This is a genomic window from Actinomycetota bacterium, assembly GCA_019347675.1.
GTDB lineage: Bacteria > Actinomycetota > Nitriliruptoria > Nitriliruptorales > JAHWKO01 > JAHWKW01.
Genome location: JAHWKW010000018.1, coordinates 1 through 57,671, shown reverse-complemented (window position 1 = coordinate 57,671; position 57,671 = coordinate 1). Strand labels below are relative to the sequence as shown.

At 70.5% G+C, this 57,671-nt stretch carries 56 protein-coding genes and 2 pseudogenes (1 of these 58 running past the window's edge); 18 read left to right on the top strand and 40 right to left on the bottom strand.

Going from position 1 to position 57,671, the window contains the following annotated elements; genetic code table 11:
* Positions 1–160, top strand: the 3' portion of a protein-coding gene (locus tag KY462_13060) for a PLDc N-terminal domain-containing protein (protein ID MBW3578642.1). Its footprint begins 44 nt before the window's first position; 160 of the gene's 204 nt are visible here — the last part of the coding sequence; the start codon falls outside the window, past its left edge; its stop codon occupies positions 158–160.
* 245 nt (positions 161–405) lie between these two features.
* Positions 406–1,293, top strand: coding sequence for a methyltransferase domain-containing protein (locus tag KY462_13055; protein MBW3578641.1), 888 nt, complete (start codon positions 406–408; stop codon positions 1,291–1,293).
* A gap of 639 nt (positions 1,294–1,932) precedes the next feature.
* Here the strand turns inward: KY462_13055 and KY462_13050 are convergent.
* Positions 1,933–4,017 (bottom strand): Na-K-Cl cotransporter, encoded by a 2,085-nt coding sequence (locus KY462_13050; protein ID MBW3578640.1) that lies wholly within the window; start codon positions 4,015–4,017, stop codon positions 1,933–1,935.
* Positions 4,018–4,579: 562 nt separating this feature from the next.
* Here KY462_13050 and KY462_13045 point away from each other — a divergent pair.
* Positions 4,580–4,765, top strand: coding sequence for a hypothetical protein (locus KY462_13045; GenBank protein MBW3578639.1), 186 nt, complete (start codon positions 4,580–4,582; stop codon positions 4,763–4,765).
* Between the two features lie 114 nt (positions 4,766–4,879).
* Here the strand turns inward: KY462_13045 and KY462_13040 are convergent, their stop codons facing one another.
* From KY462_13040 to ilvC, 9 genes are all read right to left on the bottom strand, one after another.
* A complete protein-coding gene (locus KY462_13040) occupies positions 4,880–5,926 on the bottom strand; it encodes a glutathione synthase (protein ID MBW3578638.1) in 1,047 nt (348 codons plus the stop codon).
* On the bottom strand, positions 5,923–7,788 hold the full coding sequence (locus tag KY462_13035; GenBank protein MBW3578637.1) for a DUF1704 domain-containing protein: 1,866 nt from the start codon (positions 7,786–7,788) through the stop codon (positions 5,923–5,925). The genes KY462_13040 and KY462_13035 overlap by 4 nt, the downstream gene beginning before the upstream one ends.
* On the bottom strand, positions 7,785–8,546 hold the full coding sequence (locus tag KY462_13030; GenBank protein ID MBW3578636.1) for an N-formylglutamate amidohydrolase: 762 nt from the start codon (positions 8,544–8,546) through the stop codon (positions 7,785–7,787). Before KY462_13030 ends, KY462_13035 begins: the two co-directional genes overlap by 4 nt.
* Positions 8,547–8,670: 124 nt before the next feature.
* Positions 8,671–9,072 (bottom strand): CBS domain-containing protein, encoded by a 402-nt coding sequence (locus KY462_13025; protein MBW3578635.1) that lies wholly within the window; start codon positions 9,070–9,072, stop codon positions 8,671–8,673.
* Positions 9,073–9,115: 43 nt separating this feature from the next.
* Complete coding sequence (locus KY462_13020; GenBank protein ID MBW3578634.1) at positions 9,116–9,628, bottom strand: MaoC family dehydratase; 513 nt, start codon at positions 9,626–9,628, stop codon at positions 9,116–9,118.
* Positions 9,628–10,587, bottom strand: coding sequence for a CoA ester lyase (locus KY462_13015; GenBank protein MBW3578633.1), 960 nt, complete (start codon positions 10,585–10,587; stop codon positions 9,628–9,630). Before KY462_13015 ends, KY462_13020 begins: the two co-directional genes overlap by 1 nt.
* Before the next feature lie 135 nt (positions 10,588–10,722).
* Positions 10,723–11,505, bottom strand: a complete 783-nt coding sequence (locus KY462_13010; GenBank protein MBW3578632.1) for a 1-acyl-sn-glycerol-3-phosphate acyltransferase — start codon at positions 11,503–11,505, stop codon at positions 10,723–10,725.
* Positions 11,506–11,527: 22 nt separating this feature from the next.
* Entirely contained in the window at positions 11,528–12,496 is a 969-nt protein-coding gene (locus KY462_13005) for a CoA ester lyase (protein MBW3578631.1), read from the bottom strand.
* Entirely contained in the window at positions 12,496–13,497 is a 1,002-nt protein-coding gene (ilvC, locus tag KY462_13000; GenBank protein MBW3578630.1) for a ketol-acid reductoisomerase, read from the bottom strand. Before ilvC ends, KY462_13005 begins: the two co-directional genes overlap by 1 nt.
* A gap of 443 nt (positions 13,498–13,940) precedes the next feature.
* On the opposite strand from ilvC, the gene KY462_12995 reads away from it, so the two are divergent.
* Positions 13,941–14,198 (top strand): DUF421 domain-containing protein, encoded by a 258-nt coding sequence (locus KY462_12995; protein MBW3578629.1) that lies wholly within the window; start codon positions 13,941–13,943, stop codon positions 14,196–14,198.
* Here the strand turns inward: KY462_12995 and KY462_12990 are convergent.
* From KY462_12990 to KY462_12910, 17 genes are all read right to left on the bottom strand, one after another.
* On the bottom strand, positions 14,184–15,008 hold the full coding sequence (locus KY462_12990) for an ATP-binding cassette domain-containing protein (GenBank protein MBW3578628.1): 825 nt from the start codon (positions 15,006–15,008) through the stop codon (positions 14,184–14,186). The genes KY462_12995 and KY462_12990 overlap by 15 nt on opposite strands.
* A 5-nt stretch (positions 15,009–15,013) precedes the next feature.
* Entirely contained in the window at positions 15,014–15,538 is a 525-nt protein-coding gene (ilvN, locus tag KY462_12985; protein ID MBW3578627.1) for an acetolactate synthase small subunit, read from the bottom strand.
* Positions 15,538–17,283, bottom strand: a complete 1,746-nt coding sequence (locus KY462_12980; GenBank protein MBW3578626.1) for an acetolactate synthase large subunit — start codon at positions 17,281–17,283, stop codon at positions 15,538–15,540. Before KY462_12980 ends, ilvN begins: the two co-directional genes overlap by 1 nt.
* Before the next feature lie 328 nt (positions 17,284–17,611).
* Positions 17,612–18,019, bottom strand: coding sequence for a nuclear transport factor 2 family protein (locus KY462_12975; GenBank protein MBW3578625.1), 408 nt, complete (start codon positions 18,017–18,019; stop codon positions 17,612–17,614).
* Between the two features lie 109 nt (positions 18,020–18,128).
* Positions 18,129–18,698 (bottom strand): secondary thiamine-phosphate synthase enzyme YjbQ, encoded by a 570-nt coding sequence (locus KY462_12970; protein MBW3578624.1) that lies wholly within the window; start codon positions 18,696–18,698, stop codon positions 18,129–18,131.
* Between the two features lie 146 nt (positions 18,699–18,844).
* On the bottom strand, positions 18,845–20,308 hold the full coding sequence (gatB, locus tag KY462_12965; protein ID MBW3578623.1) for an Asp-tRNA(Asn)/Glu-tRNA(Gln) amidotransferase subunit GatB: 1,464 nt from the start codon (positions 20,306–20,308) through the stop codon (positions 18,845–18,847).
* Positions 20,305–21,819, bottom strand: a complete 1,515-nt coding sequence (gene gatA / locus KY462_12960; protein ID MBW3578622.1) for an Asp-tRNA(Asn)/Glu-tRNA(Gln) amidotransferase subunit GatA — start codon at positions 21,817–21,819, stop codon at positions 20,305–20,307. The genes gatB and gatA overlap by 4 nt, the downstream gene beginning before the upstream one ends.
* A complete protein-coding gene (gene gatC / locus KY462_12955) occupies positions 21,819–22,115 on the bottom strand; it encodes an Asp-tRNA(Asn)/Glu-tRNA(Gln) amidotransferase subunit GatC (GenBank protein MBW3578621.1) in 297 nt (98 codons plus the stop codon). Before gatC ends, gatA begins: the two co-directional genes overlap by 1 nt.
* 75 nt (positions 22,116–22,190) lie before the next feature.
* The gene (locus KY462_12950; GenBank protein ID MBW3578620.1) at positions 22,191–22,568 is read right to left on the bottom strand and encodes a gamma-glutamylcyclotransferase; all 378 of its coding nucleotides are present in this window, start codon (positions 22,566–22,568) and stop codon (positions 22,191–22,193) included.
* Positions 22,565–24,595, bottom strand: a complete 2,031-nt coding sequence (ligA, locus tag KY462_12945) for an NAD-dependent DNA ligase LigA (protein MBW3578619.1) — start codon at positions 24,593–24,595, stop codon at positions 22,565–22,567. The genes KY462_12950 and ligA overlap by 4 nt, the downstream gene beginning before the upstream one ends.
* A gap of 4 nt (positions 24,596–24,599) precedes the next feature.
* Positions 24,600–25,532, bottom strand: coding sequence for a hypothetical protein (locus tag KY462_12940; protein ID MBW3578618.1), 933 nt, complete (start codon positions 25,530–25,532; stop codon positions 24,600–24,602).
* 54 nt (positions 25,533–25,586) lie between these two features.
* Positions 25,587–26,675 (bottom strand): tRNA 2-thiouridine(34) synthase MnmA, encoded by a 1,089-nt coding sequence (gene mnmA / locus KY462_12935; GenBank protein MBW3578617.1) that lies wholly within the window; start codon positions 26,673–26,675, stop codon positions 25,587–25,589.
* Complete coding sequence (locus KY462_12930) at positions 26,672–27,832, bottom strand: cysteine desulfurase (protein ID MBW3578616.1); 1,161 nt, start codon at positions 27,830–27,832, stop codon at positions 26,672–26,674. Before KY462_12930 ends, mnmA begins: the two co-directional genes overlap by 4 nt.
* 82 nt (positions 27,833–27,914) lie before the next feature.
* Positions 27,915–29,945, bottom strand: coding sequence for a cell wall-binding repeat-containing protein (locus KY462_12925; GenBank protein MBW3578615.1), 2,031 nt, complete (start codon positions 29,943–29,945; stop codon positions 27,915–27,917).
* On the bottom strand, positions 29,942–31,378 hold the full coding sequence (locus KY462_12920; protein ID MBW3578614.1) for a hypothetical protein: 1,437 nt from the start codon (positions 31,376–31,378) through the stop codon (positions 29,942–29,944). The genes KY462_12925 and KY462_12920 overlap by 4 nt, the downstream gene beginning before the upstream one ends.
* An 86-nt stretch (positions 31,379–31,464) precedes the next feature.
* Entirely contained in the window at positions 31,465–32,448 is a 984-nt protein-coding gene (locus tag KY462_12915) for an electron transfer flavoprotein subunit alpha/FixB family protein (GenBank protein MBW3578613.1), read from the bottom strand.
* Positions 32,449–32,626: 178 nt separating this feature from the next.
* A complete protein-coding gene (locus KY462_12910) occupies positions 32,627–33,415 on the bottom strand; it encodes an electron transfer flavoprotein subunit beta/FixA family protein (protein MBW3578612.1) in 789 nt (262 codons plus the stop codon).
* 171 nt (positions 33,416–33,586) lie between these two features.
* Here KY462_12910 and KY462_12905 point away from each other — a divergent pair, with 171 nt between their 5' ends.
* The 5 genes from KY462_12905 (at position 33,587) to KY462_12885 (ending at position 40,220) form a co-directional block, all read left to right on the top strand.
* Entirely contained in the window at positions 33,587–34,405 is an 819-nt protein-coding gene (locus KY462_12905; GenBank protein ID MBW3578611.1) for a class I SAM-dependent methyltransferase, read from the top strand.
* A gap of 157 nt (positions 34,406–34,562) precedes the next feature.
* The gene (locus tag KY462_12900; protein ID MBW3578610.1) at positions 34,563–36,191 is read left to right on the top strand and encodes an HD domain-containing protein; all 1,629 of its coding nucleotides are present in this window, start codon (positions 34,563–34,565) and stop codon (positions 36,189–36,191) included.
* Between the two features lie 88 nt (positions 36,192–36,279).
* Positions 36,280–37,545, top strand: coding sequence for an APC family permease (locus KY462_12895; GenBank protein ID MBW3578609.1), 1,266 nt, complete (start codon positions 36,280–36,282; stop codon positions 37,543–37,545).
* A 204-nt stretch (positions 37,546–37,749) separates the two neighbouring features.
* Positions 37,750–38,322 (top strand): sigma-70 family RNA polymerase sigma factor, encoded by a 573-nt coding sequence (locus KY462_12890; protein ID MBW3578608.1) that lies wholly within the window; start codon positions 37,750–37,752, stop codon positions 38,320–38,322.
* Positions 38,319–40,220 (top strand): hypothetical protein, encoded by a 1,902-nt coding sequence (locus KY462_12885; protein MBW3578607.1) that lies wholly within the window; start codon positions 38,319–38,321, stop codon positions 40,218–40,220. Before KY462_12890 ends, KY462_12885 begins: the two co-directional genes overlap by 4 nt.
* Positions 40,221–40,292: 72 nt before the next feature.
* On the opposite strand, the gene KY462_12880 is transcribed toward KY462_12885, so the two are convergent.
* Together KY462_12880 and KY462_12875 are read right to left on the bottom strand one after the other, a co-directional pair.
* Positions 40,293–40,457, bottom strand: a complete 165-nt coding sequence (locus tag KY462_12880; protein MBW3578606.1) for a hypothetical protein — start codon at positions 40,455–40,457, stop codon at positions 40,293–40,295.
* Positions 40,458–40,518: 61 nt separating this feature from the next.
* Positions 40,519–40,947: an ATP-binding cassette domain-containing protein gene (locus KY462_12875; protein MBW3578605.1), complete on the bottom strand. Its 429-nt coding sequence runs from the start codon at positions 40,945–40,947 to the stop codon at positions 40,519–40,521.
* 386 nt (positions 40,948–41,333) lie between these two features.
* On the opposite strand from KY462_12875, the gene KY462_12870 reads away from it, so the two are divergent.
* The gene (locus KY462_12870) at positions 41,334–41,513 is read left to right on the top strand and encodes a hypothetical protein (GenBank protein MBW3578604.1); all 180 of its coding nucleotides are present in this window, start codon (positions 41,334–41,336) and stop codon (positions 41,511–41,513) included.
* 355 nt (positions 41,514–41,868) lie between these two features.
* Here KY462_12870 and KY462_12865 read toward each other — a convergent pair whose 3' ends face one another.
* Together KY462_12865 and KY462_12860 are read right to left on the bottom strand one after the other, a co-directional pair.
* Complete coding sequence (locus KY462_12865; GenBank protein ID MBW3578603.1) at positions 41,869–43,017, bottom strand: DEAD/DEAH box helicase; 1,149 nt, start codon at positions 43,015–43,017, stop codon at positions 41,869–41,871.
* Between the two features lie 277 nt (positions 43,018–43,294).
* Positions 43,295–43,537 carry a hypothetical protein gene (locus KY462_12860; GenBank protein MBW3578602.1) on the bottom strand — a complete coding sequence of 81 codons (243 nt, stop codon included), beginning with the start codon at positions 43,535–43,537 and terminating at the stop codon, positions 43,295–43,297.
* 252 nt (positions 43,538–43,789) lie between these two features.
* Here KY462_12860 and KY462_12855 point away from each other — a divergent pair.
* The 3 genes and pseudogenes from KY462_12855 (at position 43,790) to pgl (ending at position 46,464) form a co-directional block, all read left to right on the top strand.
* Positions 43,790–45,015, top strand: a pseudogene (locus KY462_12855) (IS110 family transposase).
* Between the two features lie 222 nt (positions 45,016–45,237).
* The gene (locus KY462_12850; protein MBW3578601.1) at positions 45,238–45,441 is read left to right on the top strand and encodes a cold-shock protein; all 204 of its coding nucleotides are present in this window, start codon (positions 45,238–45,240) and stop codon (positions 45,439–45,441) included.
* Between the two features lie 312 nt (positions 45,442–45,753).
* The gene (gene pgl / locus KY462_12845; GenBank protein ID MBW3578600.1) at positions 45,754–46,464 is read left to right on the top strand and encodes a 6-phosphogluconolactonase; all 711 of its coding nucleotides are present in this window, start codon (positions 45,754–45,756) and stop codon (positions 46,462–46,464) included.
* Between the two features lie 76 nt (positions 46,465–46,540).
* On the opposite strand, the gene KY462_12840 is transcribed toward pgl, so the two are convergent.
* From KY462_12840 to KY462_12825, 4 genes are all read right to left on the bottom strand, one after another.
* Entirely contained in the window at positions 46,541–46,687 is a 147-nt protein-coding gene (locus KY462_12840) for a hypothetical protein (protein ID MBW3578599.1), read from the bottom strand.
* Positions 46,684–47,070, bottom strand: coding sequence for a hypothetical protein (locus tag KY462_12835; protein ID MBW3578598.1), 387 nt, complete (start codon positions 47,068–47,070; stop codon positions 46,684–46,686). The genes KY462_12840 and KY462_12835 overlap by 4 nt, the downstream gene beginning before the upstream one ends.
* A gap of 180 nt (positions 47,071–47,250) precedes the next feature.
* Positions 47,251–47,787: a macro domain-containing protein gene (locus tag KY462_12830; protein ID MBW3578597.1), complete on the bottom strand. Its 537-nt coding sequence runs from the start codon at positions 47,785–47,787 to the stop codon at positions 47,251–47,253.
* 159 nt (positions 47,788–47,946) lie between these two features.
* On the bottom strand, positions 47,947–49,227 hold the full coding sequence (locus KY462_12825; protein ID MBW3578596.1) for a nicotinate phosphoribosyltransferase: 1,281 nt from the start codon (positions 49,225–49,227) through the stop codon (positions 47,947–47,949).
* A 221-nt stretch (positions 49,228–49,448) separates the two neighbouring features.
* On the opposite strand from KY462_12825, the gene KY462_12820 reads away from it, so the two are divergent.
* On the top strand, positions 49,449–50,609 hold the full coding sequence (locus KY462_12820) for an ADP-ribosylglycohydrolase family protein (GenBank protein MBW3578595.1): 1,161 nt from the start codon (positions 49,449–49,451) through the stop codon (positions 50,607–50,609).
* Here the strand turns inward: KY462_12820 and KY462_12815 are convergent.
* Both KY462_12815 and KY462_12810 read right to left on the bottom strand, forming a co-directional pair.
* A complete protein-coding gene (locus KY462_12815) occupies positions 50,498–52,078 on the bottom strand; it encodes a peptide chain release factor 3 (GenBank protein ID MBW3578594.1) in 1,581 nt (526 codons plus the stop codon). The genes KY462_12820 and KY462_12815 overlap by 112 nt on opposite strands.
* A gap of 7 nt (positions 52,079–52,085) precedes the next feature.
* Positions 52,086–52,502, bottom strand: a complete 417-nt coding sequence (locus tag KY462_12810) for a MerR family transcriptional regulator (GenBank protein ID MBW3578593.1) — start codon at positions 52,500–52,502, stop codon at positions 52,086–52,088.
* Positions 52,503–52,585: 83 nt separating this feature from the next.
* Between KY462_12810 and KY462_12805 the strand changes: the two genes are divergently transcribed.
* Positions 52,586–52,780: a hypothetical protein gene (locus KY462_12805; protein MBW3578592.1), complete on the top strand. Its 195-nt coding sequence runs from the start codon at positions 52,586–52,588 to the stop codon at positions 52,778–52,780.
* Here KY462_12805 and KY462_12800 read toward each other — a convergent pair.
* Entirely contained in the window at positions 52,762–53,586 is an 825-nt protein-coding gene (locus tag KY462_12800) for an alpha/beta hydrolase (GenBank protein ID MBW3578591.1), read from the bottom strand. The two genes, KY462_12805 and KY462_12800, sit on opposite strands and share 19 nt — an antisense overlap.
* A 326-nt stretch (positions 53,587–53,912) precedes the next feature.
* Here KY462_12800 and KY462_12795 point away from each other — a divergent pair, with 326 nt between their 5' ends.
* From KY462_12795 to KY462_12785, 3 genes are all read left to right on the top strand, one after another.
* Positions 53,913–54,314 carry a putative toxin-antitoxin system toxin component, PIN family gene (locus tag KY462_12795; protein ID MBW3578590.1) on the top strand — a complete coding sequence of 134 codons (402 nt, stop codon included), beginning with the start codon at positions 53,913–53,915 and terminating at the stop codon, positions 54,312–54,314.
* 95 nt (positions 54,315–54,409) lie between these two features.
* A complete protein-coding gene (locus KY462_12790) occupies positions 54,410–54,718 on the top strand; it encodes a ribbon-helix-helix domain-containing protein (GenBank protein ID MBW3578589.1) in 309 nt (102 codons plus the stop codon).
* A gap of 5 nt (positions 54,719–54,723) precedes the next feature.
* Positions 54,724–55,113, top strand: a complete 390-nt coding sequence (locus tag KY462_12785) for a putative toxin-antitoxin system toxin component, PIN family (protein MBW3578588.1) — start codon at positions 54,724–54,726, stop codon at positions 55,111–55,113.
* Between the two features lie 1,374 nt (positions 55,114–56,487).
* Here KY462_12785 and KY462_12780 read toward each other — a convergent pair.
* Positions 56,488–56,961 (bottom strand): hypothetical protein, encoded by a 474-nt coding sequence (locus tag KY462_12780; GenBank protein MBW3578587.1) that lies wholly within the window; start codon positions 56,959–56,961, stop codon positions 56,488–56,490.
* A 224-nt stretch (positions 56,962–57,185) separates the two neighbouring features.
* Positions 57,186–57,500, bottom strand: a pseudogene (locus KY462_12775) (integrase core domain-containing protein).
* Positions 57,501–57,671 lie beyond the last annotated feature (171 nt).

Genomic DNA, 57,671 nt, shown 5'->3' with positions numbered 1-57,671 from the left:
CGGCGTCGTCGACGCCGCCGCACAATCGAGGGACCGTTTCCGGATGGTGGGCCACAGCAAGTGGCTGTGGGTCGCGGTGCAGGTGGTGCTCCCGCCGGTGGGGACCTTGATCTACGCGCTGACCGTCCGCCCGCGCATCACCGCCCACGCGGAGACGTGATCGTGCGCGTTCGTCCCAGCCCGCTTTGCGATGACCGACAGAGGCCAACTGTCATCGCCCGTCGCCGCGGCTCCGCAGGCGCTTGAACCGGTGACCCCGTCACTGGATCGCAGGGTTCACCACCGTGGCCCCGATCCGACGCCCGTTGTCGTGTGGTGACGCCGCCGGGGAGGGCTCGTCGGGACGGACCGGTTGTGCTCGACCTCAACACGCATAGGGTGGCAACAGGCGGCAGGGCAGGAAGCATGGGAAGATCAGGCTCGTTCCAGGGCGACCAGGGGCTCGAGCTCACCGCCGTCGACTGGCTGGTGGACCATCACCGCGCGAAGGAGCGTGAACGGCGCCAGATGGTCGAGGACCTCGAGGTCGAGCCGGGCGGTGTGGTCCTGGACCTGGGCTGCGGCCCAGGACTGTGGACACAGCTGCTGGCACAGCAGGTCGGCCCGGACGGGAAGGTCATCGGCGCCGACTTGTCGCCCGGCTTGATCCGCCACGCGGTGGACAACGCCTGTGCCGGCGTGGAGGACGTCACGGAATTCGTGATCGCAGACTTCTACCGCATCCCCTTCGCCGACGACACCTTCGACGCGGTGTTCTTCGGCAACTGTCTCGCCTACGTCCCTGATGCCGCCGCCCTCCTCGATGAGCACAAGCGCGTCACTCGGCCCGACGGACGGATCATCGCCAAAGATTTCGACGGCGCGGTCATCATCTTCCATCCCTTGGACGTCCAGCTGTCGCTGACCGTGCTGCGAGCGGCAGCCCGGGCGCTTGCCGAGGACCCGCCTGATCCCCCGTTCGACAACTTCGTTGGTCGAAGGCTGCACGGACTCTTCGTCAGCGCAGGGCTCCAGGACGTGACAACCCGCACGTATGCCATCCAGAAGATGGCGCCACTCCAGCCAGAAGCCAAGCGGTACATCGCAGGCAACGCAGATTGGTACGCGCGGACTGCAGCCCCATACCTGTCGAGCGACGAACTGCATCAGTGGCACGACGCCTTCGACCCGGAGGCCGACGGGTACATCCTGGACCGCGATGACTTCTACTTCTGCATGCTGGAGATGGTCACCGTCGCACGGACCCCGTCGCGGAAGGATGCCTCGGTGGCGCACGCCGCAGATCGGTCGTGACAGAGGGTGGTCGCGGGAACCCCGAGATCGCGGGCATCATGAGCCACGCCCCGCCGCGTTGATCGGCGAGCCACCTTCATCGGCGCGGATCTCGACGCGATCAACCAGGCACGTGACGTCGAGGTCAGCCTGCGCGCTGGCGCTGCAGCGCTGCGTCTCCCGCGCGGAACCCGTTGAGCTCGGACAGCAGGCACGAACGGCTGAACAGCCGAGTGGCCATAAACCGCCCTCCCCGCCCGGCCGTTCGGCCCCAACTGTCACCAGGTCCGAATCGACCAGTGGGGACTACTCAGGCTCGTAGCCCGCTGACAGACCGGGCCCCGTGCGGGGGCGCGAGTAAGCGTTCCCCGGCCTTCTTCATCGCCCGATGCAGGGAGTCGCGCAGAGCTTGACGGCGACGCGGAAGCGAGCAACATCCCCGGCGGCCGCACGGACAGGTTGGTTGCGGCCGACGTTCTGCGGCGGGTTTCCACCTGGCGGCATTCGCGTGCTACCGCTTACCGATCCGCGGTAGTCGGCCTACGTGGCTCAGTCGCAGGGGCTTTGGGCTCGAATCGTGACAATCGAGTCGGTCAGCGCCGACGGGCTCGGCGGAGTGTCAACTCTCTCATGGTGTGGGTGGCGATCGTTATGAGGCGGTCATGCGATCGCGCTTTCGGTGCCTGCGTCGTGCGCGAACACGCAGCTGATGCCAAGCTCACGCACTGTCGAGCGCACGTCGTCGAGGTTGTGGCGCTCCGTGAGACCGAGGATGGCGAGGTCGGGGCGACGCTCGCGGAGGCGCTCCGCGTCGAGGCGTTCGAGGACCACCGTGTGCGTGTCGCGCGGGAGACGCCCAGCTGAGGAGAGGCGTTCGAGATAATGGCGGGCGTGCGGTCGGTGTTCGGGCGACGGGGCGATGGCGACGAGTGTTAGTCGCGCCTGCCAGTTGCGTCCGATCTGGTACGCGCAGAGCGTCGCGAGGTCAAGGTGGGGGAGCCGCGGACCCAGCTCCCACTCCGGGCCCTGGTCGCCCAGGACGAGGGCGATCTCGCGGCGACGTCCCCAGCCCACCTTTGGGTGAGCGGCCGAGAGGACGACGCCGACGTCGTGACGCTCGACGGCGTCCATGATCGCCGTGAGCTGACCGTCGCGCGAGATCTCGTCGGGAACGGTGAGGAAGACGATGTTCGGCGTCAGGAACGCACCGGCTAGCGCCTGGATGCTCGTGACGACGCCGCGCTCGAAGCTCTCCGCGTCGACGACGCTCGCGGTGGCGAAGATGTCCTCGGAGCCGAAGTCGCGGCTCACGCCGTCTAGCTGTCGTGCCAGATCATCGCCGCCGACGCCGATGATCTTGACCGTTCCCTTCGGCGCCGCGATCGCGTGGACGAGTCGGAACGTGGCCCGCAGCTCGTCGATGTCCTGAACCGGGTGGAGAATGTTGGGCTTCCACGCGCGTTCGTTGCTGCCGCCAAGTTCGATGACGCGCTTGGCCGCCCACTCCGCGAGCGCGACGAACAATCCGCTGCGCATGTCGCCCGCGGGCGCCTGGAGGTGCCGACGGACGAGCATGACGTAGAAGGCCAGTGTGAGGCCGACCGCAATGAGCCCGAACACCGGGTTGATGATGAACATTGCGAAGACGCACCCGCCGGCGCCGATGAGCGGGACGATGCGGGGCACCCGCAGGAGCGGTCGGAAGCTGACCAGCCCGAGGCTCTGCTCGATCAGCACGACGACGTTGATCATCGTGTAGGTCACGAGGAAGAACATCGTGATGAGCGGCGCGATCGCGTTGAGGTCGCGCAGCAGAAGTGCGGCGAAGACGATGAGGCCGGTGACGATGTTCGCGTTTCGCGGCTCGCCGCGACGGTCCTGCGCCGCGAGGAGAGGAGCGCCCGGCAGGCCACCGTTCGCTGCGATGGCCTGCAGGATACGCGGCGCGCCAACGATCGATCCCAATGCCGACGACAGGGTTGCGCCGAGGAGGCCGGCCACGACCAGCGGCGGCCACGCCGCCCGGCCGATCATCACGAAGTAGTCGGAGGAGAGCTGCTCCATGGTGGCGGACCGGGCGAGCCAGAAGGCCAGCAGCACGTAGATGACGAGGCTCACGCCGATCGCGGAGAGGGTGCCGCGGGGGATGCTCCGGCGCGGGTCCTCGAGCACGCCCGAGAGGTTCGCCCCTGCCATGATCCCAGTGGCCGCCGGGAAGAAGACGGCGAACACGACCCAGAAGCTCGCACCACGGAAGCCGTCCTCCGGCGCGCCGGGGAAGTCCCCGACCCACGTGATCGGCTCCGTCATCGAGCCGCCGACGGCGGCCGCCGCGATGGAGATCAGCGACAGGGCGATCGCGGCGAGGATGAGGAACTGCACCCGGAAGGCGAGCCCGGGACCGACGTAGGCGACGGCGAAGACGAACACGAAGACCACGAGGTCCACCACGAGCGCTGGTGCGTCCGGCGCGACGTACTGGAGGCCGGCTCGGAACCCGAACACGTACATGGCGACGGCGAGCGCCTGGGAGACGAAGAGCGGGATGCCGACGGCACCGCCTACCTCCAGTCCAAGCGACTGTGAGATGATCGAGTAGGCGCCCCCTGAGCCGATGCGGATGTTGGTTGTCAACGACGACAGCGACAGGGCGGTGGCGCCGGTGATCGCGAAGGCGGCGAGGATGATGCCGAGGCCCCACAGCAGGCCCGCGTTGCCGATCACCCAGCCCTCGCGTAGGTACATGATCACGCCGAGGATCGTCAGGAGCGTGGGGGTGAACACCCCCTCGAAGGTCCCGAACGTCCTCGGCGCCGGTACCGCCTCCTGCTCGCTGGATGTCAGCTGCCCCACGGCGCTTCCCCCGTCGAATCCGCGGACCGACCCACCGGCGTCGGCGTCGCCGCCGACCGCAGGGTTGCGTCGTCGCTGACCGCGACCTCGCTGCTCACGTCGCCTTCCCTGTCGCGTCGCATAGAGGCAAGCAGCCGCCCGTCGTGCCGCGGGCGTCCCGAAGGACGGTGAGGCCGAGACAGCTCGCAGCCGCGAGCGGCAGGGATCGCGGTGGGAGAGGAGTGTTCCGCCTCCTCAGCGTGACGGTGCGCATTGTCAGCGGCGCTATAGGTCGCCGGCATCGTCCAAGGAGACAGCGGCCATGCGACGGGTCCCCCCGGGCCATGGCGGTGGCGGACTCGGCCACCTCCCCCGATCGGGTAACTGCAGGGGCGTCCAAATACGCATCCCGGTCTCGGCCAGCAGTGCGAACACGAACCGGTCCCGCAGCCGCTCACAGGCCGCCAGGATCGTGGTGACCTCCTCCACGGTCAGGCTGCCCGGCAACCGCCGTGGCGCCTTGAGCTTGACCGGCCGGGTCGGGATGGGACTTCCCGCGGTCAACGTGGTGCAGGAACGGCTTGAACGACCCCCGCGGAACACGTCGCCACGCCACCAGATCCGCCGCCAGCGCGACCCCGCACGAGCGTGGAAGTCGTAGAACCCAAACACGCCCGCCAGATGCCGGTTGAACCGTGGCCTCCGAGCGGCGGGCCGCCGAAGCGTCCAGCACGATCACGTTGTCATCCGGCGCCCGCAGCCACCGCAGCATCTCCTACAGCATCGCGATCTGGGCGTTGGTGAACGGCTGGCTGTAGGTCTGCAGGTGGCGGACCTTCTTCTCCAGTGCGTCGATCACGTGCGTGGCGAAGTTGACCCCGGTCAGCTGGTGGATGCTGTAGAAGCCTGCCGGACTGAACACGTTGACTTCGATCAGCTTGTCGCCGGCGATATCCAGCCCGACGAGGAACATCCCGTCGGCCACCAGCTTGGGGTGGACCGCCTCGGCGACCTCGAGCATCGTGTCGGTGACCTCGGCCGCGGCCGGCTGACCGCCGACCGTGATGTTGCTGCGGAAGTCGGACGAGGTCCGCACCCGCCGGAACGCCGCGTAGGTCCCCTTGTGCTCCATCACCCGGCCGTTCATCAGGAAGATCCGCACGTCGCCTTCCTCGGCGGCGGGGAGGTACTCCTGCACCACGATGTACCCGTCGCGGGCGACCGCGTCGATCATCTGGTTGAGGTTGGCGGCGTCCTCCGGGCGGATCATGAACACCCCGTGGCCGCCCGATCCCTGCAGCGGTTTCAGCACCGCCCGGCCATCGTGGGAGGTGACGAATGCGCGGACCTCCTCGGGGTCGCGGGTCACCAGCGTGCGCGGCCGGATGTCGGCTGGGAAGTGCTGGAAGTACAGCTTGTTGAGGGCCTTCGACAGGCCCGTCGGGTCGTTGACGACGATCACACCGCGGTTGGCGGCCAGCTCTCCGAAGATGATCCCCACCGACCGGGCCCAGGGACGTTCCAGGAAGTCCTCCGCCGGGTCGTTGCGCAGCACGAGGACGTCGAGGTCCTCCACCGCGATCCGCTGCGACTCCGTCTCGCCCCGCTGCACCGCCGACAGGAACGCCGCCGAATCCTGCGTGGACCCGTCGGGGGTGCGCTGCGCCCGTGCCCGGATCGATTCGTCGGGATCGTAGGCCAGGTCGTCGGTGTCCATGTACCACACCTCGTGACCCAACGCCGTCGCCGCCATCGCCAGGTGCGTGGTGGAGTAGTCCGCAAGTTCGGTCGGGATGCGGTTGACCAGCAGGCCGAGCTTCACGCCGCGATGCCCTCCACCAGATCCAGCAGCGACCGACCGGCGCGGAGCTCATCGAGCCGCCGCGCCGCCTCCGGGCGGTCCAACCACCGCGGGCGCACCCGCGGCGGCCGAAGCACCTGCCGCGCGCGGAGCTCATCGACCACCGGGACCGCCGCCAATGGCAGCTTCCCGACCAGTAGCGCATCCAACGACCCGCCACCGGCGAGGTGGGCGAGCAGGTCGACGAGGCCGCGCAGGTAGATCGTGTCCTTCGTCAACCCGCCAGCGCGGTGGACCCGCATCGCGATCGTGAAGGCCACCGTGGCCGTGAAGCCATGGCCGTGGTGCAGCCGCCGCCACGTCTCCACGAACGTCGCCCCGCTGACGACGGTGTCCACGGCGATCACCCGGCCGGCAAGGAGCGCCAACCGGCCGGGGGTCAGGCCACCGACCGCGTGTTCGGCCACGACCGCCAGCCCCTCCTGGGTCGCCTCATACCCGGGCAGGCCGACCCGCAGCAGCTGGAGCGGCTGCGCACGACCGTTGACGTGGGTCACGACGTGGGTCCCGATCTCGTGCTGGATCAGCGGCTCGACCCGTGAGCGGGCGAACCGGCCGTGGCTGCCGACCAGGAGGTCACCCTCGGACACCAGGACCCCCGACACGTCGTCGCGGACGGTGACGACCGCGTCCACGTCGGGCGCGTCGCGGCGGTAGTGGGCGAGCTCGGCCCGTGCGGCGGCGGCGAACGAGTGCGCGTCGACCGACGCGTCGGCGTCCGTGTCGCGCGCCGCCGGGTCGATGCGAGCCAGCACCGCGTTGGCGAGCGACCGAAGGGCGTCGTCCACCCCGCCGTGCAGCTGCAGGCTGCCGTAGAGGAACGCTGGCGAACCGCGGTCCTCGAGCATGGTGATCCGCCGATCGACCTCACGGCGTTTGGCCCGGAACAGGGTCGCGAGCGTCGGATCCTCGACGTCCTCGACCCGGACGGCGTACAGGCGGCGCTTGAGCACGTCAGGGTCGACCGACAACGGGCGGTACCGGAACACCGGCTCGACGTCGAAGCCGGCATCTTCGAAGGCAGTCCAGGCCTCGTCGGCGTTGACCGGTGTGGCCGCCAGGAGGAAGTCGATGGCCGTCGCGATCGCGGCGAGCTCCTCGTCGACCTCCCGGGCGGCGCCCAGCACCATCCGTCGCCCCAGCGCCCGGGCGTCCAGCGGGCGGTAGCTGGTCTGGACCTGTGTGAAGACGAACAACGCGTCGTGCACCACCCGCGTCAGCTGCCCCTGCAGGTCGCGGAGAACCAGCGGCAGCTCCGCGCCGGACTCCCGATCACGGAACACCGGCGGGATCTCCAGACCGACCAACAGGCACCCCAGGCGCCGCACGTCGTCGGCGGTGAGCACCGGCTGCAGCGTCGGGGCGGTCGGTGCGCGCGCGTCCCACCGCTCCACCCGTGGCGTGATCCCGGCCACCTGGACCTGCTCCAACCCCTCGCACAGCGTGGTGACCGCCGGGACGTCCGCAGCCGGGGCGTGGACACGGAACGTGGTCTCGCCGTGTTCAGAACCCCCCCACGCTTCCAGCACCAGCACCGATCCGAACCGGTCGGTCAACTCCCCGGCCAGGGCCCGGGTCAGGGTCCGGGCCAGCTCGAGGCGGTCGCCGGCCACGACCAGGTACGACCCGTGGCTGCGGACCAGCCGCTCGGCAGCCGTCGAACCGGCGCCGACGGTGCGGTGCACGGCCAGGAACGGCTGGGGGCGGTCGATATGCACCCGGCCGCCAGGGAGGTCGCGGTGAACCAGCCCCCCCGCACGCAGCCGGGCGCAGACGTCGTCGGCCAGACGCGCGATGTCGCTCCCCGGATCGGCGTTGGTCACGGCCGGCCGCCTCCGATGCCGCGCGCGAGGCTGAACTCCTCCAGGACCCCGGGCAGGGTGGCGGCCAACGCCGTGCGCAGCCCCGTCCACGTCTCCTCGTTCACCTCGCCGGTGTGCTCGTCCATGAAGAACTTCTTGACGTCGATCGCCAAGCAGCAACCCGTCGCCGGGAACCGCTCGCTGACCCACCGCGACAGGTGACCACCCTCGAAACGCACGTTCTCGCGCACGTCGAGCTGGTGGCCGCCGATCCCGGCGGCGCGCAGTTCCGCGACGAAGCGATCGACCAGCGCGGCCCAGCGCTGGCGGTCCAGCCCCCCGGTGCCGAGGTTGACCTCCGGGTTGTCGGACGGGTCGGCTGGCGGGGCATCCGGCCCGTCGCGTCGGTGGTTGTAGCTGTGCAGGTCGTACACCACGAACCCGCCGAAGCGGCGCTCGAGCGCGGTCAGAAGCATCTCCAGTTCGGCGTAGAACGCGTCGTACAGCCCGAGCGAGCCGTCGACGACCGGGTCGGGCGGTGACTCGCGCCACACCTGCAACCCCCACGCGTCGCCCGTGGAGCGGTAGACGGCGCCGCCGCGCGGCCGGTTGAGGTCGACTTCGAAGCGGGACCGGTTCACCACGATCCTGGTCACGACGATGCGCGTCCAGAAGTCGGTGTAGGGGTCCTCCTCGCGGAGGCGGGCCGCGTCGTCCAACGCGATCAGCTCGCGCACCTCATCACGCAGGTCGTGACCGGCGTGGATCGCCGTCGCCACGATCGGGGTGTTGCCCCCCTCTCGCTCCCACGGTGGCCGCACGGTCAGGGGGCCCTCCTTTCCGTGGGCGGCGGTCAGCGCAACGCGGCGGCGTGCGACCGGGGCCGACTCGACGTCCGGGCGGTCAGTGCCGCAGGGTCATGTCGTCCGGCTCCTGCGGGAGGAACGTGAAGTGCCACAGGTCACGCATCGACACGATGCCCACCAAGGCGTCCCGGTCGACGACCGGCAGGTGACGGAACCCGCGTTCCTGCATGACCTGCGCGATCTCCGACGGGATCTCGTCGGGACCCACCGTGATCACGTCCCCGGTCATCCAGTCGCGGATCGCGACCTTGCTCAGGTCGGTGCCGGTCGCGGCCGCCCGGAGCACGTCCCTCTCGGTGATGATGCCCTCCAGGGTGCCGGCACGGTCCACGACGCAGACAGAGCCGGCGTTGCGCTCGGTCATCAGGCGCGCTGCATCCGCCACGCTGACGTCGGCGGTGGTGGTCAGCACGTCCTTGGTCATGATGTCGGCAAGCATCGCGTCGTGCCTCCTGGTACCCCCGTCGGCCCGCAGTCCAACCTTACTGGTCGCGGTGTGGTTCCGGTCTTCCCGGGTGGCCTTCGTAGCCGTGGCCGCGCCTGGGGACCATGACCGCTCGGACGAACTCGCAGACCACCGTGCCGTCCTGTTTGTACCCGATGGTGCGGACCCGCACGATGCCGCGGTCGTCCTTGGAGCGTGACTCGCGCTTGTCGAGGACCTCCGTCTCGCTGTAGATCGTGTCACCGTGGAAGGTGGGGTTGGCGTGCTTCAGGTTCTCCACCTCCAGGTTGGCGATCGCCCGTCCGGAGACGTCGCGGACGCTCTGGCCGAGCACCACCGAGTACACGAAGTTGCCGACCACCACGTTCCGGCCGAACTGGGTGCCGTGCTCGGCGTAGTTGCGGTCGGAGTGCAGCGGGTGCTGGTTCTGGGTCATGGCGCAGAACAGGATGTCCTCCGCCTCGGTGATGGTCTTCCCCGGCCAGTGCTTGTAGACCGCACCCACCTCGAAGTCCTCGAAGAACCGGCCGAACTCGCCTTCCGCGCCCATCAGCCTGCCTCCGCCCGGCTCGCCGCACCCTCCCCGTCGCTCCGGGCCCGCCACGCAGCCCGCTCGTGGAACGGCACGTCGTCGGGGACCTCGCGGGCCTCGAGTCCCTGGGCGTGTCCCTTCTCGGCGTTCATCGCCGCCATCTTCCGCGATGCCTCGTCGATCATCTCGTCGCCGAACATGACCGCGCCCCGCTTCTGTTGGCCGGTGGCGTCCGCGTAGGCGGCGAGGATGTCCTCCGCCCGCTCGTAGACCTCCTGCGAGACCCCGTACACCTCGTTGGCGGCATCGATCTGACCCGGGTGCAGGACCCACTTCCCGTCGAAGCCCAGGAGCCGGCTGCGGGTGGCCACCTCCCGGAACCCGTCGACGTCACGGATCTGGGCGTAGGGCCCGTCGATCGCTTGGACGCCGGCGAAGCGGGCGGCGACCAGGATGCGCATCAGCACCCAGTGCCAGTGATCGCCGGGGTAGTCGGACTGGATGGCCCCCACCGTCAAGCTGGGCATCCCCAGCGCCGCGGCCATGTCGCCCGGCCCGAAGATGAACGTCTCCACCCGGTCGGAAGCGGCGAGGATCTCGTCTGCGTTGGTCAGCCCGGCGGCGTTCTCGATCTGGATCTCGAGCCCGACCGATCCGACGGCCCAGCCGTTGTCGAGCTCCACCTGGCGCAGGACGTGATCGACGAAGTGGACCTGCGCGGCGTCCTCCACCTTGGGGATCATCACGCAGTCGAGGATCCCGGGGCCGGTGTGGGATACCACGTGGATGAGGTCGTCCAGGCACCAGCGGGTGGAGACGTCGTTGACCCGAACCACCCGGACCTTCCCGCCCCAGTCGCCGCTGCGCAGCGCCTGCACGACCGTGTCGCGGGCGGCGGGCTTGACGTCGGGCGCGACCGAGTCCTCCAGGTCGAGGAAGACCTGGTCGGCGCCCAGGTACTGGGCCTTGGTGAGCATCTTCTCGGACGAGCCGGGGACCGCCAGGCACGAACGCCTGGACCGCAGCGGCCGGCTCGCAACAGCTGCGTCGAGCACGCGTTGCTCCTTCCAGAGCTTCGAGGCGTCATCCTGGCAGCCGCGCCGGCGCGACCGCTAATCGGTGTCGCCGTTGCCGTGCCACCGGGCCTCCCGTTCGCGGTGGCGACGCAGGACCTCGTGGTGAGGCGGGGCGCTCCCCCCGAGCCGCGCCGGGACCCACCAGTCGTCACCAGGGGTCGCCTGATCGGGGTAGTTGACCTGGATGTCGCGGAGCATCTGCTCCATCGTGGCGCGCAACTGGTCGGTCACCGCGGTCAGGTCGGCGTCGCCTGGCACCTGCATCGGCTCCCCGATCCGCACCAGCACGGGGATCCGGCGAACCAGGTGGATGCGGCGCCCCTTGGTTGAGAACCGCTGCGTCCCCCAGTTCACGGTCGGGATCAGCGGCACGCCGGCTTCGCGGGCCATGCGGGCCGGCCCGGTCCGGAACGGCAGCAGCTCGAACGACTCGGAGATCGTCTGCTCGGGCGCCACGGCGACCACCTCGCCGCCCCGCAGGCGGTCCACGGCTGCCGAGAACGCCTCGGCCCGGCCGGTGCGGCTAGCCCGGGCGACCGGCACCTGACCTGCGCCGCGGAGCAACCACCCGACCGAGCGCCGTTCGAACAGCTCCTGTTTGGCCAGGAACCGCACCGGCCGGCCGAGGTGGACGTACAACGGCCAGGCGGACATCACCCAGTCGGCGTAGCTGTGGTGGTTGAAGGTGAGCACCGCCCCGCCGGTGGGCGGCAGGTGCTCGATGCCCTCGATGTCCAGCCGCCACCCCATCGACCGGACGAACAGGATCACCGTGCGGGCCCCGAACCGGAAGGCCCACTCGGGGCGCGCACGTCCCATGGCGGGGAGCGTAGACGCCGGGTCAGCCCATCCCAGCGGCGCGACCCCGCGCGACCAGCCGTTCGGCCATCTTCCGCGACGCCTCGTCGATCATCTTCCCTTCGAACGCCGCCGCGCCCCGCCCCGCCTCGATCGCTTCGCGGTAGGCGTCGAGCAGGCGTCGGGCGTGCTGGAACTGCCGCGGCGTCGGGGTGAACACCTCGTTGGCGATCGCCACCTGCGACGGGTGGATGCACCACTTGCCGTCCATGCCCAGCAGCTTGGCGCGTGTGGCCATCTCGCGGTACCCGTCGGGGTCGCCGTAGTCGCCGTAGGGCCCGTCGATCGCCTCGCACCCGACCGCGCGGGCGTTGTTCACGATCTGCGCCACGATGAACGCCCATTGGTAGCCGGGGTAGTCGGATTCGAGCATGCCCAGGTCCAGCTGGGGGATGCCCATGTCGGCCGCGTAGTCGCCGGGACCGAAGATCAGCGTCTCGATCCGGTCGGTGACGCGGGCGATCCCGGTCATGTTCACCGACCCGGTGCCCGTCTCGATCTGCACCTCCAACCCGAGCCGGTCCCGGTCCCCTCCACCATCGGACGTTGCCCCCAGCTCCGCCTCGAGCTGGTTGAGCAGGTACTCGACGAACCACAGCTGCCCGGCGTCCTGCACCTTGGGGATCATCAGGCAGTCGAGACGGCCGTGGGCGCGGCCCACCACCTCGACGATGTCGGCGTACGCCCATCGGGTGGTCACGTCGTTCACCCGGACCGCCACGACCTTCCCGCCGTAGTCGTTGGTGTGGAGCGCCTCGATCACCTTGGCGCGGGCCGCCTCCTTCTCGTTGGGGGCGACGGCGTCCTCGAGGTCGAGGAAGACCTGGTCGGCGTCGCTCTCGGCGGACCGGCGCAACATCTTCTCGTCCGACCCGGGGACCGCCAGGCACGAGCGGCGCAGTCGGGCGGGGCGCTCCCGGCGCTGACCTACGCTGCGGAACGGGTTGATCATCAGTCCTCCGGCTGTGGCAACCAGCTCATCATCGCCCGCAGCCGCTTGCCGACGTCCTCGATCGGGTGTGCCAGCTGCCGATCCAGCTCTGCGTTGAACCACGGCCGACCCCGGTGGTCCTCCTCGATCCATCGCCGGGCGAACGAGCCGTCCTGGATCTCGGCCAACAGCTGCTTCATGCGCTCCTTTGTCCCCTCGTTGATCACCCGTGGCCCGCACGCGTAGTCGCCGTACTCGGCCGTGTCGCTGATCGAGTACCGCATCCGCTGGAAGCCGCCCTCGTACAGCAGGTCCACGATCAACTTCAGCTCGTGGAGGCACTCGAAGTAGGCCACCTCGGGCTGGTACCCGGCCTCGATCAGCGTCTCGAAGCCCTTCTGGATCAGGTTCGAAACGCCCCCGCACAGCACCGCCTGCTCCCCGAACAGGTCCGTCTCGGTCTCCTCGGCGAAGGTCGTCTCGATCACCCCGGCGCGGGTGCACCCGATTCCTTTGGCGTAGGCCAGGGTGACGCCACGAGCCCGCCCGGTGGGATCCTGGTGGACGGCGACCAGTCCGGGGGTGCCGTTGCCCTCGACGTAGGTGCGGCGCACCAGGTGCCCGGGGGACTTGGGCGCGACCATCACGACGTCCACCTCCGGCGGTGGGCTGATCTGGGCGAAGTGGATGTTGAACCCGTGTGCGAACAGCAGCGTGTCACCGGCGGTCAGGTTCGGGGCGACGTCACGCTCGTAGACGTGGCGCTGCTCGGTGTCGGGAAGGAGCATCGCGATGACCTGGCCACGACGGGCCGCCACATCGGTGTCGGCGACCTCGATCCCCGCCTCCTGGGCACGCTGCCGCGAACGCGAGTCGGGGCGCAGGCCGACCACCACGTCGACACCGGACTCGGTGAGGTTGCGGGCGTGGGCGTGGCCCTGCGAGCCGTAGCCGAGCAGCGCGACCGTCTGCCCGTCGAAGAGCGTGAGGTCAGCGTCGTCGTCGTAGTACATCGTCGCCATCGTGTGTCCTCCGGATCAGGTCGGCAGCGCGCGGCCGCACCTGCCGAGCGACGCATGCTAGGAGGAGGGTCGCGATCGCTTCGCTACTTGAGTGACCTAGCAGGAGGATCGCGATCGCTGGCGCTCCTGACGGAAGCCCCACTGCCGCTGCCCACACAAAGGACCGCCATGCTCACCGAGGAACTGGGGATCACGTTGCCCGAGGTCGGTCTTGTCATCGTCGCGGGCCTTGGGGTGTACATCGCCGTGATCGTGTACACGCGGCTGTTCGGTCAGCGCAGCCTCACATCGCTTGCGACGTTCGACTTCGCGGTGACCGTCGCGATCGGCGCGATCGTCGGCCGGGTCGTGCTGGTGCGCACCTCCCTGCTTGCGGGGGTCATCGGCCTCGGGGTGCTGTTCGCCGCGGAGACCGCCGTCAGCATGCTCCGCAACCGCCTGGAGTGGATGAGCCGGATCCTGACAACCCTCCGGTGCTGGTCTTCCTCGACGGCGAGTTCCTCACCCCGCCGCTGCACCGCACCCACCTCTCGGAGGCCGACCTCCTCGAGAAGGTGCGGCTCCAGGGCGTGTCGTCGATGGACCACGTACGGGCGGTGGTGTTCGAACGCAACGGTGGTGTCAGCATCCTGACCGGCGAGGACATCGACCCGGCGTTGCTGACCAACGTGCGGGGCGCCGAACGTCTACAGGGGACCTGACGCGTGCGCTGAGCGCCCCGCCACCGCGGCGTAGCGCTCCCCGATCCGCTGAACGCTGACCGAAACACCGAAGCATGTGCTCAGCGCCTCGTCGGTGAGGAGGTCGTCGATCGGGCCGGCAGCCATGATCCGACCCTCCCGCAACAGGATCACGTGGGTGAAGCGGGGCGGGATCTCCTCGACGTGGTGGGTGACGAACACGACGCCCGCGACCGCAGCGTCGTCGGCGAGGCGGGACAGGGCCGAGATCAGCAGCTCACGGCCGGGGAGGTCCAAGCCGGCGCTGGGCTCGTCGAGGAGGACCAGGGGGGGTTCACCCATGAGGCTGCGAGCCAGCTGGATGCGCTGGCGCTCCCCCTCCGACAGCCTCGCGAAACCGGCGTGTGCCAACGATCCGCAACCCACGTCGCGCAGCAAGCCCAGGGCCCGGTCGTGGTCGGCGGGGGTGAACTCCTGCCGCCACCGCCGCAGCGTCGCGTCCTTCCCGGTCAGGACCACGTCCAGGGCGGTGGCGGGGTCGGCGACGTCGCGGGCCAGCGTGGCGCTGACGTACCCGATCCGGGTCCGCAGGTCACGCAGATCGGTGCCGCCGACCCGCCGCCCCAGGACCCAGGCCCGCCCGCGCGTGGGGAGCAGGTAGGTGCTCGCCAGGCGGAGCAGCAGCGACTTGCCGGCGCCGTTGGGGCCGAGGACCACCCAGCGTTCCCCCGGCTGCACCGTCCACGTGACGTCCGCCAGCAACGGCCGGCCGTCACGGACGACCGCGACCTCGTCGAGAGCGATGACCGGCGCGTGGGCGCTGGCCGCCACGAGACCTACACGATCCGCTGGAGGCGCAGCTTGCTGCCGTCGGTGATCGACCGGCTGCCCCGCGCCAGCGCGATCTGACCGGTGCGGGCCATCTCTCGGATGCCGAACGGCTCCAGCAGGTGCAGCAGCGCGTTCAGCTTCTCGGGAGCGCCCGACGCCTCGATCGTGATCGATTCGTGGTCCACGTCGACGATCTTGGCCCGGAACACGTCGACCAGCTCGATGATCCTGCTGCGATCCGCCTGCTCGGCGGTGACCTTGACCAGCTGCAGCTCGCGGCCGACCGCCGACTCCGGATCGAGCTCGACGATCTTCAGCACGTTGATCAGCTTGTTCAGCTGCTTGGTGACCTGCTCGAGGTGCATCGCCTCGGCCCCCACCACGATCGTCATCCGCGACACGCGCGCGTCCTCGGTCGGGCCGACCGCGAGCGAGTGGATGTTGTACCCGCGGCGGCTGAACAGGCCCGCGACCCGCGCGAGGACCCCCGGCTTGTTCTCGACCAGCACGGCGATGGTGTGGTTGTTCATCAGCTGTCGTGCCCCTGTCGCTGCGCGGCCTGGCGGGCGTACCACTCGTCGGCGGACTCGATGATCTCGTCGTTCCCGCACCCGGCAGGCACCATCGGGAACACCTTCTCGGTGGGGTCCACCCGCACGTCGATCAGGACCGGCTGGTCGGTGATCTCGTACGCCTTGTCGAGGATCGGGGCCATCTCCGCGACCGTCGAGGCCCGGAAACCGGGGATCCCGTAGGCGTCGGCGAGCTTGACCAGGTCGGGCAGGTCCGGGGGGAGCTCCACCTCGCTGAACCGACCGTCGTAGAACAGCTCCTGCCACTGGCGCACCATGCCCAGGAACCCGTTGTTGATCACGGCGAACACCACGGGGATGTCGTGCTGCTTCGCCGTCGCCAGCTCCTGCAACGTCATCTGGAAGCAGCCGTCACCGTCGATCGCGACGACGCGCCGGTCCGGTCGGCCGACCTTCGCGCCGATCGCAGCGGGGACCGCGAAGCCCATCGTCCCCAACCCGCCGGAGTTGATCCACGTCCGTGGCGCGCTGAACGCCAGCAGCTGCGACGCCCACATCTGGTGCTGGCCGACACCGGCCACGTAGATCGCCTCGTCACCGAAGCGCTCCCCGATCGCCCGGATCGCGGTCTGGGGCTTCAACGGGCCGGCGTCGTCCTGTTCCCAACGCAGCGGGTGCTCGTTGCGCCACGTGCGCAGCTGCGCGCGCCACTCCCCCGTGTCCGGCTTGGCCGCGTCACCGGCTTTCCGTGCGATGTCGACCAGTTGGCCGACGACGACCTTCGCGTCACCGACGATCGGGACGTCGACGGGGCGGTTCTTCCCGATCTCGGCCGGGTCGATGTCGACGTGGATGATCCGCGCGTTGGGAGCGAACGCTGATAGCTTCCCGGTCACCCGGTCGTCGAAGCGGGCGCCGAGGGTGATCAGCAGGTCCGCCTCCTGCATCGCCATGACCGCAGTCCACTCGCCGTGCATGCCCGGCATCCCCAGGCACAGCTCGTGGCGGTCGGGGAACACGCCCCGCGCCATCAGCGTGGTCACGACCGGCAGTTCGAGGAGCTCGGCGAGCTCGCGCACCTCCTGCTCCGCCCCCGCCCGTACCAGCCCTCCGCCGGCGTACACGACGGGGCGTCGGCTCCGTGAGATCAGGTCGATGGCGTCGCGGACCATCTTGCCGTGCCCGCGGATGGTCGGGCGGTACCCGGGCAGGTCGAGGTGCTCGGGCCAGCGCCACTCCAGCGTGGCGTTGAGCACGTCCTTGGGGATGTCGACCAGCACCGGGCCGGGCCGGCCCGACCCGGCGATGTGGTAGGCCTCCTTGATCGCGCCGGGGATGCGCTCAGGTTGGGCCACCATCTCGTTGTGTTTGGTGCACGGCATCGTGATGCCGGTGACGTCGGCTTCCTGGAAGGCATCCGAACCGACCGCGGCGGTGGGGACCTGGCCGGTGATCGCCAGGACGGGCACCGAGTCCATCAGCGCGTCCGTCAAGCCGGTCACGAGGTTGGTCGCGCCTGGTCCGGACGTGACGATGGTCACGCCCACCTTCCCGGTCGCGTGTGCGTACCCCTCCGCCATGTGGACCGCGCCCTGCTCGTGACGGACGAGGATGTGGCGGACCGTCGAGTCGAGGAGCGGATCGTAGGCGGGCAGGATCGCCCCGCCCGGCAGGCCGAACGCGACCTCCACCCCAAGCTCCTCGAGGCTGCGCATCACGGCCTGGGCGCCCGTCACCTGCATCGTCGGTGCCTCCCCTGCTTCGTTCGTCCTCGAACGACTCGGACCTCCCGCTCCGGGAGGTCCGCGCGTCCTGCGACCGCAGCGGACACTACGTCACGACGATGAGCCGCCCGGGTACCCGCCGGGTGAGCTCGATGGTCGTCGCGTGACGCACGTGTCCTCCACGATCTGCGTCGATCCGGGTTCCGTGGCTCGTCGTTGCTCCCGGGTCCGTCCTGGGGACGATCGTGGTGTGCGGGGCGTGGACCCCGCCGGTCGGACGCAGGCCGTTCGGCCGGCGCCTACCAACGTATGGTCTCCGGTCCGGCTGGTTGGGTCAAACGGGCCGTCAGACCGGCTTCAGCTCGACGGGGACCGGGTCGCGGGTGTTGGCGTCGCGCGTGGCGGCCGAGTCGAAGTAGAAGTCCATCTCGGCGATCCGGCCGTCGCGGACGACGAAGACGATGCAGTCCTCGGTCTCACGCACCTTCCCGGTCTCGCCGCAGATGGCGTAGTTGTGGACCTCCACGACGCAGCGGTCACCGTCGCAGGTCCAGCGGTTGGGCGTCAGCGTCCACTTCTCCCAGTGCTCGAAGGCGAGCTTCAGATCGGTCATCAACACCATGTTGCCGTCGATGACCTCCTTGCCTCCGCCCGCCATGAAGTGCACGTCCAGCGTGCACAGCTCGCCACACGCTTCCGCGTCGTGCCGGTTGAACGCCCCGAGCCAAGCCTCGACCACGTCCCGTGGTTGCATCCGGTGGCCTTCCGTCGCCGTCAAGCTGCGTCCCCGGAGGCTACAGACGGCCGCGGTCGGCGAGAAGCGATCGTGCGCCACCATCCCGAGCGGGCGTGCCGCTGACGTCTCACCGCCAGCCTTGGACCTGCAGGATCACCCGACGCGGTCGGGCCTGGTCGAGCTCGATGAACATGATCCGCTGCCAGCGGCCCATGGCCAGTTCGCCGTTGACGACCGGGATGTGCTCCGACGCGGAACCCACGAGCATCGACTTGATGTGTGCGTGGCCGTTGACGGGTTCGCTCTCGGGGTCGTCGAGGTTCTCGGTGCGCAGCTCGTAGTCGTCGTGGCGGTAGTAGGCGTCGCTCGGCACGAGCCGTTCCATGAACAGCCGGAAGTCCTCGAGGAAGCACGTCTCGCGCTCGTTGATCTTGACCGCGCAGGTGGTGTGGGGCGTGTAGACGACGACCGTGCCCTCCTGCACGCCCGAGCCCTCGACCAGCTCACGGGCGTGCTCGGTGACGTCCAGGACGTGGAACGCGCGTTCCGTCTCGACGGCGATCGTCGCGCGGGCCAGGACGGGCGTGCGCTCGATCAGCTCGATCGAACCCTCCACGCGGATCTCGGTCGGCTCGGAACAGAACGCATCGGACGGAGCGTCGAGCTGCAGCAGCGCGTCGGAGTGGAGCGGACCCATGGAGCCTCCGTGGAGTCGGACGCGCGTGGTAGCCCCGGTCCCCGCATCACTCACGCGCCGATCGATGAGCAGATCGTCCGTAGGGTACCCGACCGCGGTGGGCACCTTGGAGTTCCCCCAGGCCGGTGACGACCGCGGCGGCACGGTCAGCCGCCCAGGATACGGTCGGCCAGGAGCTGGTTGACCAGCTGCGGGTTGGCTCGTCCGCGGGTCTCGCGCATCACCTGACCGACGAGCGCACCGATCGCCTTGGTGTTGCCCTCACGGATCGTGGCGGCGGTGTCCGGGTTGTCCGCGATGATGCGCTCGACCAGCGCGTCGAGCGCAGCCTCGTCGGAGATCTGTTGAATTCCGCGTTCTTCCACGATCCTGGTCGGGGCCGCTCCGGTCTCGAACACCGCGTCGAGGACCTCCCGACCGAGCTTGTGCGACAGCGTCTCGTCGTCGACCAGACGGACGAGCTCGCCGATGTGGTGACCCGTCACCGCGGTGTCGGCCGGTTCGGCTCCGCGCTCGTTGAGCTGCGCGACGACCTCGCCGGTCAGCCAGTTGGCGGTCGTCCGCGGGTCAGCGTCACCCGCCACGGCCTCGTCGTACCAGGCCAGCAGCCCGTAGGACACGATCGTCGCCGCCTGCGCGCCGTCGACCCCGGCCTCGACCAGCCGGCCGCGGGCGGTGGCGGGCAGCTCGGGGAGCGAGGCGTGGAGCTGCTCCACCCACGCCGCGCTCGACACGACCTCGACCAGGTCGGGATCGGGGAAGTATCGGTAGTCGGTCACGGCCTCCTTCCGGCGCAACAGCTCCGTCAGGCCGCGCTCCTCGTCCCAGTGGCGGGTCTCCTGCACGATCTGTCCGGCGGATTCCAGGACGTGGATCTGGCGCTCCGCCTCGTACGCGACCGCACGGACCAGCGACCGGGTGGAGTTGAGGTTCTTGATCTCGCAGCGCGTGCCGTAGGGCTCGCTGGTCCCGTCCGCAGCGACGCGGCGGACCGACACGTTGACGTCGCACCGCAACGACCCTTCCTCCATCTTGGCGTCCGAGATGCCCAGCGTCCGAACGATCCCCTGCAGCTCCCGGACGAAGGCACCCGCCTGCTCGGGGCTGCGGATGTCGGGCCTGGAGACGCATTCCAGCAGCGGGATGCCGCAGCGGTTGTAGTCGATCAGCGACTGTTCGGCGCCGTGGAGGCGTCCACCGCCGCCGCGGTGCTCCATCTTCCCGGTGTCCTCCTCCATGTGGACGCGTTCGATTCCGATGCGGGACGGGTCACCGTCGGTGTCGAGGTCGAGCCACCCGTCGGAGCACAGCGGGATGTCGTACTGGCTGATCTGGTAGTTCTTGGCCAGGTCGGGGTAGAAGTAGTTCTTGCGGTGGAACCAGCAGGTCGGGGCGATCGCGCAGTTGAGCGCCAGTCCCAGCCGCGCGGCGGACTCCACCGCTGCGGCGTTGGCCACCGGGAGCGCACCGGGCTGGCCGGTGCACACCGGGCACACCCGGGTGTTGGGCGGGGCGCCGAAGTCCGTGGCGCAGCCGCAGAACATCTTCGACGCGGTGCTCAGCTCGACGTGGACCTCGAGCCCGACCACCAGCTCCCAGCCGTCGGTCACGCCGCCACCTCCCCGGGGACCGCGACGGCGTTGGCGCCCCGGGGCATCGGGTCGAACCCGCTGGCCTGCTCGAAGGCCCACGCCACCCGCAGCGCCACATCCTCGCGCAACGCCGGGGCCATGATCTGCAGGCCGACCGGCAGGCCGGCGTCGTCCAAGCCGCTGGGCACGGAGATCGCCGGGATGCCCGCCAGGTTGGCCGGCACGGTCGCGATGTCGTTGAGGTACATCGCCAGGGGATCGTCGACCTTCTCTGCGATCGGGAACGCGACGTTGGGTGAGGTCGGGCTGACCAGGACGTCGACCTCGTCGAACGCGGCCTGGAAGTCGCGCAGGACGAGGGTTCGGACCTTCCCGGCCTGCAGGTAGTAGGCGTCGAAGTACCCGGCCGACAGCGCGTACGTCCCGATCATGATGCGCCGCTTCACCTCCGCGCCGAAGCCGTGAGCCCGTGTCGCCGCGTTCATCTCCTCGGTGGTGGGCGCATCGACGCGGAGGCCGTACCGGACCCCGTCGTAGCGTGCGAGGTTGCTCGACGCCTCCGACGGGGCGATCAGGTAGTAGGCCGGGAGCGCCAACGGGGCGTGTGGCAGTGAGCACTCGACGACGTCGGTACCCAGCGACTCGAGGGTCGCCAGGGCGTCACGGAAGCTGGCTGCGACGCCCGGCTCGTACCCCTCCCCGCCCAGCTCGCGGACGACCCCGACGCGCATCCCCCGGATGCTGTCACGGAGCGGGGCGACGACGTCGGGGGCCGGCTCCGGGATGGACGTCGAATCACGCGGGTCGTGACCGGCGATGACCTGGTGCAGCAGGGCGGCGTCCTCGACGGTCCGCGCCATCGGTCCGGCCTGGTCGAGGCTGGAGGCGAACGCGATCAGGCCGTACCGCGACACCACCCCGTAGGTGGGCTTGAGCCCCACCGTCCCGGTGACCGCGGCGGGCTGGCGGATGGATCCACCGGTGTCGGTCCCCAACGCCAGTGGCGCCTGCAGCGCGGCCACAGCGGCGGACGAACCGCCCGAAGAGCCCCCGGGGACGCGGTCGAGGTCCCAGGGGTTGCGGGACGGGCCGTACCCGGAGTTCTCTGTCGACGACCCCATGGCGAACTCGTCCATGTTCGTCTTCCCGACCACCACCACGTCGGCCGCGCGCAGACGTTCGACGACCGTGGCGTCGTAGGGTGGCCGCCAGCCTTCCAGGATCCGCGACCCACAGGTCGTTGGCACACCGCGGGTGACGAAGACGTCCTTCAGGGCCAGCGGAACGCCGGCCAGATCCCCGAGCGCCTCGCCGCGGGCGCGGCGTGCGTCGATGTCCGCGGCGTGTGCCCGGGCCGCGTCCGCGGTGACGTGCAGGAAGGCGTGGATGTCGCGCGGACCAGGCCCGGTGGGGTCACCGTCGACCTCGGCGATGCGGGCCAGGTGGGCGTCGACCACCTCGCGGGCGCTGACCTCGCCGATCGCCATCAGCCGGGCGAGCTCGGCGGCGGAACGGGCGATCAGCTCCATCACCCCTCCTCCGCCACGATCCGGGGGACAACGAAGCGGTCGTCTTCGACGGCGGGGGCAGCCGCCAGCAGGTCCTCGCGTGGCAGTGACTGCTCCACCCGGTCCTCGCGGAGGACGTTGTGCAGGGGGTACGGGTGTGAGGTGGCCACCACGTCGTCGGCGGCGACGTGTCCCACCTGCTCGGCGTACTCGAGGATCTTCGACAGTTGCGGTGCCAACCGTCGCACCTCGTCGTCGCTGAGCGCCAGCCGAGCCAGGGACGCGACGTAACGCACCTCTTCAGCGGACAGGGCCACGCAAGACCTCCGGGGGTTTCGGCACGTCGTGCCAGGGTAGGACAGAGCACGCGCAGCTCCTCGTGGCGCACGGTCTCACGGCTCCCACCGGCCGTCGGGCACCGGCTCGCCCGGAGGCTGACCGCGCTTCGGGTTCCAGGCGTACGCGACCGCCGGCTGGCGGCCGTCGGGACCGTCCACCTCGACCGTCACCCGGACGAACAGGTCACCTGCGGCCTCGATGTGGTCCGCGACGGACCTCAGCCTGGCGGCGGTTCGGGGTCCGCGGGGGCGGAGCAGCGTGCCGTGGACGGTGCCCTCGGCGTCGAACGTCGCAGCCGGCCAACCCATCGCGGTGGCGACGAGCCTGCCACGGCAGCGCGCCGGACCGACCACGTCGACCAGGTCGGCGATCGCCGGCCACCGTGAACGTCCCGGCCGCAACGTCCCGTACACGAACAGGTCTCGGGTCACGCCCCCGGTAGCGTCCCGGTCTCGAGCAGCGTGACGAAGGCCGCCTCGTCGACGACTGGGACCTCGAGCTGTTCGGCCTTGGCCAGCTTGGTGCCGGGATCCTCCCCCGCCACGACGACGTTGGTCCGCGACGACACGCTCGAGGTGACCTTCGCGCCCCGCGCTTCGAGCGCCTCCTTGGCCTGGTCTCGGGTGAAACCGGCCAAGGTTCCGGTCAGAACGACTGTCCACCCGCCCAGAAGCCCGCCGTCCTGCCGCCGTTGCACGTCGGTCCTGACGCCTGCCGCCTTCAAGCGGTCGATCAACCGCCGGTTGCGTTCGTCGCCGAGGAAGTCCGCAACCGACCGCGCGATCACCGGACCGATGTCGGGGGCGGCCGCGATCTGCTCGTCGGAGGCGGCCATCAGCGCATCGATCGAGCCGAAGTGCCGCGCCAGCGTGCGGGCGACGGTCGGGCCGACGTGGCGGATGTTGAGGCCGATCAGCAACCGGTCCAGGCCGCGGTCCTTGGACTCCTCGATGGAGTGCAGCAGCGCGCGTGCCTTCTTCTCGGCGAAGCCCGGCAGGTCCAGCAGCTGCTCCTCGGACAGGTCGTACAGGTCCGCGAGGCTGTGGACGATCCCCTCGTCCCGCAGCAGCTTGGCGGTCTCCTCGCCCAAGCCTTCGATGTCCATCGCCCCGCGGCTCGCGAAGTGCTCCAGCGCGCCCCACAGCCGCTGCGGGCAGTCCAGGTTCGGGCAGAACGTGTTGGCCTCCGCGTCCGGGCGGACCAGCTCGGTCGCGCAGAACGGGCAGTGGCTGGGCATGCGCCACGGCTCCAAGCCCGGGGGGCGCTTGGCGAGGACGGGCCCGACCACCTCCGGGATCACGTCACCCGCGCGGCGCACGATCACGGTGTCACCCGGGCGGACGTCCTTGGCGGCGACCTGGTCGTCGTTGTGCAGGGTGGCCATCGCCACGGTGACCCCGCCGACCGACACGGGTTCGAGGACCGCGAAGGGGGTGACCTTCCCGGTGCGGCCGACGTTGACCTGGATGCCGCGCAGCTGCGTCTCCTTCTCGACCGGAGGCAGCTTGTAGGCCACCGCCCATCGGGGTGCGCGGGCGGTGGTCCCCAGCTCCGCACGGTCGGCGAACGCATCGATCTTGACCACCACGCCGTCGATCTCGTAGCGGGGCGCGTGGCGCTGCCCGGTCCACCGCTTGACGTAGTCCATGATCTGATCGAGGTCGGCGACCACCTCGGTCTCGTCCGCGACGGTCAGGCCGACGCCGCGGAGCCACGCCAGCGACTCGCTGTGAGCGGTGAAAGCGATGCCCTCGGATGCGCCCAGCCCGTGACACACGACCTCCAGTGGTCGCGTGGCGGTGATGCGAGGATCCTTCTGACGCAGCGCCCCCGACGCGGCGTTCCGCGGGTTGGCGAACGCGGCCTCGCCACGCTCGATGCGCTCGGCGTTCATCGCCTCGAACTCGTCGACCGGGAAGCACACCTCGCCGCGGACCTCGACCACCTCGGGCGGGTCGGGGGTCGCCAGCCGGTACGGGACGTTGCGGATCGTCCGCACCTGCGGGGTGACGTCCTCGCCGGTGACGCCGTCACCGCGGGTGGCGGCGACCGCCAGGACACCGCGCCGGTAGGTCAACGAGATCGCGACGCCGTCCACTTTCAGCTCGCACACGTACCGGGGGACCAGGGCCAGGGAGCGCTCGACCCGGCGTTCCCAGGCGGCCAGCTCCTCGCGGTCGAAGACGTTGTCGAGCGAGAGCATCGGTTCCAGGTGGCGGTGCTCGGGGAACGCGGTGCTGCGTGGGGCGCCGACCTGCTGCGTCGGTGAGACGGCGGTCCGTAGCGCCGGGTAGGCGTCCTCGAGCTGGATGAGTTCGCGGAGCAGCGCGTCGTACTCGGCGTCCGACATCGGCGGATCGGACAGGACGTGGTAGCGGTAGTTCGATTCGTGCAGTGTCCGAGACAGCTCGTCGTGGCGCTGCCGGGCCGCGTCCAACCTGTCGGGGACGGCCGCCACCGGCTCAGCCGGGCCGGCGCCGGGTGGACTTCTTCGCGGACTTCTTCGTCGCCTTCTTGGTCGCCTTCTTGGTTGCCTTCTTGGTTGCCTTCTTGGTTGCCTTCTTCGCGGGCGCCTTCTTGGCCGCCTTCTCGGCCGCCTTCTTGGCGGGCGCCTTCGCCGCCTTCTTCGCCGGGCCCGCGACGGCCTTCTTGGCCGCCTTCTTCGCCGCCTTCTTCGCCCGGCGGGTGGTGGCCGTCTTCGTGGTCCTCTTGCCCACCCTCTTGGCCGGGCGGCTGGCTGCCTTCTTCGCCGCCTTCTTCGCCGGCTGCGCCGTGGCTTTTTTCGCGCGCTTCCTCGGCCCCAGCTCGGAAGCCGTCCCGGCCGGCTCGGCAGCCGACTCCTCGACGCGCTCCTCGCCCTCCTCGATGCGCTGCTCCTCGGCGCGCTCAGCTTCTTCTTCCCCGTGCTGGGTCGGTTCGTCGCCGGTCCCCGGCACCCGCTGTTCATCCCCAGGCTGTTGCACCTGTCCCTCCTCGCCCCCCGCGACTGCGTCCTCCACGACCGCCATGGCGAGCTCTTCTGCAGTGTCCTCCGGTTCCACCGCCGGCTCGGGAGTGATCTCCTCCGCCGGTTCCACCGCCGGCGCGGGCGTGATCTTCTCCGCCGGTTCCACCGCCGGCGCGGGCGTGATCTTCTCCGCCGGTTCCACCGCCGGCCCGCGCGTGATCTGCTCCCCACCATCAGCCGGCTCCACGGCTGGATGGAACAACCAGGGCGTGTCCGCCGCGGTGCGCTTGGGGAGGACCTCGGTCGGTTCGGGTCGGGTCTGGGCGGTCAGCGCTTCCAGGTCCGCTCGGAGCGCGTCCACGACCTCATCGAGGTCAGCGCTCTCGCCGCGGGTCGCGACCGAGTACCGCCGGATGATCTCCAGGTCCGTCAGGTAGACGCGGGCCACGCACGGTCCTTGTCGATGACGGCGGCATGGTAGTCGCCCACGTCAAAGGCCCCGTCAGCGCGCGGCGGCGCTCACCGCTGGACCACGGTCGGCCGCGACGATGGTGCCGCCGCCCAGACACTCGTCACCGTCGTAGAGCACGCAGGCTTGCCCCGCCGCCACGGCCTCGACCGGCTCGTCGAACGTCACGCGGTACCCGCCGTCGTGGGCGGTGAGCGCCGCGGCCACAGGCTCGCCGTGAGCCCGAAGCTGTGCCGTCACCGGCCCCAGCGGCGGTGAACCACGCACCCAGTTGACCGTCGCCAGGTCCACCATCGGGCAGGCCAACGCCTCCCGGGGGCCGACAACCACGGCGTTGCGGGTGCGGTCCAGGGCGACGACGTAGTGGCGCTCGTGGCTGTTCAGCCCGAGCCCGCGGCGCTGACCGACCGTGTACCGCCAGATCCCCTCGTGCTCCCCGAGCACCGTGCCGTCGAGATCCAGCACCGGCCCGGGGACGACCGGGAGACGCGCACGCAGGTACCCGGCGGTGTCGCCGTCGGGGACGAAGCACAGGTCGTAGGACTCCGGCTTCGACGCCACCCGCAAGCCGCGCGTCTCCGCGGCGGCCCGGACCTGATCCTTGGTCAGCTCCCCGACGGGGAACCGCGACCGGGCCAGCTGGTCGAAGGTCGCGACGTACAGGACGTAGGTCTGGTCCTTGGCCCGGTCGGCAGCCCGCAGTAGCCGGCTCCGCCCCGCCCCATCGCGGCGCAGCCGGACGTGGTGGCCCGTGGCCATCGCATCGAACCCCAGCGCGGTGGCACGCCCCAGGAGTGCCGCGTACTTCACGTTGCGGTTGCACGAGATGCACGGGTTGGGTGTGCACCCCGCCGCGTAGGCGCTTGCGAACGGGTCCTGCACCTCACGGACGAACAGATCCTGCAGATCCCACACGTAGAAGGGGATGCCAAGCTGCTGGGCGACCCGACGGGCGTCCTGAGCATCGTCGAGCGTGCAGCACCCGTGGCCGGGAACCTGGCGGTCGGCGGGCACGTCGGCGAGCTTGAGGTGCACGCCGGTGACGTCGTGGCCCTCCTCCACCAGCAGGGCAGCAGCCACGGACGAGTCGACGCCGCCGCTCATCGCGACGAGGACGTTCATGACAGCCCTCCCCCGCCGGCGGCGCGCAGGTGCGCCACCGCGTCGGCGATGATCGACAGCGCCGCGTCGACGTCGTCTTCTGTGGTGGTCCAACCCAGCGAGAGTCGCAGCGACGCCAGGTCGTCGAGCCCCGTGGCCACCAGGACGTGGCTGGCGCGGTTGGCGCCCGAGTGACACGCTGAGCCGGTCGAGGCGCACACGCCGGCCCGGTCGAGCGCGAACAGCAGCGCTTCGCCGTCGACACCCTCGATCGACACGTGCACGTGCGACGACAGCCGGCACGCCGGATCCGCCGGTCCGTTACGGCGCACCCCGGTGATCGCCAGCAACCCGTGGGCCAACCGCGCGCTCAACGCCATCAGGCGTTCGTGGACGGCGACCCGGTCCGCCGCGGCGGCCGTCACCGCCGCGGCGCAGGCGGCGTCGAGCGCCGCCGCGAACGTCCCCGACCGCACTCCGCGGTCCTGGCCGCCGCCGTGCAGCACGGGGACCACCGGCACCCCCCGGCGCAGGTAGGCCACACCGACCCCGCCCGGACCGCCGAACTTGTGGGCCGAGAGCGCCAGCCCGTCGACCGGCCAGGCCGCCACGTCCACCTGGCAGGTCGCGAACGCCTGCACCGCATCGACGTGCAGCCGCACGCCGCGGTCGCGGAGCGCCGTCCCCAGCGTCGCGACGTCGTTGACGGACCCGAGCTCGTTGTTGGCGGCCATGACCGCGACCACCGCGGTGTCGTCGCGGACGGCCGCCAGGACCTGCTCGACATCCACCCGGCCGTCGCGCTGCGGGGCGACCTCCGTGAGGGTGAACCCCTGCCCGGCCGCCAGCCAGCGCGCCGAATCGAGCACGGCGGGATGCTCGACAGCCGACACCACCAGGTGTCGCCGTCCGGCCTGCGCCCCGGCCCAGGCCAGGCCCTTGACGGCCAGGTTGTCGGCCTCGGTCCCGCCGGAGGTGAACACGATGTCGGCCGGTGATGCGCCGAGCACCTGGGCGATGCGTTCGCGGGCCTCCTCGACCGCGACGCGGGCTGCCTGCCCGGCAGTGTGCGCCGACGAGGCGTTCCCGAGCCTGGCGTCGGGATCCAGCCACCGCGCCAGCGCCGCCCGGGCCTCGGGGCGCGGGACGGTGGTGGCGGCGTGGTCGAGGTAGATCACGACAGGTTTCTTCGACGCGGGAACGTTTCCCGATGGTACGGCCGACGACCCTCGCTGGCCGGCCCCGACGCTGTGGTCGTCCCTACGAGGCGCGCACCACCCGGCGGACGGTCCCGTCGGCGAGAGTGACGTACACCTCGCCGGCGTTGTCACGCCCGAAGCTGGTGACCCGCGCGGCCGTGTCCATCCAGTGGCGCTCGTCGGTGACGGCGCCGTGGCGTTCGTGGAACCCGCGGATCCAACCGGCGCAGAAGTCGCCGTAGACGTACTGGCCACGCAGCTCGGGGATCGCCGACCCGCGGTACACCACCCCGCCGATCACCGCACAGGTCCCGTTGAGCGGGTACTCGAACACCGGGTCGGTCAGGCCGCTCGCCGGGCAGCCGGCACGGTCGGGGTCGAAGCCGTGCGCGCCTTCCCGGCACGGCCACCCGAAGTTCGTCCCGGTGGCGTCCCAGGCGACCACGTCGATCTCCTCGTAGCGGGCTTGCCCCACGTCTCCGATCACGACCGTGCCGTCGGGCGGGTCGAACGAGAAGCGGTAGGGGTTGCGCAGCCCGTACATCCAGGTCCGCCAGTCTCCGCTGGCGGCATCCAAGCGCACGATCGCGCCCAGCGGCGTCTCCGGCCGCTGGGCGTTGTCGTAGGCGTCGCCGCTCCCGCCGCCGTCTCCCAGCGCCAGGTACAACGCGCCGTCGGGCCCGAACTCCAGCGATCCGCCGTTGTGGTTGGTGGCGGGCTGGTCCCAGCGGAACAGGGTCCGTGGGGTTCTGCCGTCGCGGTTGTACTCGGCGACCACGGTGTCACCGGCGCTGTCGGTGTAGTGCACGAAGTACCGGCCGGTGTTGGCGTACGCGGGGTCGAACGCCAGGCCGAGCAGGCCCTGTTCCTGGCCGGCGCTCGAGACCAGTCCGCGGATATCCAGGAAGACGCTGCCGTCGAGGAAGCGGATCCGCCCGGCACGCTCGGTGACGTAGATCCGGTCGTCGCCGGGCGCGCCGGTGACGTGGGTGGGGAACTCGAAGCCGCTCCCGACCTGGTGCAGGCCCAGCGCCAGGTCGACCAGCGCGAACCCGATCTGGCCCAGAACCTCGTCGGCGACCGCGGCCGGCCCTCCTGCCACGCGGACACGCTGGATCGCCCCGCGGTGCGCCTCGGCCCAGGCCTTGGTGTCGGCCGAGTCGACCAGGTCGTCGCCACCGACCAGCACGAGCAACCCCCCGAGCGACACCGCGGTGGGTCCGGCAGCCAGCCCGTCGGGGAAGTTGCCCCCGGTGGCCGCCACGACGGTGGCGCGGCGGGCACCGTGTGTGACCGCGATGTCGGCGAGGGCGGTGGAGGTCGCGAACCGGTTGGGCCCGGCGATGCGGTCGCGGCGGGGCGCGTCCAGCTGTCCCTCGGTGGTCTCGGGGATGGCGGCCGTCCCCCCCACCACGGTGGCGTGCTCGGCGCCGAGGTCGCGCAAGGTCGCGTTGGTGACCTCGGGCACCCGGTCGCGGTCGGTCAACAGCAGCGGCCAGCGGGCGTGCCCAGCCAGGCCTCCGGCTGCGAGCGCGTCCGGCCAGGCACGGGACGGATCGGGATGCGCGCCCAGCGCCACCAGGACCCGCTGGCCGGCCGGTATCCCCGCGGACCGCCACAGGTCCACGGCGCGCCGGGCAGCCTGCGCTGCGGTGGTCATCCGTTCGGGGCCGGCGACCCGTTCGACCTCCACGCCCATGGCCTGCAGCTCGGATCGGACCGTCTCTGACTGCACCGCCGACCCGCCCATCAGGAAGGCCCGGCGGGCCCCCAGGCGCTGCACCTCCTCACGGACCGAGCCGTGCAGGCGCTCACGGAGGTTGAGGAGAACCGGTCCGCCTGCCGCCGACGCCAGGGGCGCGGCCGCCAGCGCGTCGGGGAAGTCGAAGCCGAACGCCACCACGACCGCCGGGGCGCCGGCGGGGAACGCCGCTCGCGATAGCGCCACCGAGGTCTCGATGCGGCCCGTGCCCGGTCCACCGAAGAAGCGGGAGACGTCCGCCGGCGCGGCCCCGCCGGCGGGGGTGCCCGGCACGAGGAGCGCCGCGGCGGACGCCAGCACGGCGATCGCGATGACGACAGGTCGGATCACGGTTGTCCTGTCGGCATCCGCGGACGGCTGTCGACGAGCAGGCCGTGGGTCGCCACGGCCGCGTTCACGTCGGCGGAGTCGTTGATGAGCAACTGCAGCGGGGAGTGCCCGACCGCGTCGGTGAGCCGCCGGTCGATATCCACCAGCGCTTGCGGCTGCATCGATGTCGAGAGGTGAACGACGTAGGCGTCACCGGTCCGGCGCGCGGTCGGTCCGCGCAGCTCGACCTGCCAGGCGTCCACGCGTTCGTCGCCGGCCAGGACGGCACCCGCTCCGCGGACGTCGATGCGTTCGGACCCTGCGGGGGTCGCCAGGCGCGGCTCCCATGCCGCCTCGGTCACGGGGCCCAGCACCCGCGGGACGGTGCGGCCACACCCGGAGCAGACGGTGTCGTCGAGGCCGGCGACCCGGTCCCCGGTCCGGTAGCGGATCAGGCCGGTGCCGTGCCAGCCGGCCGAGGTGTAGGTCAGGTCGCCGGCGCCGTCGCTGGTGCGGCCGGTCGCAGGGTCGAGGACCTCCAGGACCTCCAGATCCGGGTACGTGTGCAGTCCCGTGGCTCGGCCCGCGTCGGCGCACTCGGCCCACAGCGATCGGCCCCCCGCCGGGGCCCACAGGGCCAGTACCCGCACCGTCGGGGCGCTCCCGGCGGCGCGCCACGCGTCGGCCACCGCATGGCGCCGCTCGTCGTCGGGGGGCACGCCCACCACGACGACCATGCGGACCTCGCCGAGGTCCGCCCCGCTGCCGGCGGCCACCGCCGCGAGCGCCACCGCGTCGGCGGTCGGGACCGCGACGGCCGTGGCGGGCACGCGGCGGAACGCCCAGACGGTGTCGTCCACGGGGCGGCCGTGCCCACGGGCGTGCACGGCCAGCAGCGACGAGCCCAACGCCAGGTGGTACAGGCCCCAGAACCGCAGGGTCCCGTCGGCCGGGACCGCCGAGACCAGGTAGTCGTCGCTGCTGAGGCCCAGGACCTGCGCCGCCCGCGCGCCGGTGCGGTGCAGGCGGTCGAGGTCGGTCCGCGTGTAGGCGATCGTCAGCTGACCGTCGCGTCCGGCGGGGTGCAGGTGGATCGGCTTGTACTCGGTCAGCAGTGCCGTCCGCTTGCCGGCTGCGCCGCGCCGGCGGATGCCCCGGGCGACCTGCAGCAGCGTCCCGAACGTCGCGCCCGCCTTGACCTGCTTCTCGGTGGGTCGCAGGACCAGGGCCGGGCTGCCTGGCCCTCCCGCGCCCACCACGTTGGCCTCACGGACGGGGGGGATCGTCTCGAGGTCGGCGCCGGAACGCACCCGGGCGGGATCGACCCCGACGCGGTCGAGGTAGCTGGCCCAGAACGGGCTGAACGAGGTGACCGCCGGGATCCACCCGCCCAGGACCATCGCGCGCACACGGTCGCGTTCCGCCGGGGTGCGGCGGTCCCAGGTCGCGACCACACCGATCCCTCCCGATCGAGCGCGCCAGCCTACCGGCAGCACCTGCGGCGCTGGGGAGCGTCCGCGGCGACGCGGCCGGCCGGCTGTCAGCCCTTGCGCGCCTCGATCTCCTCGATCAGCTTGGGCACGACCTGGTACAGGTCACCGACCACACCGAAGTCAGCGATCTGGAAGATGGGCGCCTCAGGGTCCTTGTTGATCGCGACGATCAGCTGTGCGGTCTGCATCCCGGCCCGGTGCTGGATCGCCCCGGAGATCCCACAGCCGATGTACAGCTGCGGGGAGATGGTCTTTCCCGTCTGCCCGATCTGGTGGCGGTGTGCGATCCACCCGGCGTCGGCCGCGGCACGGGACGCGCCGACCCCGGCGCCGAGGGTGTCGGCGAGCCGGCCGATCAGCTCGAAGCCCGATGCGTCGCCGAGCCCGCGCCCGCCAGCGACGACGGTCGAGGCCTCGCCGACGTCCGGCCGGCCGCCCTCGGCCTGGGTGACCGCCTCCACCACCCGGGACCGTTTCGCGTCGTCGGACAGGGCGACGTCGAGCGGAACGACCTCCGCGGGGCCGTCCCCGCGTGCCTCGGCCACGAACGCGTTCGGCTTCACGCCGATCAGCGCGATGCGATCGCCGCGGACGTGCGAGCGGGTGATGGTCGCGCCGCCGAACACGTCCTTGACCACGTTCAGGTCACCGTCGACGAGCTCGAGGTCGGACGCGTCGGTGATGACGCCGGCTTCGAGGCGGACCGCCAGGCGGGCCGCGACGTCCTTGTAGAAGTTGGCGGAGGGGAACAGCACCCGGCGTGCATCCGATCCCCGGAGAACCTGTTGCACCGCCTCCACCATGGGGAGGGTGACGTACGCGGTGGCGTCGGCCGAATCCCACGCGTAGACCCGGTCGGCTCCGAACGTCCCGGCCGTTTCTGCGGTTGCGGATGCGCCGGGGCCCACGGCGATCGCGGCGACCGTGTCACCGGCCTGGGTTGCCAGCTCTCGCGCCTTGGTGAGCATCTGGGTCGAGACCTTGCGTGTCCTGCCCTGGTCGTGGTCGATGAGGACCAGCAGCTCGCTCACGGGCACACCTCCGTCGCGGTCTTAGGAGCCCGAAGACAGCTCCTCTCGCGCCGCTCCTGCGGAGCGTCGCTCACGGGCACACCTCCGTCGCGGTCTTAGGAGCCCGAAGACAGCTCCTCTCGCGCCGCTCCTGCGGAGCGTCGCTCACGCGACCGGCTCCTTGGGTGCTGCGACGCTCTCAGATGATCTTGTGCTCGACGAGCCACTCAGCGAGCGCCTTCGCGCCAACCTCCCCGCTGCCGTCATCCTCGACCTTCTTCCCGGCCTCCTTGGGGGGGCGGGGTGCGAAGTCGAGGATCTCCGCCCATGCGTTGGACAACCCGACCTCGGAGGGCGGGACGTCGACGTCCGCCAGCGACCGCACGTCGACGGGCTTGGACTTGGCCGCCATGATCCCCTTGAACGACGGGTAGCGCGGCTCGTTGATCGCCTCCACGACCGACACCACGGCCGGGAGCGTGGACCGCACGACGTCCCACCCTTCGTCGCTCTCGCGGTGGACCACCACCGAGTCGCCGTCGACCTCGAGCTTGCGGGCGTAGGTGAGCGCCGGGAGGCCCAACAGCTCCGCGACCGCAGCCGGGACGATCGAGGTGCGCGCATCGGTGGCCTGGGCGCCCATCAGCACGAGGTCGAACTCCTCGTGGCGGAGCGCTGCGGCGATCACCCTCGCGGTGGCGATGGCGTCGGATCCCGCGATGGCCGCATCGCTGATGTGGACGGCCGAGTCGAGCCCGTACGACAGCGCCTTGCGGATCACCGACTGGGCGTTGTCAGGTCCCATCAGCAGGGCCCGCAGCTCGGCCCCGTGCCGCTCCTTCAGGCGGACCGCCTCCTCGATGGAGTACTCGTTCATCGGGCACAGCACCGAGTCGACCGCGTCCCGGTCGAGGGTGCGGTCCTCGGGGTCGAGCGGCTTCTCGCCGGCGGTGTCGGGGACCCGCTTGACCGCGACGATGACCTTCACCGACATCCCTTCCTCACCGGAGATGGCTGACGCTACTTGCGTCGCCAGCGATGAGCGCTTGCTGCGGCCGCGTGTGGGCACTCACGAGCCGGTTCGGGCTCGGGCGTACCACGCTTGCTACCGTTCGCGCCACGGGACCGTCAAATCCCGGACAGACCCACGAGGACGGCCATGACCACCACCTTGTCCCTGCTGACCTTGACCGGCGAACGCACCGTCCCCGACGTGGCAGATGAGCGGTACTGGTTCGAGCGGCACATCGTCGCCTACCGGCTGGCGGCCGCCAAGGCACCCGGCCTGACCGTCCTGGACGCCGGCTGCGGCGAGGGATACGGCGCTGCGGCGCTCGCCGCAGCCGGGGCGGCTCGGGTCGTCGCCGTCGACGTCGACCCGCAGGTCGCACCCCACGTCGCCCGCCGCTACCCGCAGGTGGAGGCGGTCGAGGCAGAACTCAGCGACCTGCCGCTACCCGACGACAGCTTCGACCTGGTCGTATCCCTCCAGGTCATCGAGCACGTCTGGGACGTCGAGGCGTTCCTCGCCAGCCTGTGCCGCGTGCTGCGGCCGGGCGGTGAGCTGGTCGTCTCGACCCCCAACCGGCTGACGTTCACACCGGGGTCCGACACGCCCATCAATCCCTTCCACGTCCGCGAGTTCACGGCCGATGAGCTGCGGGCGACGCTGACCGAAGCCGGTTTCCACGTCGGATGCCTGCTCGGCGTCCACCACGGCACGTTGCTGCGGACGGCCGACCGGATGCTCCGCGACGCCGTCCCACATGTGCTGGCGGGCAGCCCACCCGAGTCGTGGCCGGCAGGCGTTCGTCGACTGGTGCACCGCGTCGATGCGTCGTGGTTCGAGCTCCGTGAGGATGCACTCGACGCCAGCCTGGACCTGATCGCGCTGTGCCGGCTCCCACGGCCAGAAGCGCCTGGCGTCGACGTCCCCGACGCTCATGACCGGCGTCCATCAGAGGCACCGTCGGGCTGAGCGCCACCCGACCGTCGAAAACTCTCCGTCGTTGCGGCTACACAAGCGGGGACGATGACGTATCCTGTTGACAACGACCCGGAGGGGTACGACGGGGCCTGCTCCCACCAACCGCTGGCGGCGACGTCCCGTCGCCGCCAGACTTCTGCGTGCCGCCGTGCTGGTCGGGCCGGTTGTGGTCGCCGTGTTCACGTCGTGGACCCTGGCGGGGCTCCTGCCTCGGCCGACGACGATCTTCGGGGTCGTCCTGGCCTGGTTGGCGCTGGCAGCCACCGCGTTGGCAGCGTTGTGGCTCGTCGAACGGCTGGCACGTCGCCTGCTCCCCCTGTCCTACCTGCTCGACCTGTCGCTGCTGTTCCCCGGAGAAGCCCCGGACCGCTTCCGCCTGGCACTGCGCTCGGGAGGGGTACGCCAGCTCCGCGCCCTGGCCGCGGACTCCGCCGCGGACTCCACGGACGGCGGTGATGGGGCCAACCCCGCGGCGGCGACCATCCTGGCGCTGATGGCGAACCTCAGCAGCCACGACCGCAGCACCCGCGGGCACTCCGAACGGGTCCGGGCCTATGCCGAGGTGCTCGGCCGGGAGCTCGGCATCGACGGTGGCGACCTCGACCGGCTGCGCTGGGCCGCGCTGCTGCACGACATCGGAAAGCTGGCGGTCCCCGCCCAGACGCTGAACAAGGACGGGGAGCCGGACGACAAGGAATGGGAGGTGATCCGCCGCCATCCCGACCACGGTGCCGACATCGCCGCGGGGTTACTGCCCTGGCTGGGTGAATGGGGCCAGGCGATCCGCCAGCACCACGAGCACTTCAACGGCGGCGGCTACCCGCGCGGTCTCGCCGGGCAGGAGATCTCACTCGCCGCCCGCGTCGTGTCGGTCGCAGACGCGTTCGAGACGATGACCGGCCACCGGCCGTACCGCGCGCCGATGGGGATGGCAGCCGCCCGCGAAGAGCTGACGCGGTGCGCCGGTACCCACTTCGACCCCGATGTCGTCCGTGCCTTCCTGAGTCTGTCGATCCCCAGGCTTCAGCGCGTCGCCGGGCCGCTGGCGTGGTTGTCGGGCGTCCCGCTGTTGCGCAACATCAGCCACGTCGCGCGGCCCGCGTTCGCCAACAGCAGCGCCACGGCCGGCGTCGCGGTGGCCGCGATCGCGACCGCCACGCTCGGGGCGGGGCTTTTGCCCCAGCGCACCGCGGCGCCCCGGACCGCCGGGGTCGGCGACGTCCCACCGGCCGTCGCCGATGTGCCCTCGACACGCATGGATGGTCGTCCCGCGGCCGCCGAGATCCACACCTTCCTCGAGGCCGACCGCGACACCGCAGAGACGGCGTCTCACCCCGCCGACCAGCAGGATCGCCCGACGGTGGGTGACACCCTGTCCTCGACGTCGAGCGGCATCGAGACCAGCCGAGCCGGTGCGGGCGGGACGACGGCTCCGTCCGGCGCGACGACGTCTGGGACGGCACCGTCCGCGGATCCCGGCTCGACGTCGGGGACACCGTCCTCGGATCCCGGCTCGACGTCGGGGACGGCACCGTCCTCGGGTCCCGCACCGATCTCCCAGCCCGGCGCACCACCCGGGTCGGTGTCCGAGCCGGCGCCAGATGACAGTGGATCCTCGGAGCCGGCGCGCGACGACAGCCGGAATCGGATGGGCCCGCCTGATCCCCACCCGGGTGGCGGCTCCGACAACGAGCCCCGCGCAGATCCACCCCCACACGCCAGCGCCGATCCTGAGCCCGATCCGGGGCCGGGCGGCGCCCATCCGTCGCCTCGTTGAGAGCTGAGCCGGGAAGGCGCCGCGGTCCCGGGCGTCGTCTCGTTGTGTCGATCGGCTGACGCCGCGTCACACTGGACGAGCATCCAGCATGACGACACGCCGATCACAGCAGCTCGCTCGCCGCCTGACCACCGCCGACGCGGTCACCATCGGCCTCGGCGCGATGATCGGCGCGGGGGTGTTCGCCGCGCCCGGCCCCGCCGCGACCGCCGCGGGAACGTGGATGCTGGCCGGCCTCGCCCTCGCCGCACTCGTGGCCTACGCGAACGCCACCTCCTCGGCCCAGCTGGCGGCCCTCTACCCCGAGTCCGGCGGCACCTACGTCTACGCCCGTGAGCGCCTCGGGAACCACTGGGGCTTCGTCGCCGGCTGGAGCTTCGTCGTCGGCAAGACCGCCAGCCTGGCCGCCGTGGCGCTGACCTTCGGCGCCTACGTCCACGCCGACCTAGCCCGGCCCATCGGCATCGTCGCGGTCGTCGTGATGACCGCGGTCAACTACCGCGGTGTGGAGAAGACCGCCGGTCTGACGCGGATCATCGTCACGATCGTGCTCGCTGCCCTTGCCGTGGTCGTCGCCGCAACACTGCTCGGCGGTCAAGCGTCGGTCGACAATCTCGACACCGCGGCTGGTGGCGGCGTCTGGGGCGTGCTGCGGTCCGGCGGCCTGCTGTTCTTCGCGTTCGCCGGCTACGCGCGGCTGGCCACCCTCGGCGAGGAGGTCCACGACCCCGAAACCACCATCCCCAAGGCCATCCCGATCGCGCTCGGGATCGTCGTTGCCGTCTACGCGATCGTGCTCGGCTCCGCCCTGCTGACCGTCGGACCGGACACCCTCGCCGAGGCGCCCGCCCCCCTGGCCGCCGCCGTGGAGGCGGGCCGCTGGGCGCCAGCCGCACCCATCGTGAGGGTCGGCGCCGCGGTCGCGTCGGCCGGTGTGCTGCTCTCGCTGCTGGCCGGGGTGAGCCGCACCAGTCTGTCCATGGCCCGCCGCCGAGAGCTCCCGGGCTATCTCGACGCGGTCCACCGCACCCACCGGACTCCCCACCGAGCCGAGGTGTCCGCCGCGGTGCTCGTGTCCGCGATCGTCCTCGTCGCGGACCTGCGGGGCGCCATCGGATTCAGCTCCTTTGCCGTCCTGACCTACTACGCGCTCGCCAACGCCTCGGCGTGGACGCTGTCCTCGGCCGAGCGGCGCTGGCCGAGGTGGCTCGCTGCACTCGGTGTCGCGTTGTGCGCCCTGCTGGCCTTTGCCCTGCCCCTCGTTGCGGTCGTCGGCGGGGTGATCCTGCTGGTGAGCGGATCGGTCGTATGGCTGGCCACGCGCCGGTCTCAACGGGGGCCGTCGCACCCGTGACGTCACGCCGTTCGTGACCAGCGGCGACTTCAGGAAGTCCGTGTCGTGCTGTTGATCTGCTACCAACCGCCCGTAGCTGCTGTGCCAGGTTGGGCCGCCGTCCAGATGGACCTGGTGCCTCTCGCCCCTCGCCGGACGTGAACCCGTGTCAACCCACGCCCCGCGTCGTGCGTTCTCCTTGCAGTGCGGCCTGGGGGAGGATGCATGGCCACGGCGGGAGCGGTCGGCCGACGACGGACTGCGGGGGCGACGGGGGACGTGGCCGAGGAGACCCACGAGAGTTCCTTCCGGCGCTTCTACGACGCCGAGTTCCGCAGCACCTACGCGTTGCTGCTGGCACGCACCGGCGACCGGTGGGTCGCCGAGGAACTGCTGCAGGAGGCGTTCGCGCGCGCCTACCGGGACTGGGACCGGGTCGGCCGTTACGAGCGGCCCGCGGCGTGGCTGCGGACGGTCGCCGCGAACCTGGCCGCGTCACGGTTCCGACGGCTGGGGGCTGAGGCGCGGGCGATGCTGCGGCTGCGCGGCATGCGCCACGACGCCGCCAGCGTCGCATCCGAGCACGATGACGTGGTGTGGGCCGAGGTGCGCCGCCTGCCCAACCGCCAGGCCGAGGCGCTGATCCTGCACTACGTCCACGACCTGCCGATCTCGGAACTGGCGGCCGCCATGAGCTGTGCCGAGGGCACCGCCAAGGCGCACCTGCACCGGGGACGCCGGGCGCTGGCCCGCCGGCTGCAAGTGGAGCTGAGCAGCCCCGAGGAGGATGCGCGATGAATCTGGACGAGCGCATGCGGCGAGCGAGCACCGCGCTGCTGGAGCAGGTCGACGCGGTCGACCGCGACCGGCTGTACGCCCGCATCGCCACCCGGCCGAGACGTCGGTGGGTGCTGGCGGCGGTCGCAGTCGCGACCGCCGCGGCCGCGGTCGCCACGGTGGTGGTGGTGCCCCGGCTGCTCGACCGGGGGGTGATCATCGACCAGCCGCCGTTCGCCGACACGAGCCCGTCCCCGGGCGGGGACGGTGCGGAGGTGCCGACGGGGACCTGGCGGCGGGTCCCCGACCCCCAGGGGCTGTTCGGCGGTCCCGGCGAGCAGGTCATCACGGGACTCGCGGTGACCAACGGGGTCGCGGTCGCGGTGGGGGGCGACGGCGAGCACGGCGACCAGGCCGCCATCTGGCGCGCCGCGCAGCTGGACCGCTGGGAGCGGGTCGCCGTCGACCTCTGCGGGGAGGCGTCGTGCACGATCGGCGACGTCACCACCGTCGCGGAGGCGTTCGTCGCCGTCGGACAGGTCGACGGCCTGCCGAAGGCCTGGACGTCGGAGGACGGGGCGGTCTGGACCCGCATCGACCTGCCCGTCCCCACTGGCGGCCGGCCAGCCGTCAGTCCGCTCACCGCCTTGGAGGAAGTTGTGTCGTCCGGTGACGGCGCCGTCGTCGTGCTCGGATCGATCGACGCCGATGGTGGGGTCCAGCCGGTCGCCTACCGCGCCGACGGCCTCGACGGCGAATGGCAGCAGGGCGGCCTCGGGCCCACCTTCGATGGGGAACTACCGATCACGTTCGATGCACTCACCCGGTTCGCGGGCCGCTACGTCGCGATCGCGCACGCCGGCGACGGCTTGGGCTTCGCCCACTCCGACGACGGCCTGACCTGGGAGCTGACGCCGCCGACCCCCGGCGTGTACCAGCCGAACCCGAACCGCCCCACCGCGCTGGTGATCGACGGGGAACGGCTGCTGGCGCTGGGCACCGTCCACGGTAAGGACGAGGTGGACGGGGCGGTGTGGGCCTCCGACGACGGGGTGAACTGGCAGCGCGTCCATGCGGATGGGATCGGCGGTCCGGGACAGCAGGCGGTGCTCGGGGCGGGTGTCGTGGACGGCGCGATCGTCGCGGTCGGGGAGCACTTCCCCGGCGGCACGGAGCCCACGCACCCGGCGGCGTGGCAGCGGCGCGCGGACGGCGCGTGGCTGCGGCTCGACGGCGACGGGACCTTCGACTCCCCCGGCCGGCTGACCACGACGGCGCAGCTGGACGGGCACTCCCTGCTGGTCGCGGGGAGCATCGTCACCGACGACCGCCCGGACGTGGCGCTGTGGACCTACACGCTCGACGGCGACGGTTCCGACGCCCGGCAGCAGGCCCGGCCCGATGACGCCGACTGCTCGGCGGCGGTGATGCCGGCCGATCTGCCACCCGATGCTGGGCTGCCACCGGCGGCCGACGACCTGCGCGAAGCGCTGTACGAGGCGGCGGTCGCCTGCGACTACGGACGACTCGAGGTGCTGGCCACACGCGGCGAGCGTCCGTTCACGTTCTCCTTGGGGGCGGGCGAGGACGACTCTCCCGCGGCCTACTGGCAGATGCTGGAGCAACGCGACGAGCCGGGCGAGCGCCCGCTGTGGTACCTGGCCCAACTGCTGCGGCTGCCGCACGGCCAGAAGGTCGAGACGCAGCTGCAGGCCGACCGGTACTCGGCCCTGATCGTGTGGCCGCGTGCGTTCGCCTCCGACCAGCCGACCGATGCCGAGTACCAGGAGCTCGTCGACGCCGGTCTGTACGGCGGCGGCGGCGACATCGCGGCCTTCCGCCAGTTCGGCGGCTACGCGGGCTGGCGGGTCGGTATCACGCCGGACGGCGAGTGGATCTCCTTCGTCGCCGGCGACTGACAGCGCGCCGTTCCGCTCGCGGCGAAGGCTTCGATCGCGTGGCGCGCGACACCGGACGTCCGGGCCACTCCGTCACCGGGTGACGTCCACGCCGACAGGCACGGCAACCGTCGACGCGGTGTCTTCCTCGGCGATCAGCAGCTTGCCCGTCCACCGGCCTTCCATCCCGAACTCGACCGGGACCTCGTACCGGCCGGAGCCGAAGCCGCCGACGACGACCGCGGCGAGACGTCCCACGGCTGCGCGGTCGGACCAGGACCCGCCGGCGGAAAGCACGGACCCCCACGACGGTGAACAGTCAGCGCAGGAGCCAGCCGTGGTCCATGATCGCCACGCGCTCGCAGAACCGTTCGGCCCTCCTCCCATGTAGTGCGTGTGAGGAGCACCGTCTGCCCGCTGGCGTGCAGCCCTTCGATGTCTCCCACAGTGCGAGACGGCTCTGAGGGTCCAGCCCGGCGGTCGGCTCGTCGAGGAACACGACGGCGGGCCTGTGCAGCGTGGCGCGTGCGAGCATCAGCCGGCGCGCCATGCCTCCCGACAGCGCGTCGACCTTGACCGCGGCCTTGGCGGTGAGACGGAAGCCCTCCAGCCATGCGTCTGCTGCGGCGCGGGCGTCCTGCACGCTCATCCGGAAGTAGCGAGCGTGGAAGTACAGGTTCGCCCAGACGGTCAGGTCACGTTCCGGGTGTTGACCTGGGAGACGACACCGATCACCTGTCTGGCGCAGGGCGCGTGAGCGACCACCTCGACGCCGCCCACCACCGCGGTGCCGGCGCTGGGGACCACCCGTATGGTGAGGATCCCCACTGTGGTGGTCTTGCCGTCGCCGTTGGGGCTCAGCAGGCCGAAGTTGCGCCCTCGCGGACGGCCAGGTCGAGCGCGTCGACGGGGTGATCCCGCTTGGATAGCGCTTGGTCAGTCCGCGCGCCTGGATGACGTGCCGTCGTCATCGCCGGTCGCGGCTTCCGGGCCGTTCCTCGACGTCCGCCCCTGGGCGCCGCTCACCTCCGGGACGGAGCCCGTCATCGAACCGGTGAGTGACGACCCGCCTGCGGGCATCGCGCTGACCGCCACCGGCTACAAGCTGAAGGGCACCAAGCACGTCCATCTCGCATGGACGGGGCGACCACCACACACGCCGACGTCGACGTGGACGGCTCGAACGTGGGCACGACCGCGAACGACGGCGCCGCCACCGTCAACCTGAACAGCAAAGGCGGCGGCACGCACCAGTTCAAGGCATGCGAAACGGGAACCAGCAGTTGTTCCGACGACGTTCTCGTCACCTACTAGCCGTCACAGCGGTCACCACCCGGGCAGGACCCTGAACGGGGGACGGTTGACTTGCGCGTCAGCGCGTGCATGGCCTCGAACGACGGTCGTCGGCTCAGCGTGGGCCCGGATCGCGGATCCCGGCTGGTGCGGCGGCGGTCGCCGACCCGACGTCGTCGTCCAGCTCTAATGCGAGTGCCGCCTCGATCAGATGCCGCGTCGTGGCGGTCCGCGGTTGGGTCGACACCACGTGATCGTACGTAGGATGCCGGGGACCCCGAGTTGCAGGTCGGGCGCTCGTGGAGCTGAGAACGGGGCCACCCGGCACGGTCGGGGGGTCCCGCGCGCCGCCGTGCCGCTCCTGGCGGTCGCCCCGCTACGCGACGCGCGGGACGGGTCGGCCGCCGGTGACGGCGTCCATCCGCACGGGCGCGACGTCCTGGCGCATCCCGAGGGAGCGCTGCATCGCCCGGACATCACGTGCCTTGTCCGGCGCGACGAGCGTCACCACGAGCCCGTCCGCGCCGGCCCGCCCGGTCCGGCCGGAACGGTGCACGTAGTCCTTGCCGGTTCCGGCAGGGTCGTAGTGGACCACCACACCGACCTCATCGACGTGGATGCCGCGGGCGGCCACATCGGTGGCGACCAGGGTCGTGACGCGCCGGGCGCCGAAGTCCGCGAGCGCACGTTCACGCTGCCTCTGCGAACGGTCACCGTGGATGGCCGCCGCCGACACGCCGTGGCGGCCGAGCTGCTTGGCGAGTCGGTCGGCTCCGCGCTTGGTGCGCGTGAACACGATCGCCGGGGAGGCGTTGCGGACGATGTCGGCCGTGACCGCCAGCCGTTGGTGCGCCGGCGTGTTCCAGAACAGGTGCTGTACGTCGCCCTGGTCGTCGTCGGAGCCGGCGACCTCGAAGCGCACCGGATCACGCTGGTAGCGGCTGACCAGCACGTCGACGTCGCCGTCGAGGGTGGCGGAGAACAGCAGGGTCTGACGCTGGGCGTGGGTCTGATCGAGCAGGCGCTTCACCTCGGGCAGGAAGCCCATGTCGGCCATACGGTCGGCCTCATCGACCACGGCGAGGCGCACGTCGGTCAGGACGACGAACCGGCGCCTCACGAGGTCCGCGAGTCGACCGGGGCACGCGACCGCGATGTCGACACCACGTGCGAGGCGCTGACGGTCCTTGTTGATTGGGGTGCCGCCGTAGAAGGTCGCGGTGCGCAGGCCACGGAGCTCGGCCAGCGGCCGGACGGCCTCGGCGACCTGAGAGGCGAGCTCCCGCGTCGGGACGAGCACGAGCGCGCTCGGACGGCGCGGGGCCGCCTCGTCGGCGAGGACGGCGAGCGGGATACCGAACGCGAGCGTCTTGCCCGAGCCGGTGGGCGCGCGGCCGCAGATGTCACGTCCGGCGATCGCGTCCGCGATCGCCAACGACTGGATGGGGAAGGCGGCGGTGATGCCGCCCTTGGCGAGCACGTCGGAGATGTTCCGGGGCACGCCCAGTTCGATGAAGGTGCTCAAAGCGATCTACTTCCTGCCGGAGACGCGCGGCCTCCAGCCGCAGACGCGCACGGACGTCCCGTACGCGGGCGTGGGGCCGAGCATGGGTGGGCTGGCCGCACTGGGTGACACGCCCGTACGAGAGAGCGATCGGGAGGATCGCGATCAGAGTCCGGCGCCGGTGAGCGGTTCAGCTATGGCGCGCGTGTCCGTGACGTACCGACGTCACGCAGATGAGTGTACCTGCGGCAGGCGCTGATGCGAGCGATCGGTCTCACAGGTCCCGGTGGAGGGGGATCTACGCCTCTAACGTGCCGTCACCGCCCATGACGCGCGGGATGGCGTTGAACGCGCGGCAGGCGGCACACCGGAACGCAACGCTCTCGACCTGGCCGAAACGAACCCCGTCGACGAGCACCACCCCGCACGCTCCGCAGACGAACGAGTGCGGTCCGCTGCCGTGGATGGCGACGGGATCCGCGTGGGTCCCCTCGTCAACGACCGCTCCGCGTGCCACGTCGTGTTCGGAGATGACCTTCATCCGGATGCGCATCGTCCCGAGCCTAATGGCGCTGCAGCGACTCGCCTGCAGGTGTAGGTAGGGGCTGCGTCCCGGCCGGTGGGAGAGCACTTCGTGAGCTTGGACGGTTCAATCAGCCCTAAACGTAGATCGTGCCCCCACCGGGTCCCGGGCCCCGTAGCGCTGCTGGAGTGACGTGCCGCGAGCACTGGTCCATTAGGTCGCGTCCGGGGTCACGGCGGGACGGATCAGGACACCGACATAGGAGGCAGGATGATCTTCGTCGGGATTGATTGGGCCGAGGACCATCACGACGTGTGCGTGCTGGACGCGGATGGTGCTTCGGTCAGCGAGTTCCGTATCGACGATTCCGTGGCGGGGGTGGCACGGCTCCACGACCAGCTCGGCACAGCACGTCGAAGAACCCGAGCAGGTCGTGATCGGTCTGGAGATCGACCGTGGGCTGCTGGTCCAGGCCCTGGAGGCCGCCGGCTATCTGCTCTACGCGGTCAACCCAATGTCGGTCGACCGCTACCGCGACCGCCACGGGGTCTCGGGCGCGAAATCCGACCCTGGGGACGCCAAGGTGCTCGCCGACCTGGTCCGCACCGACCGGCACAACCACCGGGCGATCGCCGGTGACAGCGAGCTGGCGCAGGCGATCAAGCTGCTGGCACGTACACATCAGAACCTGATCTGGACCCGGACACGCCATACCAACCAGCTGCGGAGTGCGCTGCGGGAGTTCTACCCGGGAGCTCTGGACGCGTTCGACCAGCTTCATCACCCCGACGCGTTACAGGTGCTCATCAAGGCACCCAGCCCAGAACAGGGCAAGCAGCTGTCCACCCGGCAGATCGTCTCCGCGCTGCGTCGCGGAGGCCGTCAACGCAACCTCGAGCAGCGCGCCGCCGAGATCCGCGAGGCACTCCGCACCGAGCAGCTGCAGGCCCCGCCGGTGCTCGCTGACGCCTACAGCACCACCGTGAGCTCGCTGGTGCCACTGCTGGCCGCGCTCAACGACCAGATGGCCAGGTCGCGACCGAACTGACCGAACGTTTTGAGCAGCACCCGGACGCCGATCTCATCCGCAGCGTTCCAGGGCTCGGCGTGATCCTCGGCGCCCGGGTGCTCGGCGAGTTCGGGGACGACCCGACCCGCTACGACGATGCTAAGGCCCGGCCAACTACGCCGGGACCTCTCCGGTCACGATCGCCTCCGGCAACCGACGTGCTGTGATCGCCCGCTTTGCCCGCAACCGACGGCTGGCCGACGCGACCTGGCAGTGGGCCCTGTGCTCGCTCAGCGGCTCACCCGGCGCCCGAGCGTTCTACGACGCTCACAACCCCGACCCCGAACACACCTCGAAACACGCCCGCCGGAAACTCGCGAACAAGCTCGTCAAGATCCTCCACGGCGTCCTACACCACCGGCAGCCCTACAATGAACAGCAAGCCTGGCAGCACTGGCTCGACAACGACCTCGAGGCCGCCGTTTGACAACTTGACCCCCTGGGGTATCTACGTCGACGTGTGCGCACACCCCAGTTGATCGGGCCCACCACGGGCAACGCAGAACCGAGATCGGCGAGCGCCTGCCGCACGGTCACGGCTGCGGTGTGCCCCAGGCAGTACCGTCACGCGTGCACCGGTCGGGGCATCACGCTCGTTTCATCCTGAGGGAGCTACCCGTGCCGACGCGCGACACGAAAGCATCACGACATGGATAACGGAACTGTCAAGTGGTTCAACGCCGACAAGGGCTACGGCTTCATCACCCCAGAGTCCGGTGGCGAGGACCTGTTCGTCCACTTCTCTGAGATCCAGGGGCACGGCTTCAAGACGCTTGAAGAGGGTCAGAAGGTCTCGTACTCGGTAACGCAGGGCCAGAAGGGCCCGCAGGCCAGCCAGGTCACCCCGGTCTGAGCCGATCCAAGGCGGTGCGACACGCGCCGCCTGACGCAAGCCAACGAGCCCCGCTTCCGAGCGGGGCTCGTCTGGTAGCAGCCCTTCACTGCCACCGGACAGCACCGAGGAACACGCCGCTTGAGCGGACGCACCGGTCCATCCGGCTTCAGAGGGCATGATCGACTTCCTGCGGCGGACCAACGTCGATGACGGGTGTGTCCACCTCGTCGGCGTCGATGGGAACCCGTGCGCGAGCCCGTCTACCACGCACGTTCCGGCGATCCCGGGCACGACGTGCATCCCGCCAGAACCGAGAACATGACTGCCGTCATGAGACACGAGATCCTCGGCCCGGATGCGGTCCGCGCGCAGCAGGCGGCCAGTCATGTCGCAGCTGCTGCGACCCGCACCCTCGCAGAGCGTGACGTCTTCACGGTGGCGTTCAGCGGCGGTTCGACCCCCACCGGGATGCTCGCCGCCCTCGCCGACCACCACCTGCCGTGGGAGCGGATCCACGTCTTCCAGGTCGACGAGCGCATCGTCCCCGGCGGGCACCCCGACCGCAATCTCGATCTGCTCCAGCGGTACCTGCTGGACGCAGCCCGGGTTCCTTCCACCAACGTGCATCCCATGCCGGTCACGGATCCGGATCCGGACGTCGCGGCCAACCGCTACGCGGACGAGCTGGCCCGCGTCTGCGGCGATCCGCCCGTCCTCGACCTGGTCCACCTCGGCCTCGGTGCGGACGGACACACCGCGTCGCTGGTGCCCAACGACCCTGTCGTGCAGATCAGCGACAGGCCCGTCGCGACCACCGGCCCCTACCGCGGCCACCGCCGGATGACTCTCACCGTGCCGGTCCTCGTGCGCGCCCGGCAGCAACTGTGGCTGGTTGTGGGCGCCGACAAGGCCGGCGCGGTCCGTCGGCTGGTTCGCCATGACCCGGGGATCCCCGCGAGCCGGGTCGCACACGAGGACGCACTGCTGGTCCTGGACGACGCAGCCGCCCAACAGCTCGGTTCCAACCCCACATCCGTCTGACGAAGAAACACCCACTCTGTCACCACCGAGCCCGGCATGCACACGGCTCGGTTTCCACGTTCAGCGCGAGCCGTGGTCAGAGGTCGAGCCGTTGCTGCAGGATGCGGCGTGCTCCGGGCCCGTCGGTCGCCTGCTCGATGGCATGTTCAACCGCGTCGCGGCAGTCGGCGCTGTCGAGACCGCGGAGCGTGTCCTTGACCTCCGGGATGGCCGCGCGGGTCATCGACAGCTCGTCGATGCCCAGACCCACCATCGCGCGGCCACCACCGGATCGCTGCCGGCTTCGCCGCAGACGCCCACCCAGGCGCCCGCCGCGTGGCCCGCGTCGATGACGTCGCGGATGAGGGCCAGGACGGCCGGGGCGCACACGTCCTGCAGCTCCGGGACCTCGGCGTTGAGCCGGTCGGCGGCGAACAGGTACTGCAGCAGGTCGTTGGTGCCGATGGAGAAGAAGTCCGCGTGCGGGGCGAGCCGACGTGCGGCCAGCGCGGCGGACGGCACCTCGATCATCACCCCGACCTCGATGCCGTCGAGGTCGACCGCCTCCTCGTCGGCGACCTCGGTGAGGATCCGTCGGGCCTCGACCAGCTCCGAGACGACGGACACCAGCGGGAACAATGGACCTGCCTCAACCGCGGCGTCGCCTACGACGACCCCTCCACCAGGTCAACCGCAACCGCACCCCAAAATGAGGTTCCCCCCTCTGTGCGCATGGCGACATAACCGGGGGAACTCCAAAAACGAATTGCGGCCTGAGGTTGACAAAGGATGTCTCGCGGGTCCACCTCAGCCGACCAGTTCGTCGAGCACCTCAGCGTGGGCGTCCAGCGCCCGCTGTGAGTACAGAACGAACCGTACGAGCTTCACCGACGACAGCTCCTCGGCGGCCTTCAGGACCGTGCCCAGCGCCGCCTCGGCGGCCGGTCGCATCGGGTAGCCGAACGCCCCGGTCGAGATCGCCGGGAATGCCACCGACGACAGGCCCTCCTCATCAGCCAGTCGTAGCGCGTTGCGGTAACAGTCCGCCAGGAACCTCGCTGACGGCTCGTCGCGGCCGTGCACGGGCCCAAGACAATGGATCACGTGATCGTTCGACAGCTCGTGGCCGCCCGTGATGACGCACTCACCCGGGGAGATGGGCGCCAACGGCCGTGTCTCCTCGGCCAGACCCGGTCCAGCGGCACGGTGGATCGCACCAGCCACGCCCCCTCCCATCCGCAGTTGCGCGTTGGCGGCGTTGACCACCGCATCGACATCCGGCTGACCGGCGATGTCCCCGGTGACGAGCTCCACCGTGACCTGACCGACCCTGTGCTCACGCACCACTGGTCCTTCTCAGCTAGCGATCCGACGGTAGCCCGAACGAGACCGTGCTCTGCGTCCCTCCGCCACCCAATCCGACGGATGCCGCCCTCCCGATGTACACGGTGTTCGCCCACTCAGGGCCGTCGTAAGGGGCGGCCGGTGCGCGACGGAGCGGTCTTATCCGAGGTCTCGTGCGCGGAGTTGCTGTGCGAGCTGGCTGAGCGTGGAGCTCACGCGAGGTCTGGGTGGTTCGTCGGGGCCGTCCGGATGCCGCCATCCGGCTGGGAGTTGTCGCAGTTGAGCTTGGGCATGCTCGCGTACGGTCGACAGGTCTGCGTCGGTTAGCCGCTGCCCGTCTCGCCACACCGGTTGGAGCAGCTGTTCGCCTGGCAGCGCCTCGTCACGTCGGCCGAGCACGTCGGTGTCGGGGCCGCCCCGCCGGAAGACCTGCTTGGCACCGGGCAGCAGGACCTTGCCCTCGGAGTACTTGGCGCGGGGCGACCCGTCGTACTCCACGAGCTTGTAGACGATGTCGAAGGCGGGGTGATCGCGCGAGGTGGTCAGGGCCGTGCCGATCCCGAAGGCATCGATCGGGGCGTCGGCTTCGAGCAGGCGGTGGATCTTGTGCTCGTCCATGCCGCCGGAGGCGAAGATCTGCGCATGGGTGAACCCGGCATCGTCCAGCAGTTCGCGTGACGCTTTGGACAGTTCCTTCAGGTCGCCGGAGTCAAGGCGCACCCCGTCTAGCTCGTGGCCATGCTCGCGTAGGCGTCGTCCGACCCGGACTGCGTTGCGCACGCCGTCGAGAGTGTCGTAGGTGTCGACGAGCATGATGGCGTTGTCTGGGTGGTCGGTGGCGAAGTCGGCGAAGGCTTGAGTCTCGTCCTCGTAGGCCTGGATGAACGAGTGCGCCATCGTGCCGACCACCGGGATCCCGAACCGCCGTCCGGCCTCGACGTTCGAGGTCGCGCCGACTCCGCCGATGCTGGCCGCACGGGCGGCCTCCAGTCCGGCCTCGAGGCCGTGGGCGCGACGTGCGCCGAAGTCGGCCAGGTTCGCACCGCCGGCGACGATCCTGCAGCGTGCGGCCTTGGTCGCGATCAGGGTGGGGAACCCGGCCACCGCCATGATCGCCGTCTCGAGCAGCATCGCCTCGGGCAGGGGCCCGGTGAACTCCAGGAGCGGTTCGTCGCCGAGGACGACGGTGCCGTCGGCAACTGTCCGCACCTCGCCGGTCAGTTCGAGGTCGGATAGCCAGTCGAGCGCTTGGTCGTCGAGCCCGACCGCGTCCGAGGCGAGGTAGTCGATCTGGTGGGGACCGAAGCGGAAGTCGTCAAGCAGGTCCAGGACCGCGGACGTGCCCGCGGACATGATCCACGGTCGGCGGGCGTCGGGGCGGATGTAGAGGCTGAACGTGGCCGGCGCGGTCCGTCCGTGCAGCAGGCAGGTCTCGGCCATGCGCAGCTCGTAAAGGTCGGTGCACAGGCCGAGCGGAACTCGCGCAGGATGGGTGGTGGCGTCGATCTCGGAGACCCCCTGTGGGTCATGCTGGAACGGTCCGCCGTTCGCGGACTCGGACAACCCAACCCTAACGTGAGGGTAGACCCGATGGGCTGTCGGGATGTCCGAACGATGGGAGGCAGCCGTTGTCGACGAGGTCTCGCTTCCGTGGTGCCCTGTTGGGCAGTGCCGTCGGCGACGCTGTGGGCGCAGCGTTCGAGGGCGGTCCGCCGCGGCCTGGCGACCAATCGGGACTGTTGATCCAACGGCACGTCGCCAGGGCCCGTCGGCTGCAGCACACCGACGACACGGTGCTGACGATCGCGGTCGCCAATAGTCTCGTCGCACGCGGCGGGCTGGATCCGGTGCACCTGTCGCGGGCGCTCGTGCACGCGTACCGGGCCGAGCCCGACCGCGGATGGGGCAGCACCATCCCGGCGCTCGTGGAGGAGCTCGGACGTGGCGTGTCGTGGGAGCGGGCGGTGCTCGATGCGTTCGATGGGCTCGGCTCGGCGACGGACGGGGCAGCGATGCGGGTGGCGCCGCTGGCGCTACTCGCACACGGGGACCTGACGGAGGTGGACCGCCTGGCGCGTGCGCAGGCGCGCTGCACCCACGGTCACCCGCACGCGGTCGACGCTGCGGCGGTGCAAGCGATCGCGGTCGCACTGGCCCTGGATGCTCCGTCGGGTGGGATCGATCCGCAGGCGGTGATCGCGAAGCTGATCCGGTGGGCCGACACGGACACGATGGTGGGACGTCTGGAAGCTGTCGGTTCGTTGCTGCCGGTCGACGACGTCACAGCCGTCGCCAGCCGGCTGGGCACGTCTGCGCTCGCGGTGGATGCCGTGCCGGCTGCGCTGTACGCGTTTCTGCTGCGTCCCGACTCCTGGCCGGACGTGGTGGAGTTCGCCGTCCGCCTCGGCGGGGACACCGACACGGTCGCGGGGATGGCCGGGACCGGTGTGCGGCGGCTACCTGGGCGAGGACGCGATCCCGCCCGGCTGGAACGCCAAGGTCGAACCAACCGTGACCTTACGTCGGCTCGCCGATCAGCTGTTCGAGGCGTCGGCCGTGCGCGATGGTTGACCCGGTCCCGCACGTGCGTCCGTGCCGCGCTTGGGGGTCGGGGACCGTCGCCTGGAGCGCCCACCGCGGTATGCACCAACGACCGGGTGGTCGACGTGGAGGTTGCTCGGCGCGGTCCCCGGTCGGACCGGCCGCCGCATCAGAGGGTGACGATGGCGTCCAGGGTCAGGCCGGGCAGGTCGCGTTCGAGCCGCTCGAGCGCGAAGCGGTTGCGGAACAGCGCGAGAGGGGTGCCGTCGGAGCGGTGGTAGACGTCGGCGGCGCGAGCGTCTCGCAGGGTCCTGGCGCCGGCGCGGTCGGTGCGGCGGGCCAGCTGGTAGTCGACGTCATCGAGCTCGGCCAGGGCGCCGAACTCGTGCTCGAGCCGCCAGATCGTGACGTCGAACTGCAGGACCCCGACCGCGGCCAGCAGCGGCGCCTGGTCGCCGAGCTGGGGGTCGCGCAGAACCTGGATGACGCCCTCCTCGTCCAGCTCGGACAGGCCGCGGCGAAACTGCTTGTAGCGGGTCCGGTCGGTCGGGCGGATGCGGCGGAAGTGCTCCGGTGCGAACGTCGGCGGGGACGGGAACGCGACCGGTTCGTCGACGTAGAGGGTGTCGCCGATCGTCAGATCCGAGGCGTTGACCAGCCCGATCACGTCGCCGGGCCAGGCCACGTCCGCGGTGGCGCGGCCCTGGCCGGATACTTCGTGGGCGTAGCGCATCGCGAACGGCTGCCCGGTCCGCGCGCAGGTCGCGGTCATGCCTCGTTCGAACCGTCCCGAGCAGATCCGGAGGAACGCGATGCGGTCGCGGTGCCGCGGGTCCATGTTGGCCTGCACCTTGAACACGTACGCCGAGAATGGGGCGTCCAACGGGCGCGGGTCGCCGGCAACGTCCGCACGCGGCTGCGGGGCGGGAGCCAGGTCCACCAGCGCGTCCAGCAGCAGCCGCACCCCGAAGTTCGACAGCGCCGACCCGAAGAACACCGGCGTGGATCGCCCGTCCCGGAAGCCGGCGAGGTCGACCGGGTCGTGCACCGCGTCCAGCAACGCCAGCTGCTCGTCGACGGTTCCGTCCGGGTCGTCCTGTCCATCCCACGGCTGCTGGCGCTCCGGGGCCTTGGTGGACCCGTGGGCGGTCCGGGCGAACCGATGCACCACACGATCACGCCGGTCGACGACCCCGTGGAACTGTCCGCGGGACTTCACGGGCCAGGTGACCGGGACCGGTTCGAGGCCGATCTGCGCCTCGATGTCGTCGAGGATCGCCAGCGGATCCAGCGACGGGCGGTCCATCTTGTTCACGAACGTCAGCAGCGGCGTGCCACGCCGGCGGCACACCGCGAACAGTTTCCGCGTCTGGTGTTCGACGCCCTTGGCCGCGTCCAGCACCATCACCGCGGCGTCCACCGCGGACAGCACCCGGTAGGTGTCCTCGGAGAAGTCGCGGTGCCCGGGCGTGTCCAGCAGGTTGAACGTCACCCCACGGTGGTCGAAGCGCACCACCGCGGAGCTGATCGAGATGCCACGCTGCCGCTCCAACGCCATCCAGTCCGACGTCGCGGTCCGCTCCACCTTCCTTGACCGCACCGCCCCGGCCTGGTGGATCGCACCCGAGTACAGCAGGAACTTCTCCGTCAGGGTCGTCTTGCCCGCATCCGGATGCGAAATGATCGCGAACGTGCGACGCCGCGCAGCCGCGCGTGCAGGATCCAGGGCGGGGGACGACGTGGTCGACAAGGTCGGCTCAGCGCCTCGGGGTGGACCTGGGGTGGCTGGTCGTCTCCGACCGCAAGGACTCAACGAACGCCTCCGCCGCCTGAAGCTTGCCGCGAAGTTCCTCGCACTTGGCAGAGGCGGCCTCGGCATACATCGCCAACCGATCCGCCGCCCGCGCCCGCTCATCGACGTCCAGATCGTCGAACCGCAACCGACGGCGCACCTCGAGCAGGTCGCGCATCTCGTCCAGCGTGAAGCCCAGCGGCTTCATGCGCTTGATCAGCTCCAGGCGCGCGATGTCATCGTCGCTGTACAGCCGGAACCCGCCGGCCGTGCGGTCCGACGGTTCGATCAGCCCGACCTCCTCGTAGTAGCGCACCGTGCGCAACGACAGCCCGACCCGATCGGCGACCTCGCCGATCTGATGGATCGCGTCCCGGACCATGCGGTCCCCCGGCTGCTCGTCCGACGTGGATCCGCCATCCTACCGCAGATACCTTCACTAACGTAAGGGTTGAGGTGCGGAGGATGCCACGTTTGAACAACAGCGACGTCCGCGACCTGTCGAAGCAGTCACCCGACGTCCCCCGCAGTCCCAGCACAGGTACGCGTCGCAACCGGGTGATCGACCGTGAGGGCTTCTACCGCCGGCTCGGGCAACGCAACGGACCGCACGCCCTACGGGACTTCCGAGCAGCGGAGAGCTACTGGTCGGGGCGCTGATCGCCGCGGCCAGGTCGGTCGTCGCCTCCGCCTCTGAGCGTCGTGTCGAGCCATCCAACGAGCGTCTGTGCGGCGTGTGCGGCCTCACCCCGGTCGGTGAGCAGATGGTCGGCGCCGATCAGCGGAACGAAGCTCTTCGGCTGGCGAGCGGCCGCGAAGATCGCCTCACCGTCGTTCACGGGCACGACCTCATCATTGACAGCGTGGAGCACGAGAAGAGGCCGACCGAGGCTCTCGACCGCGGCGAGGACGTCATGGGTGTCGAGGTCGTCGAGGAAGTCGCGCGAGATGGGGAACGGCCGCCCGCCGATCACGACTTGTGCGACGCCGTCACGCCTGATGGCCTCCTCGTCGTCGACCATGAGGTGCCGGACGTGGCTGACTGTCGCCGGTGCACCCAGCACGGCGACACTCCGGACCGTCCGCATCCGCGCCGCCGCGAGCAGCACCGCTGCACCTCCGAGGCTGTGGCCGACGAGCCCGCAGGGTCCGTAGCCACGCTCGATGAGGTGGGTCGCGGCCAGCACGAGATCGCGAACGTTGCGCGACACGGTCTTGTCGCGGAAGTCGCCCCCACTCGCACCGATCCCGGTGAAGTCGAACCGCAGCACCGCGTAGCCCGCTTCCGCGAGGGCGCCTGCGATCCGTGTGGTGGTGTGCAGGTCCTTCGAGCAGGTGAAGCAGTGGGCCAGCAGGACGCTCCCGACAGCCCCGCCGTCGGGGCGGTGGAGGACGCCCGCGAGTCGCGCCCCGGTGCTCCCCGGGAACCCGACGTCCTCCACCGTGACGGCCGCGTTCTGGCTCATTCGACACCGGACCCGTTCGTAGCGATCGCCGCCTCGGCGCTGGTGAACTCGCCGATGACGGTTGGCGCGCGGGCCATCGCACCGACGATGTTCAGCACTGACCGAACCGTTCGTCAAGCCGCTTCAGATGATCGGTGCTGGTGTCGGGTGCGGTCTCTATGCCATGGGCTGGAACACGCGGCATCCGGTCTCCCTCTACGCCGTTGGTGCTGAGCGTCGCATGCAGCGTCTGCGACGTCGACTCAGGCATGTCCACCGACGGGTGCCTCTGCAGGTTTGGATCCGACCGCGGTCGATGAGGCGATCGAGGCGGCCCGGAAGGTGTCGTGACCCGGGCTGTACTCCACACCAACACCTGGGTGTCCGGGCTCGGTTGGAGTGGCCCGCCCGGCGATGTGGTTGAGGCAGCGCCGGCCGGACGGTTCGAGGTCGTGACCAGCCCCGCACTGCTGGACGAGCTCCGGCGGGTGCTGGCCTACCCCAAGCTCGGGGAGATGTTCGGCGATGTCGACGAGGTGATCGAGCTGATCGCTCTCGCCTCGCGTGTCGTTCGCCCGACCCTGACCCTCGACCTGGTTCGAGACGCCGACGACAACCGCGTCCTGGAAGCCGCCATCACGGGCAGCGCCGACGTCATCGTCACGGGCGACGCCAACCTCCTCGACTCCAGGTCGTGGAGGGAGTCCGCATCCTCACCCGGCAGACTCCACCAAGGAACTCGCCCGTAGCCGACACCAGAAGCTCGAGCCACTCCAGGCGCGCTTACGCGCGCCCCGAGGACGAACGGGACCCGCGCGACAACCACGATTCCCCGCGGTTGCCGATGACCGGCCTCGTTCATACACTGTCATACTCGAAGAGTGTGAGAGAGGTCACGGTGGCGGAGCGAGCGTCGAAGGTGCTGTCGGTCTCGGTGCCCCCGGACCTCGCGCGTGACTTCGAGCGCCTGGCGGAGCAGCAGGGCCGGAACAAGAGCGAGCTGTTCCGGGAGATGCTGCGCGTCTACCAGGCCTACCAGGAAACCGGACGCTTCGAGATCCTCCAGCGCTACGGCGCCGCGCGTGCTCGGGGCCTGGCCATCGAAGACGAGGACGACGTCGAGCGGTTGATCCAGCAAGCCCGCCACGGGTGAGGGTCGTGCTCGACACGAACGTGGTCATCTCCGCGTTCGTGTTCCCCGGTGGGCCACCCGAAGCCGTGTACCGGCGGGTGCTCTCTGGCGAGTTGACGATGATCGTGTCCCGGCCCTTGCTGGCCGAGCTCGCCCGGGTCCTGGTCGACAAGTTCGATTGGGAACGTGCGTACGCCGAGGAGGTGGTGGCGCAGCTGCTCCGGCTCGGCGAACTTGTGGAACCGCGCGAGGCGGTTCATGACATCGAGGACGATCCCGCCGACAACCGGGTACTCGAAGCGGCGGCCGAGGGGGACGCCGACCTCATCGTGAGCGGCGACCGCCACCTGCACGCACTCGGTTCGTGGCGCGACATCCCCGTCGTGAACCCCGCCGGGTTCCCCGACGAGGCCTGAGGCGCGCGGACACGTTCGCCGGGCGGCGGTCAACGCTGCGGATGGCTGCTCCCGGCAACGATGACGGGGTTCTTTCCCACGAGGGAAAAGCGTGGGAAGAACTGCGGTGAAGTCGCACGTCGAAGGTTGGTGCAGAACCCCGCTAGAAGAGCTTCTATGGCACGGTTACGACCGACTCCGGTGCCATCACGTGGCACCAGCGGCCAGTCTATGCGCAGAGGCCTCCGCGGTCGGACTTCGAGGCGGCTTCACTACTGCCTGACGGGGTGACAGTCGACGATCGCCGCTCGACAAGGAAGCGCACGGGAACGCGTCGCTGACCACGAGAGCGGTCCCGTGGTTGTCCCACCGCCCATCGCGCCGACGATGGCGCGGTGTACGCGCTCGTCGCCCGCTCCAAGCGGCCGAAATGCGGTCATGAGTTCTCAGACGGAAGGGTCCGAGGGTCGCCGGCAGCCTGGCTGGCGGTGGCGGCTCGGCCGAAGAGGTTGGCGCGGACCCGCACGTACATCTCCCGAGACCTGCACACCGGAGCGGTGACCAAAGAACTTGGCGACATCGTCGGGGTCGAGACCCAGGACGTTGAGCTGGTAGGTGGCGCAGACATGGCGGAGTGTGTGCACCGGCCATCGCCAGCGTCGCTCGGACTGCTTGCCAGCCGGCGGAGGGCCACAGTCGGGTGGCCGCCAGTCGTCACGTTCGGGCCAGTCCGGTGTCGCTTCGACGACCTTCCCCCATACCCGTTGGCGCCAGTTCGTGTCGGGGTGGTAGCCGACACCGACCGGATCCATCCGACCTCCGCCCTCCGAACGCGTCTGCCCGGGGACGGGAACAGCAGGTCACCGGCCCGTGTAGCGGCGACCAGGGCGTCGAAGTCCGGGGTGAGCCAGTGCGGCACGAAGACCCAACGTCGCTTACGCCACTTCGGGGGATGGTGCGGCGCTGTGAGCGGTGAACCTGCTCACGCACCTCGATCCGCCAGCAGCTGTCAGCTCCCCGCTGGAGCCGGTCATCGTGTCGGAGCGCCAGGGCCTCGCTGATCCGCAGGCCCGCGAACGCGAGCAGGTTGAGGAGCGTGGACGCCGATGGTCGAACAGCTCCCCGGCGACGTCGGTGAATGCGACCACGCTGGGGAGCGGTGGGATCTCGTCCGGCGGGATAGAGGGAGTGAGCCCGGACGGTGCTGAACGGTCATCGGCGCGGGCCAGGGGGAGTTGCGAGAGCAGGCCGCTGTCGGTGGGACGCAGGTACCGGTTGACGCAGGTACCGGTCGGCGAGGCCCACTTGAGGATCTGCACGACCAGCCCATGGACCTCGGTGTACGTGCGGTGCGCGCGGGCCTGACGGACGTGCTCCAGCGCTTGGTTGTAGTGGTCAGCCGTAAGCGCGCCGATCGGGATGGACGCGATCGGCGTCGGTGGTCCCGAGGCGCGCCACGGCACGACGATGTCGTCGGCGGTGACCCAGCAGCGCAGCAGGCTGGCGACCTTCGCGGGGTAGTGGGCGCCCCAGCGCGGGTGGGGCGTGCCAGCGTTCCACGACCTCACCGAACGGCACGTCGGTGTGGTACTCAGCGAACGTGCCGGCGGCGCGCTGCTGCATCTCCTCGAACACGGCCCGGGCGCGGGCGTAGGCCACGTTCAGATCACGCGCGTAGCTCTGACGACGGGTCGCGGCGGGCTTGCCCGGCAGCAGCGGAGCGAGACGGTGCTCGATGCGGTAGCTCGCCGAGGCGCCCGACCCGCGGGGAACGGTCGGCGCCCGCAGGACGACGCCGAGCCCGAAGTCGTAGGCGCCGTCGCGACGTAGCGCATCGCGAACGAGGTTGGCCACTCGGGGCGCCGTCATCAGCTGGCCCTCCGCCGCCGGCGGCGGGTGACCTCGACGAAACTATCAACCTCCAGCCGGCGATCGGGCTCCGCAGGGACGGGCGGGTCGGCGACCGTCGGCGAGGATCTCGACGGCCAGCCAGTACTTCGTCCCACCCGGGTCTCGGCGAGCTGTCCGCAGTCGCCCGGTGCGCTCCCAGCGATGGACGGTGCTCGCGTCCACGCCGTAGAGATCGAAACCTGTCAAGCTTGTTGAGACAAGAGCTTTGAGGAATTACTGAGCCGGCTGCTCCTTGTTGGTGTCGTCGGGGCAGTTGATCCAGACGGTGGCGGGCAGTGCCGGTGGCGCGGGTGGCTTGCGGAACAGAACCGTTCGGGGTGTGTGGTGTAGGCGGCGTGGAGGACCTGGCTGCCGGCGGCGGTGATCGTGGCGGCGCGGCCGTAGTGCACGTCGGCGGGGGTCATCAGGCCGATGCCCGAGTGCCGGTGCTGATGGTTGTACCAACCGAAGAAGGTGCGGCAGAACGCCCGGGCGTGCTCGATCGAGTTGAACCGGTCGTGTTCCGCGTCCCTCCACCCATCTCACGCGCGCGGCACACCTAAGTGCTCTGGCACGGAAGTTCGTTGACGTATCGGTTCAGGCTGCGGCGGCCATGTCGCAGCGGGCCAGAACGCGGTCGAGATCGGTTCGGGTGAACTTCCATTCGAACGGAGTGGCGATCTGCTGGT

Bases quoted from the DNA above. Each gene is read 5' to 3' on its own strand.
- KY462_13055 (MBW3578641.1), top strand. From the start codon at position 406: ATGGGAAGATCAGGCTCGTTCCAGGGCGACCAGGGGCTCGAGCTCACC.
- KY462_13050 (MBW3578640.1), bottom strand. From the start codon at position 4,017: ATGTACCTACGCGAGGGCTGGGTGATCGGCAACGCGGGCCTGCTGTGG.
- KY462_13025 (MBW3578635.1), bottom strand. From the start codon at position 9,072: ATGCTTGCCGACATCATGACCAAGGACGTGCTGACCACCACCGCCGAC.
- KY462_13020 (MBW3578634.1), bottom strand. From the start codon at position 9,628: ATGGGCGCGGAAGGCGAGTTCGGCCGGTTCTTCGAGGACTTCGAGGTG.
- KY462_13015 (MBW3578633.1), bottom strand. From the start codon at position 10,587: ATGCTCACCAAGGCCCAGTACCTGGGCGCCGACCAGGTCTTCCTCGAC.
- KY462_13010 (MBW3578632.1), bottom strand. From the start codon at position 11,505: ATGGGACGTGCGCGCCCCGAGTGGGCCTTCCGGTTCGGGGCCCGCACG.
- KY462_13005 (MBW3578631.1), bottom strand. From the start codon at position 12,496: ATGATCAACCCGTTCCGCAGCGTAGGTCAGCGCCGGGAGCGCCCCGCC.
- ilvC (MBW3578630.1), bottom strand. From the start codon at position 13,497: ATGGCGACGATGTACTACGACGACGACGCTGACCTCACGCTCTTCGAC.
- ilvN (MBW3578627.1), bottom strand. From the start codon at position 15,538: ATGAACAACCACACCATCGCCGTGCTGGTCGAGAACAAGCCGGGGGTC.
- KY462_12980 (MBW3578626.1), bottom strand. From the start codon at position 17,283: ATGCAGGTGACGGGCGCCCAGGCCGTGATGCGCAGCCTCGAGGAGCTT.
- KY462_12975 (MBW3578625.1), bottom strand. From the start codon at position 18,019: ATGCAACCACGGGACGTGGTCGAGGCTTGGCTCGGGGCGTTCAACCGG.
- KY462_12970 (MBW3578624.1), bottom strand. From the start codon at position 18,698: ATGGGTCCGCTCCACTCCGACGCGCTGCTGCAGCTCGACGCTCCGTCC.
- gatA (MBW3578622.1), bottom strand. From the start codon at position 21,819: ATGGAGCTGATCGCCCGTTCCGCCGCCGAGCTCGCCCGGCTGATGGCG.
- mnmA (MBW3578617.1), bottom strand. From the start codon at position 26,675: ATGAACGTCCTCGTCGCGATGAGCGGCGGCGTCGACTCGTCCGTGGCT.
- KY462_12905 (MBW3578611.1), top strand. From the start codon at position 33,587: ATGACCACCACCTTGTCCCTGCTGACCTTGACCGGCGAACGCACCGTC.
- KY462_12895 (MBW3578609.1), top strand. From the start codon at position 36,280: ATGACGACACGCCGATCACAGCAGCTCGCTCGCCGCCTGACCACCGCC.
- KY462_12890 (MBW3578608.1), top strand. From the start codon at position 37,750: ATGGCCACGGCGGGAGCGGTCGGCCGACGACGGACTGCGGGGGCGACG.
- KY462_12885 (MBW3578607.1), top strand. From the start codon at position 38,319: ATGAATCTGGACGAGCGCATGCGGCGAGCGAGCACCGCGCTGCTGGAG.
- KY462_12870 (MBW3578604.1), top strand. From the start codon at position 41,334: ATGGACGGGGCGACCACCACACACGCCGACGTCGACGTGGACGGCTCG.
- KY462_12860 (MBW3578602.1), bottom strand. From the start codon at position 43,537: ATGAAGGTCATCTCCGAACACGACGTGGCACGCGGAGCGGTCGTTGAC.
- KY462_12850 (MBW3578601.1), top strand. From the start codon at position 45,238: ATGGATAACGGAACTGTCAAGTGGTTCAACGCCGACAAGGGCTACGGC.
- pgl (MBW3578600.1), top strand. From the start codon at position 45,754: ATGAGACACGAGATCCTCGGCCCGGATGCGGTCCGCGCGCAGCAGGCG.
- KY462_12840 (MBW3578599.1), bottom strand. From the start codon at position 46,687: ATGACCCGCGCGGCCATCCCGGAGGTCAAGGACACGCTCCGCGGTCTC.
- KY462_12825 (MBW3578596.1), bottom strand. From the start codon at position 49,227: ATGGCCGAGACCTGCCTGCTGCACGGACGGACCGCGCCGGCCACGTTC.
- KY462_12810 (MBW3578593.1), bottom strand. From the start codon at position 52,502: ATGGTCCGGGACGCGATCCATCAGATCGGCGAGGTCGCCGATCGGGTC.
- KY462_12805 (MBW3578592.1), top strand. From the start codon at position 52,586: ATGCCACGTTTGAACAACAGCGACGTCCGCGACCTGTCGAAGCAGTCA.
- KY462_12800 (MBW3578591.1), bottom strand. From the start codon at position 53,586: ATGAGCCAGAACGCGGCCGTCACGGTGGAGGACGTCGGGTTCCCGGGG.
- KY462_12790 (MBW3578589.1), top strand. From the start codon at position 54,410: ATGACCGGCCTCGTTCATACACTGTCATACTCGAAGAGTGTGAGAGAG.
- KY462_12780 (MBW3578587.1), bottom strand. From the start codon at position 56,961: ATGACGGCGCCCCGAGTGGCCAACCTCGTTCGCGATGCGCTACGTCGC.